The organism is Streptomyces rhizoryzae (assembly GCF_023155275.1).
GTDB lineage: Bacteria > Actinomycetota > Actinomycetes > Streptomycetales > Streptomycetaceae > Streptomyces > Streptomyces rhizoryzae.
Genome location: NZ_JALMUV010000002.1, coordinates 1 through 54,786 on the forward strand (window position 1 = coordinate 1; position 54,786 = coordinate 54,786).

Annotated in this window: 57 protein-coding genes and 1 riboswitch (1 of these 58 only partly in view); of the genes, 25 read left to right on the forward strand and 32 right to left on the reverse strand. The window is 74.3% G+C overall.

Going from position 1 to position 54,786, the window contains the following annotated elements:
• Nucleotides 1-586: 586 nt before the first annotated feature.
• The gene (locus MUU72_RS01835; RefSeq protein ID WP_248011297.1) at nt 587-1,237 is read right to left on the reverse strand and encodes a DNA-3-methyladenine glycosylase; all 651 of its coding nucleotides are present in this window, start codon (nt 1,235-1,237) and stop codon (nt 587-589) included.
• A 156-nt stretch (nt 1,238-1,393) separates the two neighbouring features.
• On the opposite strand from MUU72_RS01835, the gene MUU72_RS01840 reads away from it, so the two are divergent.
• From MUU72_RS01840 to MUU72_RS01850, 3 genes are all read left to right on the forward strand, one after another.
• Nucleotides 1,394-2,176 carry a sporulation protein gene (locus tag MUU72_RS01840; RefSeq protein WP_248011298.1) on the forward strand — a complete coding sequence of 261 codons (783 nt, stop codon included), beginning with the start codon at nt 1,394-1,396 and terminating at the stop codon, nt 2,174-2,176.
• A gap of 43 nt (nt 2,177-2,219) precedes the next feature.
• Complete coding sequence (locus tag MUU72_RS01845; protein WP_248011299.1) at nt 2,220-2,756, forward strand: YbhB/YbcL family Raf kinase inhibitor-like protein; 537 nt, start codon at nt 2,220-2,222, stop codon at nt 2,754-2,756.
• Nucleotides 2,757-3,181: 425 nt separating this feature from the next.
• A complete protein-coding gene (locus MUU72_RS01850; RefSeq protein ID WP_248011300.1) occupies nt 3,182-3,688 on the forward strand; it encodes an HNH endonuclease in 507 nt (168 codons plus the stop codon).
• A 39-nt stretch (nt 3,689-3,727) separates the two neighbouring features.
• Here the strand turns inward: MUU72_RS01850 and MUU72_RS01855 are convergent, their stop codons facing one another.
• The 4 genes from MUU72_RS01855 to MUU72_RS01870 all read right to left on the reverse strand — a co-directional run bounded on the left by MUU72_RS01855 (nt 3,728) and on the right by MUU72_RS01870 (nt 6,927).
• On the reverse strand, nt 3,728-4,495 hold the full coding sequence (locus MUU72_RS01855) for a sulfite exporter TauE/SafE family protein (protein WP_248011301.1): 768 nt from the start codon (nt 4,493-4,495) through the stop codon (nt 3,728-3,730).
• Between the two features lie 84 nt (nt 4,496-4,579).
• Nucleotides 4,580-5,515, reverse strand: coding sequence for an SPFH domain-containing protein (locus MUU72_RS01860; RefSeq protein WP_248011302.1), 936 nt, complete (start codon nt 5,513-5,515; stop codon nt 4,580-4,582).
• A gap of 100 nt (nt 5,516-5,615) precedes the next feature.
• Nucleotides 5,616-6,029 carry an NfeD family protein gene (locus MUU72_RS01865; RefSeq protein WP_248011559.1) on the reverse strand — a complete coding sequence of 138 codons (414 nt, stop codon included), beginning with the start codon at nt 6,027-6,029 and terminating at the stop codon, nt 5,616-5,618.
• An 85-nt stretch (nt 6,030-6,114) separates the two neighbouring features.
• Nucleotides 6,115-6,927, reverse strand: a complete 813-nt coding sequence (locus tag MUU72_RS01870) for an ABC transporter ATP-binding protein (RefSeq protein WP_248011303.1) — start codon at nt 6,925-6,927, stop codon at nt 6,115-6,117.
• A gap of 90 nt (nt 6,928-7,017) precedes the next feature.
• Between MUU72_RS01870 and MUU72_RS01875 the strand changes: the two genes are divergently transcribed.
• On the forward strand, nt 7,018-7,833 hold the full coding sequence (locus MUU72_RS01875; RefSeq protein WP_248011304.1) for an Rv1486c family protein: 816 nt from the start codon (nt 7,018-7,020) through the stop codon (nt 7,831-7,833).
• Between the two features lie 97 nt (nt 7,834-7,930).
• Here MUU72_RS01875 and MUU72_RS01880 read toward each other — a convergent pair whose 3' ends face one another.
• The 4 genes from MUU72_RS01880 to MUU72_RS01895 all read right to left on the reverse strand — a co-directional run bounded on the left by MUU72_RS01880 (nt 7,931) and on the right by MUU72_RS01895 (nt 10,614).
• The gene (locus tag MUU72_RS01880) at nt 7,931-8,176 is read right to left on the reverse strand and encodes a chaplin (RefSeq protein ID WP_248011305.1); all 246 of its coding nucleotides are present in this window, start codon (nt 8,174-8,176) and stop codon (nt 7,931-7,933) included.
• A 164-nt stretch (nt 8,177-8,340) separates the two neighbouring features.
• A complete protein-coding gene (locus MUU72_RS01885) occupies nt 8,341-8,586 on the reverse strand; it encodes a chaplin (protein WP_248011560.1) in 246 nt (81 codons plus the stop codon).
• 194 nt (nt 8,587-8,780) lie between these two features.
• Nucleotides 8,781-9,464, reverse strand: a complete 684-nt coding sequence (locus MUU72_RS01890; RefSeq protein WP_248011306.1) for a response regulator — start codon at nt 9,462-9,464, stop codon at nt 8,781-8,783.
• A complete protein-coding gene (locus MUU72_RS01895; RefSeq protein WP_248011307.1) occupies nt 9,457-10,614 on the reverse strand; it encodes a GAF domain-containing sensor histidine kinase in 1,158 nt (385 codons plus the stop codon). The genes MUU72_RS01890 and MUU72_RS01895 overlap by 8 nt, the downstream gene beginning before the upstream one ends.
• A 392-nt stretch (nt 10,615-11,006) precedes the next feature.
• Between MUU72_RS01895 and MUU72_RS01900 the strand changes: the two genes are divergently transcribed.
• Entirely contained in the window at nt 11,007-11,654 is a 648-nt protein-coding gene (locus MUU72_RS01900; RefSeq protein ID WP_372502959.1) for a nitroreductase family protein, read from the forward strand.
• Between the two features lie 338 nt (nt 11,655-11,992).
• Nucleotides 11,993-12,724, forward strand: a complete 732-nt coding sequence (locus tag MUU72_RS01905; protein ID WP_248011309.1) for a transglycosylase SLT domain-containing protein — start codon at nt 11,993-11,995, stop codon at nt 12,722-12,724.
• Nucleotides 12,725-12,824: 100 nt separating this feature from the next.
• On the opposite strand, the gene MUU72_RS01910 is transcribed toward MUU72_RS01905, so the two are convergent.
• Nucleotides 12,825-15,392, reverse strand: coding sequence for an ABC transporter ATP-binding protein/permease (locus MUU72_RS01910; RefSeq protein ID WP_248011310.1), 2,568 nt, complete (start codon nt 15,390-15,392; stop codon nt 12,825-12,827).
• Nucleotides 15,393-15,855: 463 nt separating this feature from the next.
• Between MUU72_RS01910 and serB the strand changes: the two genes are divergently transcribed.
• The gene (serB, locus tag MUU72_RS01915; RefSeq protein ID WP_248011311.1) at nt 15,856-17,100 is read left to right on the forward strand and encodes a phosphoserine phosphatase SerB; all 1,245 of its coding nucleotides are present in this window, start codon (nt 15,856-15,858) and stop codon (nt 17,098-17,100) included.
• Nucleotides 17,101-17,236: 136 nt separating this feature from the next.
• On the opposite strand, the gene MUU72_RS01920 is transcribed toward serB, so the two are convergent.
• The 4 genes from MUU72_RS01920 to MUU72_RS01930 form a co-directional block, all read right to left on the reverse strand.
• Complete coding sequence (locus tag MUU72_RS01920) at nt 17,237-17,755, reverse strand: SixA phosphatase family protein (protein WP_248011312.1); 519 nt, start codon at nt 17,753-17,755, stop codon at nt 17,237-17,239.
• A 112-nt stretch (nt 17,756-17,867) separates the two neighbouring features.
• The gene (locus MUU72_RS01925) at nt 17,868-18,086 is read right to left on the reverse strand and encodes a hypothetical protein (protein ID WP_248011313.1); all 219 of its coding nucleotides are present in this window, start codon (nt 18,084-18,086) and stop codon (nt 17,868-17,870) included.
• Between the two features lie 258 nt (nt 18,087-18,344).
• Nucleotides 18,345-18,461, reverse strand: a complete 117-nt coding sequence (locus MUU72_RS35155) for an SGM_5486 family transporter-associated protein (RefSeq protein WP_267890163.1) — start codon at nt 18,459-18,461, stop codon at nt 18,345-18,347.
• 133 nt (nt 18,462-18,594) lie between these two features.
• A complete protein-coding gene (locus tag MUU72_RS01930; RefSeq protein ID WP_248011314.1) occupies nt 18,595-19,926 on the reverse strand; it encodes a CynX/NimT family MFS transporter in 1,332 nt (443 codons plus the stop codon).
• Nucleotides 19,927-20,080: 154 nt separating this feature from the next.
• Here MUU72_RS01930 and MUU72_RS01935 point away from each other — a divergent pair, with 154 nt between their 5' ends.
• Complete coding sequence (locus MUU72_RS01935) at nt 20,081-20,764, forward strand: FadR/GntR family transcriptional regulator (protein WP_248011315.1); 684 nt, start codon at nt 20,081-20,083, stop codon at nt 20,762-20,764.
• Between the two features lie 76 nt (nt 20,765-20,840).
• Here MUU72_RS01935 and fabI read toward each other — a convergent pair whose 3' ends face one another.
• Entirely contained in the window at nt 20,841-21,611 is a 771-nt protein-coding gene (gene fabI / locus MUU72_RS01940) for an enoyl-ACP reductase FabI (RefSeq protein ID WP_248011316.1), read from the reverse strand.
• A 5-nt stretch (nt 21,612-21,616) separates the two neighbouring features.
• Nucleotides 21,617-22,321: a 3-oxoacyl-[acyl-carrier-protein] reductase gene (gene fabG / locus MUU72_RS01945; protein ID WP_066977858.1), complete on the reverse strand. Its 705-nt coding sequence runs from the start codon at nt 22,319-22,321 to the stop codon at nt 21,617-21,619.
• Between the two features lie 204 nt (nt 22,322-22,525).
• On the opposite strand from fabG, the gene tyrS reads away from it, so the two are divergent.
• The 3 genes from tyrS to MUU72_RS01960 all read left to right on the forward strand — a co-directional run bounded on the left by tyrS (nt 22,526) and on the right by MUU72_RS01960 (nt 24,981).
• A complete protein-coding gene (gene tyrS, locus MUU72_RS01950; RefSeq protein WP_248011317.1) occupies nt 22,526-23,929 on the forward strand; it encodes a tyrosine--tRNA ligase in 1,404 nt (467 codons plus the stop codon).
• Nucleotides 23,930-24,149: 220 nt separating this feature from the next.
• On the forward strand, nt 24,150-24,509 hold the full coding sequence (locus MUU72_RS01955) for a DUF3099 domain-containing protein (RefSeq protein ID WP_248011318.1): 360 nt from the start codon (nt 24,150-24,152) through the stop codon (nt 24,507-24,509).
• A 220-nt stretch (nt 24,510-24,729) separates the two neighbouring features.
• Nucleotides 24,730-24,981: a hypothetical protein gene (locus MUU72_RS01960; protein WP_248011319.1), complete on the forward strand. Its 252-nt coding sequence runs from the start codon at nt 24,730-24,732 to the stop codon at nt 24,979-24,981.
• On the opposite strand, the gene moaA is transcribed toward MUU72_RS01960, so the two are convergent.
• The 3 genes from moaA to MUU72_RS01975 form a co-directional block, all read right to left on the reverse strand.
• Entirely contained in the window at nt 24,964-25,953 is a 990-nt protein-coding gene (gene moaA, locus MUU72_RS01965; RefSeq protein ID WP_248011320.1) for a GTP 3',8-cyclase MoaA, read from the reverse strand. The two genes, MUU72_RS01960 and moaA, sit on opposite strands and share 18 nt — an antisense overlap.
• 174 nt (nt 25,954-26,127) lie before the next feature.
• Nucleotides 26,128-27,750, reverse strand: a complete 1,623-nt coding sequence (locus MUU72_RS01970; RefSeq protein ID WP_248011321.1) for a monocarboxylic acid transporter — start codon at nt 27,748-27,750, stop codon at nt 26,128-26,130.
• Complete coding sequence (locus MUU72_RS01975; protein WP_248011322.1) at nt 27,747-28,169, reverse strand: DUF485 domain-containing protein; 423 nt, start codon at nt 28,167-28,169, stop codon at nt 27,747-27,749. Before MUU72_RS01975 ends, MUU72_RS01970 begins: the two co-directional genes overlap by 4 nt.
• Nucleotides 28,170-28,354: 185 nt before the next feature.
• On the opposite strand from MUU72_RS01975, the gene MUU72_RS01980 reads away from it, so the two are divergent.
• Both MUU72_RS01980 and MUU72_RS01985 read left to right on the forward strand, forming a co-directional pair.
• Entirely contained in the window at nt 28,355-28,564 is a 210-nt protein-coding gene (locus MUU72_RS01980; protein WP_248011323.1) for a hypothetical protein, read from the forward strand.
• A gap of 227 nt (nt 28,565-28,791) precedes the next feature.
• A complete protein-coding gene (locus MUU72_RS01985; protein ID WP_248011324.1) occupies nt 28,792-30,285 on the forward strand; it encodes a S8 family serine peptidase in 1,494 nt (497 codons plus the stop codon).
• Nucleotides 30,286-30,360: 75 nt separating this feature from the next.
• Here MUU72_RS01985 and MUU72_RS01990 read toward each other — a convergent pair whose 3' ends face one another.
• Complete coding sequence (locus tag MUU72_RS01990; RefSeq protein WP_248011325.1) at nt 30,361-31,095, reverse strand: lysoplasmalogenase; 735 nt, start codon at nt 31,093-31,095, stop codon at nt 30,361-30,363.
• Nucleotides 31,092-32,066 carry a sterol desaturase family protein gene (locus MUU72_RS01995; protein WP_248011326.1) on the reverse strand — a complete coding sequence of 325 codons (975 nt, stop codon included), beginning with the start codon at nt 32,064-32,066 and terminating at the stop codon, nt 31,092-31,094. Before MUU72_RS01995 ends, MUU72_RS01990 begins: the two co-directional genes overlap by 4 nt.
• Before the next feature lie 176 nt (nt 32,067-32,242).
• Between MUU72_RS01995 and MUU72_RS02000 the strand changes: the two genes are divergently transcribed.
• The 5 genes from MUU72_RS02000 to MUU72_RS02020 all read left to right on the forward strand — a co-directional run bounded on the left by MUU72_RS02000 (nt 32,243) and on the right by MUU72_RS02020 (nt 37,158).
• Nucleotides 32,243-33,277 (forward strand): DEDDh family exonuclease, encoded by a 1,035-nt coding sequence (locus MUU72_RS02000; protein WP_248011327.1) that lies wholly within the window; start codon nt 32,243-32,245, stop codon nt 33,275-33,277.
• Between the two features lie 63 nt (nt 33,278-33,340).
• Nucleotides 33,341-33,574 (forward strand): metallothionein, encoded by a 234-nt coding sequence (locus MUU72_RS02005; protein ID WP_066977823.1) that lies wholly within the window; start codon nt 33,341-33,343, stop codon nt 33,572-33,574.
• An 80-nt stretch (nt 33,575-33,654) separates the two neighbouring features.
• The gene (locus tag MUU72_RS02010; RefSeq protein WP_248011328.1) at nt 33,655-34,521 is read left to right on the forward strand and encodes an SURF1 family cytochrome oxidase biogenesis protein; all 867 of its coding nucleotides are present in this window, start codon (nt 33,655-33,657) and stop codon (nt 34,519-34,521) included.
• Nucleotides 34,522-34,613: 92 nt separating this feature from the next.
• Nucleotides 34,614-36,398, forward strand: a complete 1,785-nt coding sequence (locus MUU72_RS02015) for a glycoside hydrolase family 15 protein (protein ID WP_248011329.1) — start codon at nt 34,614-34,616, stop codon at nt 36,396-36,398.
• Nucleotides 36,399-36,402: 4 nt separating this feature from the next.
• Entirely contained in the window at nt 36,403-37,158 is a 756-nt protein-coding gene (locus MUU72_RS02020; RefSeq protein WP_248011330.1) for an SDR family oxidoreductase, read from the forward strand.
• Nucleotides 37,159-37,288: 130 nt separating this feature from the next.
• Here MUU72_RS02020 and amaP read toward each other — a convergent pair whose 3' ends face one another.
• From amaP to MUU72_RS02045, 5 genes are read right to left on the reverse strand one after another with little or no spacing between them, the layout of a single operon-like run.
• Complete coding sequence (gene amaP, locus MUU72_RS02025) at nt 37,289-37,894, reverse strand: alkaline shock response membrane anchor protein AmaP (protein ID WP_372502939.1); 606 nt, start codon at nt 37,892-37,894, stop codon at nt 37,289-37,291.
• 7 nt (nt 37,895-37,901) lie between these two features.
• Complete coding sequence (locus MUU72_RS02030) at nt 37,902-38,555, reverse strand: DUF6286 domain-containing protein (protein WP_248011331.1); 654 nt, start codon at nt 38,553-38,555, stop codon at nt 37,902-37,904.
• Nucleotides 38,552-38,944 (reverse strand): hypothetical protein, encoded by a 393-nt coding sequence (locus MUU72_RS02035; protein ID WP_248011332.1) that lies wholly within the window; start codon nt 38,942-38,944, stop codon nt 38,552-38,554. Before MUU72_RS02035 ends, MUU72_RS02030 begins: the two co-directional genes overlap by 4 nt.
• Before the next feature lie 6 nt (nt 38,945-38,950).
• On the reverse strand, nt 38,951-39,154 hold the full coding sequence (locus MUU72_RS02040) for a hypothetical protein (RefSeq protein ID WP_248011333.1): 204 nt from the start codon (nt 39,152-39,154) through the stop codon (nt 38,951-38,953).
• Between the two features lie 37 nt (nt 39,155-39,191).
• Nucleotides 39,192-39,653, reverse strand: coding sequence for an Asp23/Gls24 family envelope stress response protein (locus MUU72_RS02045; protein ID WP_248011334.1), 462 nt, complete (start codon nt 39,651-39,653; stop codon nt 39,192-39,194).
• Between the two features lie 227 nt (nt 39,654-39,880).
• Between MUU72_RS02045 and MUU72_RS02050 the strand changes: the two genes are divergently transcribed.
• A complete protein-coding gene (locus tag MUU72_RS02050; RefSeq protein WP_248011335.1) occupies nt 39,881-40,636 on the forward strand; it encodes a hypothetical protein in 756 nt (251 codons plus the stop codon).
• A gap of 81 nt (nt 40,637-40,717) precedes the next feature.
• On the opposite strand, the gene MUU72_RS02055 is transcribed toward MUU72_RS02050, so the two are convergent.
• The 6 genes from MUU72_RS02055 to MUU72_RS02080 all read right to left on the reverse strand — a co-directional run bounded on the left by MUU72_RS02055 (nt 40,718) and on the right by MUU72_RS02080 (nt 47,560).
• Complete coding sequence (locus tag MUU72_RS02055) at nt 40,718-41,497, reverse strand: enoyl-CoA hydratase/isomerase family protein (protein WP_248011336.1); 780 nt, start codon at nt 41,495-41,497, stop codon at nt 40,718-40,720.
• A 113-nt stretch (nt 41,498-41,610) separates the two neighbouring features.
• Nucleotides 41,611-41,832 carry a helix-turn-helix domain-containing protein gene (locus MUU72_RS02060; protein WP_043263790.1) on the reverse strand — a complete coding sequence of 74 codons (222 nt, stop codon included), beginning with the start codon at nt 41,830-41,832 and terminating at the stop codon, nt 41,611-41,613.
• A gap of 365 nt (nt 41,833-42,197) precedes the next feature.
• Entirely contained in the window at nt 42,198-43,796 is a 1,599-nt protein-coding gene (locus MUU72_RS02065) for an ABC-F family ATP-binding cassette domain-containing protein (RefSeq protein WP_248011337.1), read from the reverse strand.
• A gap of 278 nt (nt 43,797-44,074) precedes the next feature.
• On the reverse strand, nt 44,075-45,496 hold the full coding sequence (locus MUU72_RS02070) for a hypothetical protein (protein WP_248011338.1): 1,422 nt from the start codon (nt 45,494-45,496) through the stop codon (nt 44,075-44,077).
• 160 nt (nt 45,497-45,656) lie between these two features.
• Nucleotides 45,657-46,784: an alpha/beta hydrolase gene (locus tag MUU72_RS02075; protein ID WP_248011339.1), complete on the reverse strand. Its 1,128-nt coding sequence runs from the start codon at nt 46,782-46,784 to the stop codon at nt 45,657-45,659.
• A gap of 107 nt (nt 46,785-46,891) precedes the next feature.
• Nucleotides 46,892-47,560, reverse strand: coding sequence for a class II aldolase/adducin family protein (locus tag MUU72_RS02080; RefSeq protein ID WP_248011562.1), 669 nt, complete (start codon nt 47,558-47,560; stop codon nt 46,892-46,894).
• Nucleotides 47,561-47,995: 435 nt separating this feature from the next.
• Here MUU72_RS02080 and MUU72_RS02085 point away from each other — a divergent pair, with 435 nt between their 5' ends.
• The 6 genes from MUU72_RS02085 to cobO all read left to right on the forward strand — a co-directional run.
• Nucleotides 47,996-49,249: an inorganic phosphate transporter gene (locus tag MUU72_RS02085; RefSeq protein ID WP_248011340.1), complete on the forward strand. Its 1,254-nt coding sequence runs from the start codon at nt 47,996-47,998 to the stop codon at nt 49,247-49,249.
• A gap of 40 nt (nt 49,250-49,289) precedes the next feature.
• A complete protein-coding gene (locus tag MUU72_RS02090; RefSeq protein WP_248011341.1) occupies nt 49,290-49,526 on the forward strand; it encodes a hypothetical protein in 237 nt (78 codons plus the stop codon).
• Between the two features lie 202 nt (nt 49,527-49,728).
• A riboswitch (cobalamin riboswitch) is annotated at nt 49,729-49,861 on the forward strand.
• 128 nt (nt 49,862-49,989) lie between these two features.
• Nucleotides 49,990-50,961, forward strand: coding sequence for a cobalamin biosynthesis protein (locus MUU72_RS02095; RefSeq protein WP_248011342.1), 972 nt, complete (start codon nt 49,990-49,992; stop codon nt 50,959-50,961).
• The gene (locus MUU72_RS02100) at nt 50,958-52,538 is read left to right on the forward strand and encodes a cobyric acid synthase (protein WP_248011343.1); all 1,581 of its coding nucleotides are present in this window, start codon (nt 50,958-50,960) and stop codon (nt 52,536-52,538) included. The genes MUU72_RS02095 and MUU72_RS02100 overlap by 4 nt, the downstream gene beginning before the upstream one ends.
• A 53-nt stretch (nt 52,539-52,591) precedes the next feature.
• Nucleotides 52,592-54,766 (forward strand): putative cobaltochelatase, encoded by a 2,175-nt coding sequence (locus tag MUU72_RS02105; protein ID WP_248011344.1) that lies wholly within the window; start codon nt 52,592-52,594, stop codon nt 54,764-54,766.
• A protein-coding gene (gene cobO / locus MUU72_RS02110) for a cob(I)yrinic acid a,c-diamide adenosyltransferase (RefSeq protein WP_248011345.1) crosses the window boundary here: on the forward strand, nt 54,766-54,786 show its 5' end (the start). It continues 579 nt past the right edge of the window; the window shows 21 of its 600 coding nt (coding positions 1-21); it begins with the start codon at nt 54,766-54,768; its stop codon lies off the right edge, out of view. Before MUU72_RS02105 ends, cobO begins: the two co-directional genes overlap by 1 nt.

Below are 54,786 nucleotides of genomic sequence, written 5' to 3' on the forward strand. Positions count from 1 at the left end.
CGAGAGCGGAACGAATCGGAGGAATAATCCGATCGTTCACAGCGTCCTCGCTGTGCGCCTCCCAAGCTTGGGAGGACTTTTCAAAGGAACCTCATCTCCATGATGGAGACGGGGTATCAACATATCTGGCGTTGACTTTTGGCACGCTGTTGAGTTCTCAAGGAACGGACGCTTCCTTCGGCCTGCCCTCGCGGGCTTCCTCCGGGCGCTTCCCTTCGGTCTTGCGTTTCCGACTCTATCAGATCCTTTCGGCTCCGATTTTCGCCGGTGCGATCCGGCCTTTCGGCTTTCTCGCGGTTCCGACTTTATCAGACTCGATTTCGTTCCGGATCCGCTTCTCGGTGAGTTGCGGGGGCTCGAATTCGGTTCCGATTTTCGTCGGAGGTTTTCGCCTTTCGGCGTGGTCACTACTTTAGCGGCTTTTCCTGGCGGCTCATAATCGGGCCGGCCGGGTCGGATTTCGGCAATGCCGAAGGGGACCCGTCAGGGAGTCGTTCGAAGTAGTGGATGTACCGCCTCCGGCTACGCAGATAGCGCTGCCTGTGTCCAGCGGCTCGGGCCACGTTAGACGCTCGGCGGGCCGGAGTCAAGCACTCGGGGTGCTGCGGCGCCTGGGCACGTGGGGGCGGTAGGGGCTGACGGTGGGGTCGCCGTCGATCCAGTAGCGCCAGGGGTGGTCGGCGCCGTCGCCGCCGACGCCCGTGCGGGGGCCGTTGCGGACCTGGTCGCCGGGGGCCGGGGTGCCGTGCAGGATCGTGATCGGGCTGCCGTTGCGGGCGCAGACGTCGATGCCGTCCAGGGAGCGGTCGATGTCCAGGGCGGTGGCCAGCCGGGCCGGGCCCTTGGCGAGTTCGTCGGTGTTGCGGGCCTTGGGACGGCGGGCGGCGGCCAGCGGCGTACCGGTGAGGATCTCGCCGGCCCGCAGCAGGACCGCGCCGGCCTTGCCCTCGGGGCCGCAGACGAGGTTGATGCTGAACCACATGCCGTAGATGAAGTAGACGTACGCGTGGCCGGGCGGGCCGAACATCGTGGCGTTGCGGGCGGTGCGGCCGCGGTAGGCATGGGAGCCGGGGTCGATCTCACCGGCGTACGCCTCGACCTCGGTGAGGCGGAGTTCGATGGGGCCGTCGGGGCTGTGGCGTACCAGGGTGCGGCCGAGCAGGTCCGGGGCGACCTCCAGGACGGGGCGGTCGAAGAAGTCGCGCGGGAGGGGGGTGCGGTCCGGTCCGTCAGTCATGCGTTCCGAGCGTAGTGGAGCCGCGCCGGTGGTCCGGGCGGCCGGTTTGGACGGTTGTGGGGGCGGGGATTGGGACGATCGCTCCGGGGTGCGTCAGGATCGGGCCACGATCGGCCGGGTATACGGGGTGCGCGGGTCGCGCCCGGGGAGGACGACATGGGGTTCAAGAAGCTGCTGGCGAGTCTGGGGGCCGGGGGAGCGTCGGTGGAGACGGTGCTCTTCGAGGAGAACGTGGTCCCCGGCGGCGTGGTGCAGGGGGAGGTGCGGATCCAGGGCGGGTCGGTGCCGCAGGCGATCCAGGGGCTGACCGTCGGGCTTCAGGCGCGGGTGGAGGTCGAGCACGGGGACGGGGAGGCCAAGCGGGACGTGGAGTTCACCCGGGTGCGGCTGGGCGGGGCGTTCGAGGTGCAGGCGGGGGCAGTGCACACGGTGCCGTTCGGGCTGGAGATCCCCTGGGAGACGCCGGTGACGACCTTCGCGGGGCAGCCGCTGCACGGGATGGACGTGGGGGTGGTGACGGAGCTGGCGATCGCGCGGGCGGTGGACTCCGGTGATCTCGACCCGGTGCAGGTGCACCCGCTGCCGGCGCAGCAGGCGATCCTGGACGCGTTCGGGCGACTGGGGTTCCGGTTCAAGTCCGCCGATCTGGAGCAGGGGGTGATCCACGGGACGCGGCAGCGGCTGCCGTTCTACCAGGAGATCGAGTTCTTCGCGCCGCCGCAGTACCGGGGGCTGAGCCAGGTGGAGCTGTCGTTCGTGGCCGACGACCGGGAGATGGACGTCGTCCTGGAGATGGACAAGAAGCCGGGGCTGTTCAGTGAGGGGTCGGACACCTACCGGTCGTTCACGGTGGGGCTGTACGACTTCGAGGGGACCGACTGGGCGGCGTACCTCAACCAGTGGCTGGCCGAGGTCGGCGGGCGGCGCAACTGGCTCTAACCTGGCCGGACGAAGTGTCGGCAAGCGACCAGGAGGTTCCGAGGTGTCCGAGCTGAAGCGGCGGCCGCTCCCCCACGATTTCCACCCGCCGGTGCCGGAGTTCACGGTGGTCAGCGAGGAGGTGGAGCCGGGCGGGACGCTGCGGCCCGCGCAGGTGTACGCCGAGGGCAACCGCTCGCCCCAGCTGCGCTGGGAAGGTGCTCCGGAGGGGACCCGGAGCTACGCCGTCACCTGCTTCGACCCCGACGCGCCGACCGGCAGCGGGTTCTGGCACTGGGTGGTGTTCGACATCCCGGCGTCGGTGACCGAGCTGCCGGCGGGTGCCGGCAGCGGTGAGATGGCGGGGCTCCCGGACGGGGCGGTGCACGTCCGCAACGACTACGGGACGCGGGACTTCGGGGGTGCGGCGCCGCCGCCCGGGGACGGCCCGCACCGCTATGTGTTCACCGTCTACGCGGTGGACCAGGAGAAGCTCGGCCCGGACGCGGACGCCTCGCCCGCGGTGGTCGGCTTCAACCTGCGGTTCCACACCCTCGGGCGGGCGCAGCTGATCGGTGAGTACGAGGTGGCCGCCGGCTAGCGGCACCGTTCCCCTCCGGTCCGCGGGGCCGGGGAAATGCGTTGCGCCCCGGCGCTTCCGGCACGCACAGTGGTTGCCGTGCCGCCGCCTTTGCGAGGTGGCGGGCCGGCCGGTACCGCGGTGGCGGGAGCGCCGGGGCGCCGGTGTGTGCGCCCGCGCTCGCCGGAGCCCCTGCGCACGGGGGCGTCCGCGCCGGTCGCCGTTCGCTCCGGGTTCCGGGTCACGGGGGCCGGGACCCGGAGCGCACCCTCTTCCGTCCGCGCGCGGCGGGCCGTGTCCGCTGCCCGCGCCACTTCTTGTTCATGCTCTGTGCACCCGCCATTTCCCTTGCGTCACAAGGAAATTGCGTTGTCCGGGAAATACCTGCCCCTGCACAGTGGAGCCACTTCGCCACGAGGGCGATCGGGGTCCGGGAGGTGGACGGGATGCGCGAGACGCTGGTGCTGAATGCGAGCTTCGAGCCGCTGGCGACGGTGTCGCTGCGGCGCGCGGTGGTGCTGGTCATGCAGGACAAGGCGGTCGTCGAGCACGCCCACCCGGGGATGCGGATCCGGGCGGCCTCGGTGGACGTGCCGGTGCCGCGGGTGATCCGGCTCAGCAGGTTCGTCCGGGTGCCGTTCCGAAGACAGGCGCCGTGGTCCCGGCGCGGGGTGCTGGTGCGCGACCAGCACCGGTGCGCGTACTGCGGGAAGCGGGCGACGACCGTGGACCACGTGGTGCCGCGGTCGCACGGCGGTGGCGACACCTGGCTGAATACCGTCGCCTCGTGCGCGGAGGACAACCACCGCAAGGCCGACCGGACGCCGGAGCAGGCGGGGATGCGGCTGCTCCGCCGGCCGTTCGTGCCGACGCCGGCGGACGCGCTGGTGTCGGCGCTGGGGGTGTCCGTACGGGAGGAACTGCCGGACTGGCTGGGGGCGCTGCCGGCGTAGCCCCGGGCGGGACACGGGGTGGCCATCGCCCGACTCCCGTTATTTCAGGAGGAGTTGGACGATGGCCGCCAGTCCCACGGCGACGATCACGGCGCGCAGGGCGGTCGGTGGCAGGCGGCGGCCGACCTTGGCGCCGAGCTGGCCGCCGAGCGCGGAGCCGGCCGCGATCAGGAGCACGGCGGTCCAGTCGAAGTGGGCGACGAAGAGGAAGAAGAGCACCGCGACGCCGTTGACCAGGGCGGCGAGGACGTTCTTGAGGGCGTTGAGGCGCTGGAGGTCGTCGCTGAGCAGGACGCCCATCAGGGAGAGGTAGAGGACGCCCTGGGCGGCGCCGAAGTAGCCGCCGTAGGCGCTGGCCAGCAGCAGGCCGGTGAAGAGGGCGATGCCGCCGTCGCGGTGCGCGGTGGTGCCGTTGCGCTCGCGGCGGGCGCGGACCGCGGCGGCCAGCCGGGGCTGGATGACGACGAGTACGAGGGCCAGGGCGATCAGGGCGGGCACGACCGCCTGGAAGGCGCCGGCGGGCAGGGCGAGCAGCAGGACCGCGCCGGCCAGGCCGCCGGTGAGGGCGGCGGCCGAGAAGCGGAGTACCCGGCGGCCCTGGCCGGCCAGTTCGCGGCGGTACCCTATCGCGCCGCTGATCGAACCGGGCACCAGGCCAAGGGAGTTGGAGACGTTGGCGGTCACCGGCGGGAGGCCGACGGCGAGCAGGACGGGGAAGGTGATCAGGGTGCCGGAACCGACGATGGTGTTGATGGTGCCGGCGCCCAGGCCGGCTGCGAAGACTGCGACTGCTTCCCAGATGGACAAGGCCATCTCCTTACATGGGTCAGGGTTGCCTCCCCGCCCTTGAGGTCGAGGGGCAACCCTGATCATGCACGAGGTGCGGGCGGGTCAGTCGATGGGGGGCGCCTGGCGCTCGGGGCTGCTGGGCTTGGGGATGGTGCCGCCGCCGGCGGGGTTGAAGTTGCCGATGGCGCCGCCGAGGCCCTTGAGGGCGTCGCCGATCTCACTGGGGACGATCCAGAGCTTGTTGGCGTCGCCCTCGGCGATCTTCGGGAGCATCTGGAGGTACTGGTACGACAGCAGCTTCTGGTCCGGGTCGCCGGCGTGGATGGACTCGAAGACCACCCGGATCGCCTGGGCCTCGCCCTCGGCGCGCAGCGCGGCGGCTTTGGCCTCACCTTCGGCGCGGAGGATCGCGGACTGCTTCTGGCCCTCGGCGGTGAGGATCTCGGACTGCCGCACACCCTCGGCCTGGAGGATCGCGGCGCGCTTGTCGCGGTCGGCGCGCATCTGCTTCTCCATCGAGTCCTGGATGGAGGTGGGCGGCTCGATCGCCTTGAGCTCGACGCGGTTGACGCGGATGCCCCACTTGCCGGTGGCCTCGTCGAGGACGCCGCGCAGCGCCGCGTTGATCTCCTCGCGGGAGGTCAGGGTCCGTTCGAGGTCCATGCCGCCGATGATGTTGCGGAGGGTGGTGACGGTGAGCTGCTCGATCGCCTGGATGTAGCTGGCGACCTCGTAGGTGGCGGCGCGGGCGTCGGTGACCTGGTAGTAGATGACCGTGTCGATGTTGACGACGAGGTTGTCCTGGGTGATCACCGGCTGGGGCGGGAACGGGACGACCTGTTCGCGGAGGTCGATGCGGTTGCGGATGGTGTCGATGAACGGGACGACGATGTTCAGGCCGGCGTTCAGGGTGCGGGTGTAGCGGCCGAAGCGCTCGACGATGGCGGCGCTGGCCTGGGGGATGACCTGGATCGTCTTGAAGAGTGCGATGAACACGAGCACCACCAGGATGATCAGGACGATGATGATCGATTCCACAGCGGCTCCCGTGCCCTTCGTTGCTGGTCGTCCCGGCCCGCGGCCGGCTCGGCGTTGATCAGTCTTTCAGAGGTGCGGGGCGTCGCGCACGGTCTTCGGGTCAGATGACGAGGGCGGTGGCGCCGTCGATCTCCACCACGTCGACCTGCTGGCCGGCTTCGTAGACCTGCGCGCCGTCGAGGGCGCGGGCCGACCAGACCTCCCCGGCGAGTTTGATCCGGCCGCCGTCGCCGGAGTCGACGCGCTCCAGGACGGTGGCGGTGCGGCCCTTGAGCGCGTCGATGCCGGAGGCGAGGCGCGGGCTCTGGCCGCGGTGGCGGTTGGCCAGCGGCCGGACGACGGCGATCAGCGCGACCGACACCGCGACGAACACGAGGAATTGCGCGACGGTGCCGCCACCGAGCGCTGCGGTGACGGCACCGGCGACGGCACCGACCGCGAACATTCCGAATTCGGGCATCGCGGTCACGACGAGCGGAATGCCCAGCCCCACGGCGGCGATCAGCCACCACACCCAAGGATCCACGGGCTCATGGTAGGTCGGGCGGGCGGTCCGGGGACAGGGCGCGATCGGTCACCGGGGCTTCCGGGCCGGGCCGTTACGTCAGCGGCAGGCCCTGGGCGGTCCAGCGGTCGCCGGCCTGGCGCTCGACGACGAGCGGGAGGCCGAAGCAGTGCGAGAGGTTGCTGGAGGTGAGCTCCAGGTCGAGCGGCCCGGCGGCCAGCACCTTGCCCTGACGGATCATCAGGACGTGGGTGAAGCCCGGCGGGATCTCCTCGACGTGGTGGGTGACCATGATCATCGAGGGGGCGAACGGGTCGCGGGCCAGCCGGCCGAGGCGGCGCACCAGGTCCTCGCGGCCGCCGAGGTCGAGGCCGGCGGCGGGCTCGTCCAGGAGGAGCAGCTCGGGGTCGGTCATCATGGCGCGGGCGATCAGGGTGCGCTTGCGCTCGCCCTCGGAGAGGGTGCCGAACTTGCGGTCCAGGTGGGCGTTCATGCCGAGCCGGTCGAGGAAGGCCCGGGCGCGCTGCTCGTCGATCTCGTCGTAGTCCTCGCGCCAGGTGGCGGTCATGCCGTAGGCGGCGGTGAGGACGGTCTGCAGGACGGTCTGGCTGCGCGGCAGCTTGTCGGCGAGCGCGATGCCGGCGATGCCGATGCGCGGGCGCAGGTCGAAGACGTCGACCCGGCCCAGCTGCTCACCGAGGATCCGGGCGGTGCCGGTGCTCGGGAAGAGGTAGCTGGAGGCGACGTTCAGCAGGGTGGTCTTGCCGGCGCCGTTGGGGCCGAGGATCACCCAGCGCTCCCCCTCCTTCACCGACCACGAGACCTGGTCCACCAGAGCCCGTCCTTCGCGGACCACGGATACGTCCACCAGCTCCAGCACATCGCTCATGAGCGCACTGTCTCCCATTGCTTCTCGGTCGTCGTGTGCGCCTGTAGGCGCAGCCCCCCTGCAAACCTACGCCACTCGATGTCAGTGCCGTTCCCTAGGCTGGGGACCATGCTCGATGAACCTCGCTCAGGACGGCTGGCGGCATGGGGAAATGCCCTTTTGGCCGGACTTGTCTCACCTGATGACGCCGCGCACCGGATCGCGGAGGACGACGCGGTGCACCGCGTCTCGGGCCTGCCCGGGGAGGACGCCCCGGTCGGCCTGACGCTGGCGCTGGGCCGGCTGCGGGCGCTCGGCGCGTCCGGGCTGCGGGTGGCGCTGCCGGTGCCCGGGCACCCGCTGGGGCTGAGCGGCCCGCCGGAGTTCAACGCGCGGGCGCTGGAGGCCGGCGAGGCGGTGCTCGCGCACGGTGCCGGGCTGGGCCTGGTCCCGGAGGTGCACGAGGCGGGTCCCGAGGGCGGGGCCGGCCCCGATGTGCACGTCGAGGTGGTCTGGCACTGCCTGCCGGTGCGCGAGGCGCCGCCGGCGGACGTGCCGTCGCTGGGCGAGGCCGAGCGGGAGCTGGCGGAGGCGCTGCGGGAGGCCACGGAGGTGCTCTCGCGGCTGGACGTGGCCGGTTCCGGTCCGGTGGCGGACGCGGCGCTGGCGGCGTACCGCGCACGGGCCGAGGCCGGGCGGCAGCTGCTGGCGCCCGGCTATCCGCCGCGGGCGGTGCGGGTGCTGGAGCTGGCGCAGCGGGTCGGCGCTCTGATCACCATCGCGCAGGGGGCCGGCGGGGACGGCCGGGAGCACGGCGCGGCGGTCAGCTCGTCGGAGATCGCGGCCCGCGCCGAGGCGCTGCGTCCGGTGGAGCGCACGGCCCGGCGGGCACAGGTGGCGGCGTACAACTCCGCGGTGGAGGAGCGGGAGCGCGGCCGGGGGTGAGACGGGAGGGCCCCGCCGGCCGGAGTGCGGTCGGCGGGGCCTGGTGAGGGCCGCAACGGCCCGGTGCGGCCCGGGAGTTGCTCCCGGGCCGGGGGCGTCAGTCGTTGACGGCCGGGTTGCCGAAGGCGGAGTTCAGCACGCCGACGACGTTGACGCTGTTGCCGGAGACGTTCACGGGGACGTGCACCGGGGCCTGGACGAGGTTGCCCGAGCCGACGCCCGGGGAGTTCAGGGCCTTGCCGTCGGCGTGCGCGCCGTCCTGGGCGAACGCCGAACCGGCGGCGGCGCCGACGGCGAGACCGGTGGTGGCAAGGACAAGGGCGGCCTTTTTGACGGTGTTCATGGTGGCGTGATCCTCACGTGGCGGCACTGGGCCGGAAATAACGGTGTATGTGGAGGGGGACCGGCCGCACGGCCAGGGCTGGGCGGGGCCGGTCCGGATGACCCGGCGGGCCGGTGTCGCGGCCCGGCGCAGGGGTCAGGTGACCGGAGCGGAGGCTCCCGGGGTCACTTGTTCAGGCAGGTGTTGCCGAAGACCGGGTTGAGCAGGCCGATCACGGAGACGGTGTTGCCGCAGGCGTTCACGGGGATGTGCACCGGAGCCTGGACGGCGTTGCCCGAGATGACGCCGGGGGACTGCACCGCGGCGCCCTGCGCCTGCGGGCCGTCGTGCGCCGACGCGACGCCGGCACCCGCCAGGGCGAGACCGGCACCCGCGATCGTGATGGCCGCGACCCGCTTGATGTTCTTCACTTCGTTCAGCTCCTCGTTGCCGATGCCGTGGCCAGCCGCCACGACTGCACTGGGAAACGGCCCGGCCGGGAGCGGGGATACGCCGAATGGACTACGTATACACGACAGTATGAATCTCGGATCCGCGAGGCGACGTTCGGATTGTCGTTCCGGAGCCGCCCGCCGCGGGGCCCTCCCCCGCGGTGCCCCGTGATTCAGGCGCCGATGCCGTGCCGGACGGCCCACAGGGCGGCCTGGGTGCGGTCGGCGAGGTCGAGCTTCATCAGGATGTTGGAGACGTGGGTCTTGACGGTCTTCTCGGAGAGCACCAGCGCGCGGGCGATCTCGCGGTTGGAGCGGCCGTCCGCGATCAGGCCCAGCACCTCGCGCTCCCGGTCGGTCAGTGAACCGCCGCGCCCCTGGCCGCCGTTGCCGTCCTCCTGGGACAGCAGCGCGCCGGCCACCTCGGGCTGGAGCAGGACGTGCCCGGCGTGCACCGAGCGGATCGCGCCGGCCAGCGCGTCCGGGTCGATGTCCTTGTAGACGTAGCCGGCCGCGCCCGCGCGCAGCGCCGGGACGACGGTGCGCTGCTCGGTGAAGCTGGTGACGACCAGGATGCGGGCGGGGTTGTCCAGTTCGCGCAGCCGGCGGAGCGCCTCGATGCCGTCGGTGCCGGGCATCTTGATGTCCATCAGGACGACGTCCGGGCGCAGTTGCTCGGTGGCGGCGATCCCCTCGTCGCCGTCGGACGCCTCCCCCACCACCTCGATGTCGTCCTGCACCTCCAGGAACGTCCGCAGGCCGCGGCGGACGACCTGGTGGTCGTCGACGAGCAGGACGCGGATCGCGCGCCCCTCGCCCGTGGTCCGTTCCGTACCGCCCCGGGTGGTGTCAGCCACCGGGCACCTCCATCTCGACTGCGGTGCCCTTGCCGGGCTCCGATTCCACGGTGAGCGTGCCGCCGACGCCGCCGGCGCGGTCGTGCATCGAGACCAGGCCCAGATGCCGGCCGGCCCGGCGGACCGCGCCGGTGTCGAAGCCCCGGCCGTCGTCGGCGACCCGCAGCCGGGCTCCCTGGCCGGCGCGGGTGAGCGTCACCTCGACGCGGGTGGCGCCGGAGTGCCGCAGGGCGTTGTGCAGCGCCTCCTGGGCGACCCGGAGCATCGCCTCCTCCTGGGCGGAGGGCAGCGCCCGGACGCCCTGGGCGGCGAAGGTGACACGGGCGGAGTGCGCCCGGTCCAGGACCTGGACCTGGGAGCGCAGGGTGGCGACCAGCCCGTCCTCGTCCAGGGCGGCCGGGCGCAGCTCGATGACGGCGGCGCGCAGCTCGTCGGCGGCCTCCGCGGCCAGCGCGGTGACCTGGTGCAGGGCGTCCTTGGCGCGGGCCGCGTCGCGGTCGACCAGGGCGGTCGCGGCCTGCGCGGTGAGGCGGAGCGAGAAGAGCTTCTGGGAGACCGCGTCGTGCAGCTCGTGGGCGAGCCGGGCGCGCTCGCCGGCGATGGTCAGCTCGCGGCTGCGCTCGTAGAGGCGGGCGTTGGTGAGGGCGATGGCAGCGTGCTGGGCGAGTATCCCGAGCAGCCGCTCGTCGTCCTCGGTGAAGCGGCAGCCGTCCGCGCGGGCGGGGCGGGGCTCCGGGCAGCGCTTGTTGGCGAGGAAGAGGGCGCCGAGGATCTCGTCGCCGTCGGCGATCGGCAGGCCGAGGAAGTCGGACATGTCCGGGTGGGCGGCGGGCCAGCCGCCGAATCGGGGGTCCTTGCGGACGTCGGCGAGCCGCTCGGGGGTGGCGCTGTGCAGCATCGCGGCGAGGATGCCGTGCTGGCGGGGCAGTGGGCCGATGGCCTTCCACTGCTCGGCGCTGACGCCGTCCACGACGAACTGGGCGAAGCCGCCGTGGTCGTCCGGGACGCCGAGCGCGGCGTACTCGGCGTCCAGCAGCTCACGGGCCGAGGCGACGATCGTCTTGAGGACGTCGCGCACCTCCAGATGCCTGCTCATGGCCAGGATCGCGGTGCTCACCGCGGGGATGCCGGCCCCCGGTCCGTTGGTCATGGCTTCACCGTACCGGCGGGTCGGCCGGGCCGTATCGGTCCGCCGACGCCCCGGGGAGCCCCCTGGACCTACGTCCGGGGACCTAGACGGGGCCCGGCGGGCCGCACCTCCTCACCCCCCCCTCACCTCCTATATATGGGCAGACCCCCCAGAAGACCTCTTGTCCCCTATATAAAGGTGAAAGTGATTAGTGGGACACAAGGGGCGTTCTTGGCGATCAGTTTGCGCCGATCCGGCCGCATACGGGGCGGGGGCGCGGGGGCGGACACCAGACTCGGGGCATGTCGTCCACACCCCAGGCGCACACCGCGCACACCCCGCCCACCGCGCCCACGTCGCCCACCTCGCCCACGAAGCGCTGGACGCCGATCCACGGAGAGCCCTACCGGTCGGTGCCGTACCGGCCCGAGCGGATGCCCGCGGCCGAGTCACTGGCCCGCGCCGCCGAGCTGCGGGAGCGGATGGACCGGCGGCGGACGGTGCGGCAGTTCGCCGCCGACCCGGTCCCCGAGCAGGTGGTCCGGGACGCGATAGCCTGCGCGGCCACCGCGCCGTCCGGGGCGCACCAGCAGCCCTGGACGTTTGTCCTGGTCAAGGACGCGGAGGTGCGCCGCCGGATCAGGGCGGCGGCGGAGGCCGAGGAGCGGCGCTCGTACGACGGGCGGCTGGGCGAGGAGTGGCTGGCGGCGCTGCGGCCGCTGGGCACCGACGAGGTCAAACCGCATCTGACCGACGCGCCGCAGCTGATCGTGGTCTTCCAGCAGCGGCACTGGCTGGGCCCGGACGGGACCAGGCGCAAGCACTACTACGTGGACGAGTCGGTGGGCATCGCGGTCGGCATGCTGCTGTCGGCGCTGCACCTGTCGGGGCTGGCGGCCCTGGTGCACACGCCGAGCCCGATGCGGTTCCTCCAGGAGGTGCTGGGGCGGCCGGCGAACGAGAAGGCGTTCGCGGTGATCCCGGTCGGGTACCCCGCCGAGGACTGCCGGGTGCCCGATCTGGTACGCAAGTCCCTCGACCAGGTGCTGGTCGAGGTCTGAGCGCACGGCCCGCCCACAGGCCCCGCACAGAATGTGCGACTGCAATTACTAAGGGCGAGATAAACCTCCGGCCGATGTGACCCCGCGCATAGGGCGCAGCTCACTTACGATCCTGGATAGTGGACCTACAGGCCCCTCCTGAACTGGGGCTTTTCCGGGAGGGGCGGCTTCGGCGCCGCCCAGGTCCCACTAACCGGGGTCGTACGTCACATCATTGCCCGGCGAATTTTCGGCCGCTAAGAATGGGGCCCATCGCTCGGCGCCGTGATCTGGGATCGGCGTTCAGCCACCACTCGACGGCCCGTGCGATGCCCCCCATCGGAAGAGGTCGCCCCGCCATGCCCAAGCACGCCATCCCCGCTCTGAACCTGACCCGGATGCACAAGCTGACCGCCGCCGGTGTCGCCGCCGCCGGTGCCGCCGCGCTGGTCCTCACCGTCGTCCCCGGTGCCGACGCCAGCCAGGGCAAGGTCGCGGCGGCCCCCGCCAACCTGAACGTCCAGCCGGTCGCCTTCAGCGCCGTCGACACCGCCGCCCGGGCCCAGCAGGCGACCCTCGCGCAGCAGGCCGACACCTCCGCCGCGCAGGGCAAGGCCGCGGCCGAGGCCGCCAAGAAGCAGGCCGAGCAGGCCGCCGCCCAGGCCAAGGCGAAGGCCAAGGCAGAGCAGGAGCGCCGGGTGAAGCAGGCCGCGAGCCGCGCCGCGGTCCGCGAGGCCGTCCCGGCCGCCGCCAAGGCGGTCAAGGTCTACCCGAACAACCTCGACGGCTGGATCCGCCAGTCGCTGGCCATCATGGCCCAGCACAACATCCCGGGCAGCTACAACGGCATCTACCGCAACCTGATGCGCGAGTCGTCCGGCAACCCCAACGCGATCAACCTCTGGGACTCCAACGCCCAGGCCGGCATCCCCTCCAAGGGCCTGCTCCAGGTGATCGACCCGACGTTCCGCCAGTACCACGTCCCCGGTACCTCCTGGAACATCTACGACCCGGTCGCCAACATCACCGCGGCCTGCAACTACGCGGCCGCCCGCTACGGCTCGATGGACAACGTCAACTCCGCCTACTGAGCCGGGCGTTCCCTGCCGCCGCGCAGCGCACACCGCCGAGGGGCGGCACCCGTGGACCGGGTGCCGCCCCTCGGGCGTGCCTGGCGGGTGGCCGCGGGCGCTACTTGCGCATGACCTCCGGCTCGTGGCGGCGCAGCAGCCGCGCGACGACGAAGGCGAGCCCGACGCCCAGGGCCACCAGGATGATCACGTCCATCACGTAGACGCCGGTCTGGTGCTTCCACAGCGGGTCGGGGTGGCCGGGCTCCCAGGGCAGCAGGGTGTTCATGTCCTCGGTGGCGCCGAGGGCGGCGACGGCCCAGCGGGACGGCATCAGCCAGGAGACCTGGGAGACGCCGACGGTGTCGAAGAGCTGGAAGAGGACGCCGGTGAAGACGACCTGGACGATGGCGAACATGACCAGCAGCGGCATGGTCTTCTCGGCGGTCTTGACCAGCGACGAGATGATCAGGCCGACCATCATCGAGGTGAAGCCGAGGGCGATGATCGCGACGGTCATCTCGACGGCCGGGGCCTTGGCGATGATCAGGCCCTGGGCCGGCATGGGCCGGGTGGAGAAGCCGATGGCCGCGATGATCACGCCCTGGAGGGCGGTGGCCACGCCCAGCACGATGATCTTGGACATCAGGTAGGCCGACCGCGACAGGCCGGTGGCCCGTTCGCGCTCGTAGATGACCCGCTCCTTGATCAGCTCGCGGACCGAGTTGGCCGCGCCGGAGAAGCACATGCCGACCGCGAGGATCAGCGAGATGGTGCTCGCGTCGCGGTTGGTCTGGTGCTTCTGGAGCGGGCCGTAGCCCAGGCCGTAGTCGCTGGGGATCAGCAGGGAGACCACGCCGAGGACGGCCGGCAGGATCAGCATCAGGGCCAGGAAGCCGCGGTCGGAGGCGAGCACCGAGACGTAGCGGCGCATCAGGGTCCACAGCTGCGAGCCCCAGCTCTGGGACTTCTGTATCCGGGCCGGCGGGGCCTGGACGCTGACCGACTGCGGCGGCGCGGCGTCCAGGTCGGCGGCGTACATCTGGTAGTGCGGGGAGCCGCGCCAGCGGCCGGCCCAGTCGTAGTCGCGGTAGTTCTCGAACGCCGAGAAGACGTCGGCCCAGGACTCGTACTGGAAGAAGTTCAGCGCCTCGGCCGGCGGGCCGAAGTAGGCCACCGAACCGCCCGGTGCCATCACCAGCAGCCGGTCGCACAGGGCGAGTTCGGCCACCGAGTGGGTGACGACCAGGACCGTGCGGCCGTCGTCGGCCAGACCGCGCAGCAGCTGCATCACGTCGCGGTCCATGCCCGGGTCGAGGCCGGAGGTGGGCTCGTCCAGGAAGATCAGCGACGGCTTGGTGAGCAGTTCCAGGGCGACCGAGACGCGCTTGCGCTGGCCGCCGGAGAGCGAGGTGACCTTCTTGTCCTTGTGGACGTCGAGCTTGAGCTCGCGCAGCACCTCGCCGATCCGGGCCTCGCGCTCGGATTCCGCGGTGTCGCCGGGGAAGCGCAGCTTGGCGGCGTAGCGCAGGGCCTTCTGGACGGACAGCTCCTTGTGGAGGATGTCGTCCTGCGGGACCAGGCCGATGCGCTGGCGCAGTTCGGCGAAGTGCTTGTAGAGGTTCCGGTGGTCGTAGAGGACCTCGCCCTGGTTGGCGGGGCGGTAGCCGGTCAGCGCCTTGAGCAGCGTGGACTTGCCGGAGCCGGACGGGCCGATGACGGCGATCAGCGACTTCTCGGGGACGCCGAAGGAGACGTCCTTGAGGATCTGCTTGCCGCCGTCGACGGTGACGGTGAGGTGGCGGGCCGAGAAGGAGACCTCACCGGTGTCGACGAACTCCTCCAGCCGGTCGCCGACCAGCCGGAAGGTGGAGTGGCCGACGCCGACGGTGTCGTTCGGGCCGACCGGGGCGCTGCCGGACTTGGGGATCGGCTGGCCGTTGACGTAGGTGCCGTTGTGGCTGCCCAGGTCGCGGATCTCGAACCGGCCGTCGGGGGTGGCGCGGAACTCCGCGTGGTGCCGGGAGACCTGGAGGTCGGAGACGACCAGTTCGTTGTCGAGCGCACGGCCGATCCGCATCACCCGGCCGCTGTCCAGGCGGTGGAAGGTGGTCGGGCTGCGGTCGGCGCCGGCCTGGGGGGCCGGGCCGGCCTGGGGCTGCCCGGACTGCTGCGGCGGGACGGCCTGCCGGGGCGCGCCCTGCTGGGGCTGCCGGGCCTGCGGAGGCTGCTGGGCCTGCTGGGGCGGGAGGTAGGGCTGCCCGCCCTGGGGCGGGGCCTGCCAGCCCTGCTGGGCGGGCGGCTGCGCCTGTGCGGGCGGGGCCTGCCAGCCCTGGTGCGGGGCGGCCGCGGCGGGCGGCGCGCTGAAGGCGTCGGCGGGCGCCGCGGCGGCGGACAGGGTCAGCCGGGGGCCGTCGGTGGCGTTGCCCAGGTGGACGGCGGTGCCGGGGCCGACCTCCAGCTGCTGGATCCGCCGGCCCTGGACGTAGGTGCCGTTGGTGCTCCCGTGGTCCTCGATGAGCCAGCTGCGGCCGGACCACCGGAGGGTGGCGTGCCGCCAGGAGACCCTGGCGTCGTCGAGCACCATGTCGCCCTGCGGATCGCGGCCCACGCTGTAGGACCTGGCCGGGTCGAGCGGCCAGGTCCTTCCGTTCAGTTCCAGTACGAGTTCAGGCACTCCATGCCCCATTACATAGTCCCCCGAGTGACGCCCTGTACGGGAAGTCCAGGGATGGTGAACATCGTGGGGAACTATTTCAGGCTCGGCCCGCCGACCGGAAACCGGGACAGCGGCGGGATGCGGGGCGCTTCCGGCGGCATCCGGCGAACCCTCCCGGTGAGCCGGAAGCGCCGTTTCTGCCGGGAATGCCGGGAACATCGGGAAGCGGGGCATTCCGCGCGGCGGGGCGGCGGTGCGCGGCGCCGCCGGGAAGCGAACCGCCATACCAAAACGGGAGTTGGAGCGCCAGCCCGGTCACCCGGGCCGGTGCAATCGGACGGGCGCGGACACGAGTCCATAACGATCACCGCCGGGCCCCGGAAGGCCGCGGGACCGGGCCCTTCCGGTGGTGGCGCCGCCGCACTCCGCCACGGGGTCCGAACCCCGGACACCCGTACGGGTACGGCCGCCCGCCGGTTACCGTAAAGGCACCATGAGCGCATCGCAGACCCCGCCGGCCACCGCCGTACCAGGCGACGACGCACCGACCCTGCTGGTCAAGATCTTCGGGAAGGACCGGCCCGGTATCACCGCCGGTCTCTTCGACACCCTCGCCGCCTACGCCGTCGATGTCGTGGACATCGAGCAGGTGGTGACCCGGGGCCGCATCACGCTGTGCGCACTGGTCACCACGCCCGCGGGCCGGGGCGCCGACGGGGCCTCCGAGGGCGACCTGCGGGCCACCGTGCACAGCTGGGCCGAGTCCCTGAACCTCCAGGCGGAGATCATCTCCGGCCGCGGCGACAACCGCCCGCGCGGTGTCGGCCGGTCCCACGTCACCGTGCTGGGGCACCCGCTCACCGCGGAGTCGACCGCCGCCATCGCCGCCGCCATAACGGCCACCGGGGGCAACATCGACCGCATCTTCCGGCTCGCCAAGTACCCGGTCACGGCCGTGGAGTTCGCGGTCTCGGGCGCGGCGACCGATGCCCTGCGCAGCGTGCTGGCCCCGGAGGCCGCGCGGCTCGGCGTGGACGTCGCGGTGGTCGCGGCGGGGTTGCAGCGCCGGGCCCAGCGCCTGGTGGTCATGGACGTCGACTCCACGCTCATCCAGGACGAGGTCATCGAGCTGTTCGCGGCGCACGCCGGGTGCGAGGCCGAGGTGGCCGCGGTGACCGCCGCGGCGATGCGCGGTGAGCTGGACTTCGAGCAGTCGCTGCACGCCCGGGTCGAGCTGCTGCGCGGGCTGGACGCGTCCGTGGTGGACCTCGTCCGCAAGGAGGTGCGGCTCACGCCGGGGGCCCGGACGCTGGTGCGGACGCTGAAGCGGCTGGGCTACCAAGTCGGGGTGGTCTCCGGCGGGTTCACGCAGGTCACCGACGCGCTCCAGGAGGAGCTGGGGCTGGACTTCGCCTCCGCCAACACCCTGGAGATCGTCGACGGCAAGCTGACCGGGCGGGTCACCGGCGAGATCGTGGACCGGGCCGGGAAGGCGCGGCTGCTGCGGCGGTTCGCCCACGAGGCCGGGGTACCGCTGGCGCAGACCGTCGCGATCGGCGACGGCGCCAATGACCTGGACATGCTCAACACGGCGGGCCTCGGGGTCGCCTTCAACGCCAAGCCGGTGGTGCGGCAGGCCGCGCACACCGCGGTCAACGTGCCGTTCCTGGACACCGTGCTCTATCTGCTGGGCGTCACCCGCGAAGAGGTCGAGGCGGCGGAGACGCACGTGGAGTGAGGCGCCGCGGGCGCGCGGGCCGCACCGCGCGCCGGGCAGGCCGAAGGCCCCGGCACGCGGGACGTGCGCCGGGGCCTTCGGCTGTGGCGTCCGGTGGTGCGGCGGGCGCCCTTCCGGGGCCCGGCCGCGGGCGGTGTCAGGCGTGCGGCGTCCAGAAGGCGACGAGCCGGCCGACACCGTGCTCGACGGACTTCCAGGAGCCGTTGAAGGCCAGCACGGCCATCGCCGACGTCGGGAAGCCGCTGCGGTTCATCCGCGCCAGCAGGTCGCCCTCGGCCTCACCGGCGAGGGCGTCGGCCAGCGCGTGCATCCCCGGGTTGTGCCCGACCACCAGCAGGTCGGTCACGTCGTCGGAGACCTCGTTCAGCAGGGCGAGCAGCTCACCGAGGGAGGCTTCGTAGAGCCGCTCGTCGTAGACGGTCCTGGGGCGCTGCGGAAGCTCGGAGACGACCAGCTTCCAGGTCTCGCGGGTGCGCACGGCCGTCGAGCAGAGGGTCAGGTCGGGGCAGGCCCCGGCACCGGCCAGCCATCGGCCGGCGACCGGCGCGTCCTTGCGGCCGCGGTCGGCGAGCGGGCGCTCGTGGTCGCTGTCGTCCGACCATTCGGCCTTGGCGTGTCGGAGCAGGACAATCCGGCGGGGTGTATCGACGCTCATGCGTCCCAGCTTCGCATGAAAGCCGTGGCCCGGCGCGGGGTGTTGGCACGTCCCCTCCGCCGGGTGACGCGTCCCGGGACACCGCCGCGGGACGCCGCCGGCGCGGGCCCGCTCACCGGCCCAGGCGTATCAGGTGGGCCAGGAGGTCCAGCAGCGGGGCGAGGCTTTCCGGGGCCCGCGCCGCAGCGGCCGCGCTCGCCTGGCCGGGATGCGCCACCAGCACCAGCAGGGCCGTGAAGGAGACCACCGGCAGCGCCAGCGCCCACCACGGCGGCGCCGTGCGCCTGCGGGGGACCGGCACGGCGGACGGGCGGCGGAACGCGGTGGACACGGCGGGCTCCTGGACGGGTCGCGGGGCGGCGCACCACCGGCCGGCGGCGCACCCACCGCCCTCCCGAGCGGTCTACCGGCAACGCTACGGACTCCCGCCGACCGGTCCCATCGGGGAAACCCCCCAGAGATCCCTGAGCCGGGCCCCCTAGGGGATCGGGGGACGGCCCCGCCGGCCGGGCCCCGCCGGGCCCGGCAGCCCCGGCAGCCCCGCCCGTCACCGCGTACGGCCGGTGTCAGGGGGCGGGCCGCCGCGGCGTCATGGCGCGGCGATGCTCGCGATGATCGCGACGACGGCGGTCACGCCGAGCATCAGGCCCAGGACGAGCAGCAGCTTCTTCTGGCTGCCCTGCGGATTCGGTTCGAGCACTGGCATGCGCCCAGTGTCGCACCCGTCCCCGGCGCGGCTCCGGTCAGGGCGCGCGACCGGCCCCCGGCGCGCCCCCGTCGGCGCCCGGTGCCGCCCGTCCCGGGACGGGCCGGGGGCACCCCCTTGCCGGCCGCCGCCGTCAGCGCTCGTCCTCGATCCGGCGGTTGCGGCCCGCCAGCGTGCCCACCGCGATCTGCGGCACCATCAGCCCGACCATCAGCGCGATCGGCAGGCCCCAGCCGCCGCTGTGCTGGTAGAGCGTGCCGACCAGCAGCGGCCCGGGGATAGAGATCAGGTAGCCGACGCTCTGCGCGAAGGCGGAGAGCTTGACCACGCCGGCCGGGCTGGACGACCGCATCCCGATCATCGTCAGGGCGAGTGGGAAGGCGCAGTTGGAGATGCCCATCAGCAGCGCCCAGAGCCACGCCCCGGCGGCCGGCGCCAGCCACAGCCCGGTGTAGCCCGCCAGCCCGCAGACCCCCAGGACCACCACCAGCGGCCCCTGGTGCCGCATCCGGGCCGCCAGCCGCGGCAGGACGAAGGAGAGCGGGACACCGACCGCCATGGTGACCGCCAGCAGCACGCCCGCGGTGCCCGCCGAGACCCCGGCGTCGCGGAAGATCTGCGGCATCCAGCCCATGGTGATGTACGCGGCGGTCGCCTGGAGGCCGAAGAAGACCGCCAGCGCCCAGGCGGTCGGCGAGGAGGTGATCCGTATGGGGGGTGCGGCGGTTTCCTGCGTACCGCTTTCCGGTGCCGCTGCCCCGGTGGCCGGACGGCGCCGCAGCACCACCAGCCACGGCACCACGGCGACGGCGGCCAGCAGCGCCCACACCGTCAGGCCGGTGTGCCAGTCGCCGCCCAGCGCGCCGGTCATCGGGACGGTGAGCGCCGCGGCGAGCGAGGTACCCAGGGCCAGCGCCATGGAGTAGAGCCCGGTCATCGGGCCGACCCGGTCGGGGAACCAGGTCTTGATCACCACGGGCAGCAGGACGTTGCCGACCGCGATGCCGGCCAGCGCCAGCGCGCTGCCCGCCAGGAACCCGGGCGTCCCGCCGGCGTACGGGCGCACCGCCACGCCCACCGCGACCGCCGCCATGCCCGCGCACACGATGGCGCCGGGCCCGAAGCGCCGGGCCAGCCGGGGCGCGGCGATCCCGAAGACGGCGAAGCAGAGCGCCGGTACGGAGGTCAGCAGGCCGGCGACGGTCCCGCTCATGCCGAGCCCCTCGCGGACCTCCTCCAGGAGGGCGCCGAGGCTGGTGATGGCGGGGCGGAGGTTGAGCGCGGCGAGGACGAGACCGGCGATCACGATCCGCGGCAGCCAGCGGGCGGCGGCGGTCGGCTCGGCTTCCTGCCCGGGTGCGGGGCCGTGCGCGGGTCGCGCCGGACCGGCGTCCGCGGCGGGCCGGTCGGAGGTCGTCGGGGGCGCGGCGGCCGGGCCGAGGGTCGCGAGGTCTTCGTCTGCCATAGGGGTCATCATAGAATCATGGGATGAATGGGTGTCCAGCCTTCGTCGGTAGCCTCGGGGCACCCCCACGGCGCCACGGGCCCCCGCGGCCCGCCCGCGTCCGCGCCGCCGCCGTCCGTCCGGCCCACCGGCCGCCGCACCCCGGAGCCCCACCATGCCCCTGACCTCGCCCCGCCGGTCCGCGCTGGCCGACCAGGTGATCGCGCAGCTGCGCGCCCAGATCACGTCCGGCGACTGGCCGGTGGGCTCCCGCATCCCGACCGAGCCGGAGCTGGTCGAGCAGCTCGGGGTGGCCCGCAACACCGTCCGCGAGGCCGTCCGGGCGCTGGCGCACAACGGCCTGCTCGACATCCGCCAGGGCTCGGGCACCTACGTCGCGGCCACCAGCGAGCTGGCCGGGGTGATGAACCGCCGGTTCGCCGACGCCGACCCCCGGCACGTCGCCGAGCTCCGCTCCGCCCTGGAGGCCGAGGCCGCCCGGCTCGCGGCGCAGCGCCGTACGGACGCCGACCTGCGGCAGCTGGACGCGCTGCTGGAGCGGCGCGAGACGGCCTGGCGGTCCGGGGCCGCCGAGGCGTTCGTGGCGGCCGACGCGACCCTGCACATGGCCGTGGTGGCGGCTTCCCACAACGACGTGCTGGCCGCCGTCTACGCCGATCTCGGCGGGGTGGTGCGCGACTTCCTGCGGGCCGACGTCGGCACCGTGCTGCGCCCGGAGGCGCACATGGACCACGCGCGCCTGGTGGAGGCGATCCGCGCCGGGGACGGCGACCGGGCCGCGGCCGAGGCCGGCGCCCACTCCTTCGGCTGCCGCGGGCCCCTCCTGGGCCGCGGCTGACCCGCCCGCCCCGGGGCCGGATACGCGGACCGCCCGCCCCGGCGGACCGGGACGGGCGGTACGGAAGCGCGGGGCGTCAGGCGCCCATCATGTGCACGCCGCCGTCGACGTGCACGATCTCGCCGGTGGTCTTCGGGAAGAAGTCCGACAGCAGGGCGACGACACCGCGGCCCGCGGGCTCCGGGTCGGCCATGTCCCACTCCAGCGGCGAGCGGGTGTTCCACACCTCGGCCAGGTCCGAGAAGCCCGGGATGGACTTGGCGGCCATCGAGCCGATCGGGCCCGCCGAGACGAGGTTGCAGCGGATGTTCCGCTTGCCGAGGTCGCGCGCCAGATAGCGGCTGGTGGCCTCCAGGGCGGCCTTGGCCGGGCCCATCCAGTCGTACTGCGGCCAGGCGAACTGCGCGTCGAAGGTCAGGCCGACCACCGCGCCGCCCTCCTCCGGCATCAGCGGCAGGCACGCCATGGTCAGCGACTTCAGGGAGAACGCCGAGACGTGCATGGCCGTGGCCACCGACTCGAAGGGCGTGTTGAGGAAGTTGCCGCCGAGGGCGTCCTGCGGGGCGAAGCCGATGGAGTGGACGATGCCGTCCAGGCCGCCGAGCTCCTCGCGTACCAGGCCCTCCAGGCGGTCCAGGTGCTCCTGGTCGGTCACGTCCAGCTCGATGACCTTGGCGGGCTTCGGCAGCTTCTTGGCGATGCGCTCGGTCAGGGTGGGCCGCGGGTACGCGGTCAGGATGACCTCGGCGCCCTGCTCCTGCGCGACCTTGGCCGCGTGGAAGGCGATCGAGGACTCCATCAGCACACCCGTGACCAGGATGCGCTTGCCGGCGAGGATTCCACTCATGCTGATCAGTGACCCATGCCCAATCCGCCGTCGACGGGAATGACGGCTCCGGTGATGTACGCGGCCTCGTCGGAGGCCAGGAAGCGGACCGAGGCGGCGACCTCCTCGGGCTGCGCGTAACGCGCCAGCGGCACCTGCTTCACGATGCCCTCCCGCTGCTCGTCGCTGAGCACGCGGGTCATGTCGGTGTCGACGAAGCCGGGGGCGACGACGTTGACGGTGATGTTGCGGCTGCCCAGCTCGCGGGCGAGCGAACGGGCGAAGCCGACCAGGGCGGCCTTGGAGGCGGCGTAGTTCGCCTGGCCCGCGGCGCCCATGAGGCCGACCACGGACGAGATCAGGACGATCCGGCCCTTGCGGGCCCGCAGCATCGCGCGGTTGGCGCGCTTGACCACCCGGAACGTGCCGGTCAGGTTGGTGTCGAGGACGGCGCTGAAGTCCTCCTCGGACATCCGCATCAGGAGCTGGTCGCGGGTGATGCCGGCGTTGGCCACCAGCACCTCGACCGCGCCCTGCTTCTCCTCGATCTCCTTGTACGCCTGCTCGACCTGCTCGGGGTCCGTGATGTCGCACTTCACGGCCAAAAAGCCCGCCGGGGGCTCGCCCGAGCGGTAGGTGATGGCGACCTTGTCGCCTGCCTCGGCGAAGGCGCGGGCAATGGCCAGGCCGATGCCGCGGTTGCCTCCGGTGACCAGAACCGAGCGGCTCAAGAGATCACCCTTTCCGTGTCCTGTCCGTCTTGCGTTCGGAACGAAACTATCGGTCGGGCGGCCCGTACGGGGAATCGAGGCCGCACAGGGGCGCGCCCCGGTCGCTGTCGGGTCCCCACAGATATCCGGGCGAGCGGCCGTGACCGGCCTAATAGACTGTCGCCCTGTCCTCCCGTTCGGGAACCACGATCGATCAGGAACGCCATGACACGCCTCGGCGAATCCGTCGCCCGCGCCAGCACGCTGCTCTCCGCCGACCTCTCCGCGGACGCCACCGTCCGGGAGCTGCTCCAGGAGACCGGTGCACGGCGTTATCTGGATCTGACGGACCTGCCGGCCAAGGAGCAGGCCGAGCTGATCGCCTCCCGTACGGTCGAGGTGCTGCCGGGCACGGAGAAGCTGGCCGAGCGCATCGAGGAGCGCCGGGCGGCGGGCCAGGGCCTGCACGTCAAGCTGGGCATCGACCCGACGGCCACCGATGTGCACCTCGGGCACGCGGTGCCGCTGATCATCCTGAGCCGCTTCCAACGCCTCGGCCATGACGTCACCCTGATCATCGGCGACTTCACCGCCAAGATCGGCGACCCGTCGGGCCGGACGGCCGAGCGCCCGCCGCTGACCGATGAGGACATCGCGCAGAACCTCGCCACCTACCGCGAGCAGGTGCGCCCGTTCTTCGACTTCGACAAGGTCAGCTTCCGGCAGAACAGCGAGTGGCTCGCGCCCTACACCTTCCCCGAGCTGCTCGGGCTGCTCGCCCAGGTGCCGGTCTCGCAGCTGCTCCAGCGCGAGGACTTCCGCAACCGCCTGGCGGCCGGTGCGGGCCTGACCATGACGGAGCTGCTGTACCCGATCGCCCAGGGCCTGGACTCGGTGGCGCTGGAGTGCGACGTGGAGCTGGGCGGCGCCGACCAGCTGCTCAACCTCCAGATGGGCCGCAAGCTGATGGAGCTGCGCGGCCAGCGGCCCCAGCTTGTGGTGACCATGCCGCTCATCGAGGGCACGGACGGCACCGGCGCCAAGATGTCGAAGTCCAAGGGGAATTACGTCGGTCTGAGCGCGCCCGCCGACGACGTCTTCGGCAAGATCATGTCGGTCCCGGACCGGCTGATGGAGCCGTACCTCAAGGCGTGGACGGAGTGGACCGACGAGGAGATCGCCCTCGTCCTGGGCCGGGTCGCGGACCGCTCGCTGCACCCGATGGACCTCAAGAAGATCCTCGCCGGCGAGGTCGTGACGGCGCTGTACGGACTGGACGCGGCGATGGCCGCGCGGGCCGGCTTCGTGGCGCAGTTCTCCAAGAAGTCGTTCACGGACGTGGCGTCGCTGCCGGTGGTGGACGCCGGCGAGCACGGGGAACTGGCGGTGGCCGCGGTGCTGGCGTCGGTCCTTGCGTTCGCGCCCAGCGCCTCCGCGGCGCGGCGGCTGGCCAAGCAGAACGCGCTGCGGCTGGTCGTCGAGGGCGGCTCCGGCCAGTCCACGGTGGTGCTCGCCGAGGCGGACGCGGCGCGCCCGCTGGCCGAGGTCCTGGCCGAGAAGCTGCCGGAGGCCGGGGGCGAGGTCTACCTCAAGGCGGGCCGCAAGCTGGCCCGGATCACCGGGCGGTAGTCCCGGTACGGCGTCGCGGCGGGGCGGCCGGCAGCACGGCCGCCCCGCCGCACCCCTTTCCGCGGCGCACCCGCACGCCGCGGGCGCTACGCCCCCCGGCCGAGCCTTGCATACGCCAACGATATGACCCGGTCTCGTAGGCCGGCCGGGGGCGGCGTACCGTGGGATCTGACCGGAATGCGGGGCGAGTCCGGCGCTACGGAGCGGGTGGTGGAACGGGATGCGGAAGCACAGTGAGGCGGAGACCTTCCGGATCACGGGAGCGCGGCAGGGGCTCACCGAGGACGTGCGGGGGCGTCAGCGGCGCTATGTGATCTCGATGGCGGTACGGAGCGTGGCCGTGGTGCTGACCGCCGTGCTGTGGAACATCGAACGGCCCGTTGCCATTGCAACGTTGGTGCTCGGCATAGGGCTCCCGTACATCGCGGTGGTGATCGCCAACGCGGGCCGGGAGAACGCCCCTTCGCTGCCGTCGACGTTCGTCAAGCCGGTGCGGCCCATGCTGACCTCGGGCGCACCGGAATCCGTTCCGGAACGGCCGGCGGCGGCCTCGTCGGAGCCCCGCGGGGACGGCGGCTGAGGCGGCCGGCGGGGACGGTCGCTCAGCAAAGCTCAAGAAAAGCTCAGATCAATCACGCGGTTCCGGTGCACCGCACGCCATCCCCCATGACATACTGCGTACGCGCTCCGCATCCCCCGTCGGAGCGACGGACCGACGCCGGGCGGCTCCCCCCGTGGCTGCCCGGCGTCGCCATGTCCGCCGGTCGGAGCCGATGATCGGCGGGACGTAGGGTTGAGGCGTGAACTCCCCGAACGATTCCCGCGCTTCCGAGAACGTCACCGTGTGTTCGGCCAAGGGCTGCCGGACCGCCGCGGTGTGGGTACTGGCGTGGAACAACCCCAAGCTGCACACGCCGGACCGGCGGAAGACCTGGCTGGCGTGCGACGCGCACCGGGAGCACCTGTCGCAGTTCCTGGCCGTGCGCGGTTTCCTCAAGGACGTGGTGGCGCTGGCGGACTGGGAGCAGCCGCCGTCAGCCTCCGATGGCTGACATGGGGCGGGCCGGCTGGAGGAAGGCGGGGTCGTCGAGTCCGGAGCCGGCCTTCTTGCCCCACATGGCCTGCTTCCAGATCCGGGCTATCTCGCCGTCGGGCGCGCCGGAGCGCAGCGCGGCGCGCAGGTCGGTCTCCTCGGTGGCGAACAGGCAGGTGCGCACCTGCCCGTCGGCGGTGAGCCGGGTGCGGTCGCAGGCGCGGCAGAACGGGCGGGTCACCGAGGCGATCACGCCGACCCGGTGCGGGCCGCCGTCGACGATCCAGCGCTCGGCGGGGGCGGAGCCGCGCTCGTCCTGGCCCTCGGGGGTGAGGGTGAAGCGCGTGCGGAGCGAGGCGAGGATGTCGCCGGCGGTGATCATGCCGTCGCGCTTCCAGCCGTGCTGGGCGTCCAGCGGCATCTGCTCGATGAAGCGCAGCTCGTAGTCGTTCGCGACGGCCCAGGCCAGGAGGTCGGGGGCCTCGTCGTCGTTGAGGCCGGGCATCAGGACGGTGTTGACCTTCACCGGGGTGAGGCCGGCGGCGCGGGCGGCTTCGAGGCCGCGCAGCACGTCGGCGTGGCGCTTGCGGCGGGTCAGGGCCTGGAAGACCTCGGGCCGGAGGGTGTCGAGCGAGACGTTGACGCGGTCCAGGCCGGCGGCGCGCAGGGCGGCGGCGGTGCGCTCCAGGCCGATGCCGTTGGTGGTCAGCGACATCCGGGGGCGGGGGGTGAGGGCCGCGACGCGCTCGACGATGCCGGGCAGGCCGGGGCGGAGGAGGGGTTCGCCGCCGGTGAAGCGGACCTCCTCGACGCCCAGGTCGCGCACGGCGATGCCGATCAGGCGGACGATCTCGTCGTCGGTGAGCAGATCGGGCTTGGCGAGCCACTGGAGGCCCTCTTCGGGCATGCAGTACGTGCAGCGCAGGTTGCACCGGTCGGTGAGTGAGACCCGCAGGTCGGTGGCCACGCGGCCGTAGGTGTCGATGAGCACTGGGCCCCCTCCCCGAGAGTGTGGATCGGCCCTCGGACAGTACGTCTTGCGATCAGTACGTCTTCGAGACTACGCGATGGGTCCGACAGTGAGGAGGCGTGAGAAGCACGAGGTGGGCGGGGTGGCGTCGTACGGAACTACGACGCGACCCCGCCCGGGCCCTGTAGAGACGGCTCAGTGCGCTCCGCTGCCGGTCAGGGCGCGGACCTCCAGTTCGGCGTACTTGGCGGGGTCGGGCTCCTCACGGGAGAGGAGGGAGCCGAGCCAGCCGAGGAGGAAGCCCAGGGGGATGGAGACCAGGCCGGGGTTCTCCAGGGGGAAGACGGCGAAGTCGGCCCCGTGGAACATCGAGGACTTCTTGCCGGAGACGACCGGCGAGAAGAGCACCAGGAGGACCGAGGAGGCCAGGCCCCCGTAGATGGACCACAGGGCCCCCCGCGTGGTGAAGCGCTTCCAGAAGAGGCTGTAGAGCAGGGTGGGGAGGTTGGCGGAGGCGGCGACGGCGAAGGCGAGCGCCACCAGGCCGGCCACGTTCAGACCGCGGGCGAAGACGCCGAGGACGATGGCGACCGCGCCGATGCCGACGGTCGCCCAGCGGGCCGCGCGGACCTCCTCCTTCTCGGTGGCCTGCCCCTTGCGGAGCACGTTGACGTAGATGTCGTGGGCGAAGGAGGAGGACGAGGCGAGGGTGAGGCCGGCGACCACGGCGAGGATGGTGGCGAAGGCGACCGCGGAGATCACCGCGAGCAGCACGGCGCCGCCGGGGGAGCCCGCGCCGCCGCCGATCTCCTGGGCCAGGAGCGGGGCGGCGGTGTTGCCGGCCTCGTTGTCGCGGGTGATGACGCCGGGCTTGATCAGCGCGGCGGCGCCGAAGCCGAGCGCCAGGGTCATCAGGTAGAAGACGCCGATGATGCCGATCGCCCAGTTCACCGACTTCCGGGCGGCCTTGGCGGTGGGCACGGTGTAGAAGCGGATGAGGATGTGCGGCAGGCCGGCGGTGCCCAGGACGAGGGCCAGGCCCAGCGAGATGAAGTCGATCTTCGAGGTGGCGGTGGCCCCGTACTTCAGGCCCGGCTCCAGGAAGGCGGAGCCCTTGCCGCTGTTCTCGGCGGCGGCGCCGAGCAGGGCGGAGAGGTTGAAGTGGAACCGCCACGCCACCAGGAAGGTGATCAGCAGGGTGCCGGCGATCAGCAGGACGGCCTTGACCATCTGGACCCAGGTGGTGCCCTTCATGCCGCCGATGGTGACGTAGAGGATCATCACGAGGCCGACCAGGACGACCACGAGGACCTTGCCGGTCTCGCTGGTGATGCCCAGCAGGAGGGTCACCAGGGCGCCGGCGCCGGCCATCTGGGCCAGCAGGTAGAAGATCGAGACGACGATGGTGGAGGCGCCCGCGGCGGTGCGGACCGGGCGCTGGCGCATCCGGTAGGCGAGTACGTCGCCCATGGTGAACCGGCCGGAGTTGCGCAGCGGTTCGGCGACCAGGAGGAGCGCGACGAGCCAGGCGACGAGGAAGCCGATGGAGTACAGGAAGCCGTCGTAGCCGAAGAGGGCGATGGCACCGGCGATGCCGAGGAAGGATGCGGCGGACATGTAGTCGCCGGAGATGGCCAGGCCGTTCTGGAAGCCGCTGAACTGCCGGCCGCCGGCGTAGAAGTCGTCCGCTCCCCTGGTCTGCCGGCCGGCCCAGACGGTGAGGCCGAGGGTGGCGGCGACGAAGACCGCGAAGAGGGTGACGATCAGGGTGCGGTGCTCGCCGGCGGCGCCGGCGGCGAGGGGCGGGGCGAGGTTCATGCGCCGGCCTCCTGGACGTCGGTCCGGCCGGTGCCGTCTCCGGGGGCATCGGTCCGCGTGCCGTCCCGCGGGGCGGCGGCCGGGCCCGCCAGCCGGGCCCTGAGGGCCTCGGCGCGCGGGTCGAGCCGGGCCGCGGCGTGCCGCGCGTACCACCAGGCGATCAGGAACGTGGTGGCGAACTGGGCGACGCCGAGCACCAGGGCGACATTGAGGTGGCCGGCCACCTTGGTGGCCATGAAGCCGCCGGCGTAGCTGGACAGCAGGACGTAGCCGAGGTACCAGAGCACGAAGGCCAGGGTGAGCGGGAAGGCGAACGACCGGTGCGCGCGCCGGAGTTCGGCGAACTCCGGGCTCGACTGCACCTGGCGGTAGTCGGGCGGGTCGTGCTCTCCCCGGTCGGCGGAGGGTGCGGTGATCACGGAGTCTCCTGACGCTCGATGAGCGGGTGGGGGCCTGCAATAAGCCCTGGATAAGTGACGTGGATCACGCATCGTAGAGGCGCCCGGCGCGGGGCGACAGACGGTGGATGGTTGAATTCCCGAAGAAAACGGGGGAATGGCCGCACCGGCCGCCACCGCGCGGGCGGCGCTTCGTTGAGCCGGTCATGACGCCGCCGCCCCAGCAGGACCCGCCGCCGTACGCCCCCCGCCGGCGCCCGTACGGCAGCGTCCGGCTGCCCGCGCCGGTCGCCGCCGCCCCCGCCCGGCCGCGCCCCGGGGCGGACGCGCGCCGCTGGTACGGCCCGCGGATCCCGCTGCCACCCCTGAGCATGGGCGCCCTGCGCCGCCGCGACGGCGCGGGCCGCCGGGACTGACGGGACCGCGCGGCGCCCCGACGGTACCCGCCCCCTCCTTCACCTGACGCCCCGTCAAGCACCTCCCCCTTCTTCCCCCTTCACCCCTCCCACCGCATTGCGTCCGCGTCGCCCCTTTCGCCACACCCCATTGCCGCACACCGGTGATCGCCGATAGCTTCGCCTGTCATGTATCCGCCCGTGCGCGCTCCGCGGACGGGCGGTCCGACGGATGAGGTGGAGTACCCATGGCACGTCCCCTTGCACATCCCCGGAAGAGACGTCTGCGGGCCCTGGCCGTACCGGTCGGGCTGGCACTGACCGCGTCGCTCGGCTTCCTGCCGGGCGCGGCCGGCGCCGCCGCGCCGGCGGACAGCGGCCCGCTGCTGTCGTACGTCGTGAACACCGCCCCCGGTCACACCACGGTCGGCGCCGTCGAGCGCGCGATAGGCAAGGCCGGCGGGAAGGTGATCACCGCCCACGAGCGGATCGGCGTGATCGTCGCCCATTCGGCCAACCCCCGCTTCGCCGCCACCGTCCGGACCGTCCCGGGCGTGCAGTCGGCCGGCGCGACCCGTACGGCGCCGCTGAAGCAGTCCGGCACCGATGACGTCGGCAAGCCGCAGCGGATCACCGCGGCCCAGCTCGCCGCGGCGGAACGGACCGCGAAGGCCAAGGGCGAGGAGCCGCTGGAGCCGCTCCAGTGGGACCTGCCGGCCATCAAGGCCGACCAAGCGGCGAAGGTGAACGCCGGCAGCCGCAAGGTGACCGTCGCGGTCATCGACACCGGGGTGGACGACACCCACCCCGACCTCAAGCCGAACTTCTCGGCCCGGCAGTCCGCCAACTGCGTGGGCGGCGTACCGGACACCTCCCCCGGCGCGTGGCGGCCCTACGACCCGGTCGAGGACGCCCACGGCACCCATGTGGCGGGCACCATCGCCGCGGCCCGCAACGGCGTCGGGGTGGCCGGCGTCGCCCCGGGCGTGAAGGTCTCGGCCATCAAGGTGAGCGAGCCCAAGACCAGCCTGTTCTACGCGGAGAGCGTGGTGTGCGCCTTCGTCTTCGCGGCCGACCACGGCGTCCAGGTCACCAACAACAGCTATTACGTGGACCCGTGGATGTTCAACTGCAAGGACGACGCCGACCAGGCGGCCATCGTCGACGCGGTCGGCCGGGCCGCGAAGTACGCGCAGGACAAGGGCGTGGTGAACGTCGCCGCGGCGGGCAACGCCAACGCCGATCTGGCGGCCGACAAGCTCACCGACACCGGCAGCCCCAACGACTCCACCCCGGTCAGCCGCACCCTCAGCCCCAAGACGTGCTGGGACGTGCCGACCCAGCTGCCGGGCACCGTGACGGTCGCGGCGACCGGCTCGCACCGCCTGAAGTCCGGCTACTCCAACTACGGCCTCGGGCAGATCGACGTGGCCGCGCCGGGCGGTGACACCAAGCAGGTGCCCGAACTCCCCGCCAAGAACGGCAACATCCTCTCCACCATCCCCGGGGGCGACTGGGCGTTCTACGCCGGTACGTCCATGGCCTCCCCGCATGTCGCGGGCGTCGCGGCGCTGTTGAGGAGCGCGCACCCCAAGGCCGGCCCGCAGGAGATCCAGTGGCTCCTCAAGCAGCAGGCCGACAACCCCGGCTGCCCCGCGGGCGACGCCACCTGCACCGGCACCCCCCGGGTCAACAGCCACTTCGGCTACGGCATCGTCAACGCGCTGAAGGCGGTGGAGTAACCATCAGGGGGCCCCGCCGGCGCGGCGGGGCCCCCTCCTTCGGGCCTTCCGCAGGGGGAGACGCAACCCCGGGTGCTACGTCGGCACGGGGTGGAGGTCGCCGGTGGGGTGGGTGGGGCCGGGGGTGGCCGTGGTGAGGAGGCCGAGGGCCAGGGCGGTCTGGGCGCCGAGGTAGGTGAGCATGATCCAGAGTTGGGGGGCGGGGAGCTGGGGCCAGTGGGCGAGGCCGCCGGCGATGAGGGAGTCGGAGAGCAGGAAGAGCAGGCCGCCGGCGGCGGCGCGGGGGCCGGCGCGGAGGGCGCCGAACGCCATCGCGGTGAGCAGCAGGCTGTAGCCGGCGACCGGGATCCGCAGAGCGGCCGGCAGACCGGGCCAGAGCAGGGCGACGGTGGTGACCAGGGCAGCGGCATAGAGGGCGGCGGCCGCGGCGGCGCGGGACCGGCGGGCCGGGGCCGGGGTGCCGTGGCGGGCGAACAGGAGCAGGTAGCAGAGGTGGCCGGCCGCGAAGGAGCCCATGCCGATCAGGAACGCGGTGGGGGCGCCGATCTGGAGGAAGGTGTCGCCGCCGCAGCCGAACAACAGCGCCGCGGCCAGCAGCGGCGGGCCGCCGCGCAGCAGGGTGTGCGCGGCGAGCAGCGGCATCAGGGCCGGTTTGGTCAGATGCACGGCGGTGTCCGCGAGGCCCGCCGGGCCGCTGCCGGGCGCGGCGGCGGCGTGCGCCGCGAGGGCGGCGAGGTGGCCGGCGGCCAGGACGGCGAAGGCGAGGAGCAGGGCGCGGGCGGCGCGCGGCCGGGGCGCGAGCGGTCTCACGCGGCCGACTCCCGCGCGGTGGACTTCCGGGTCGTGGTCCCGGCGGCGGACTCCCGGGCGGCGGCTGCCGGGGGCGGGGACGCGGCGGGCGGGGCCGGGGAGTTGGCGGGTGCGGGCGGCGGCGGGGTGGCCGCGCGGAGGCGGGCCGGCTGCCAGCCGGGGCCCCGGAAGATCCGGCCGGCGCGCTCGCCCCAGCTCTCCGCGGCCCGGAGGTCGCGGGCGATCGCGGCGTACTCGTGGGTGGCCACCCGCAGCGGGTTGAAGGTCTTGATGTTCTTCGTCAGGCCGTAGACGGGCCGTTCGGTCTCTGGGACGAACGAGCCGAACATCCGGTCCCAGATGATCAGGATCCCGCCGAAGTTGCGGTCCAGGTAGCCGCCTTGGGAGGCGTGGTGGACACGGTGGTGGGAGGGGGTGTTGAAGACGAACTCGACCGGGCGCGGCAGCGTGCCGATCCGCTCGGTGTGGACCCAGAACTGGTAGACGAGGTTGGCCCCGGAGGTGAAGGCGATCGCGGCCGGGTGCACGCCCAGCGCGACCATCGGGACGTAGAACGGCCAGACCGTCCAGGTCGTCCACGGCTGCCGCAGCGCGGTGGTGAGGTTGAACTTCTCGCTGGAGTGGTGGACGACGTGGCAGGCCCACAGGATGCGGATGACGTGGTGGCCGCGGTGCGACCAGTAGTAGAAGAAGTCCTGGGCGAGCAGCATCAGCAGCAGCGTCCACCACAGGACCGGGACGCGCAGCGGGGTGAGTTCGTAGACGGCGGCGTAGATCGCCACGATCGGGATCTTCCACAGCGCGTCGAAGACCAGGCTGCCCAGCCCCATGGTGACGCTGGTGGCCGCGTCCTTCGCCGCGTACCCGGCGGCGTCCTCGTCGGGGTGCAGGCGGTAGCTCACCATTTCCACGACGGTGAGCAGGACGAAGGCGGGCACGGACCACAACACGACATCGGGCAGGTGCGGCATGTCCCGCACCATAAGTGCGCCGACGGGCGTACCGCTAGGGGTTGTTACTCAGAAGTATGTGAGACCGGGTGTCAGCGGTGTACCGGCGGTAGCCCCGGAGCGGCCGGTTCCGGGCGGGTGCCGCGCGGCGACCACCGTGCGGTCCCTGTCAGTGGCGGCCCGTATCCTCAGTGACCATGCTCGAAGACCGCGGCGCAGCCGCTCACCGGACCGCGCCGAGGATCGGCCGCCAGCCGGGCCCGCAGACGCCGCCGGCCGACTGGCCGGACGCGTACCCCGAGGGGTACGCGGTCGTCGACGTGGAGACCACCGGCCTGGCCCGCGACGACCGGATCATCTCCGCCGCCGTCTACCAGCTCGACGCCCGGGGCGAGTTCCAGGACTCCTGGTACACCCTCGTCAACCCCCGGCGCGACCCGGGCCCGGTGTGGATCCACGGTCTGACGAGCGAGGTGCTGGCGGACGCGCCGCTCTTCCCGGAGATCGTGCCGGAGCTGTCCGCGCGCCTGGCCGACCGGGTGCTGGTGGCGCACAACGCGATGTTCGACTGGTCGATGCTGGCCCGCGAGTACGCCCGCGCCGCCGCCGTCCCCCCGGTGCGCCGGCGGCTGTGCACCATCGCGCTCGCCAAGGAGCTGGACCTGCCGCTGCCCAACCACAAGCTGGAGTCGCTGGCGGCGCACTTCGGCGTCATACAGGAGCGCGCGCACCACGCCCTGGACGACGCCCGGGTGCTGGCCGAGGCGTTCCGCCCCAGCCTGCACCGGGCCGCGCGGCAGCGCCTGCGGCTGCCGCTGCTGACCTGCCAGCCGCTGACGGAGTGGTCGGACGCCCCCGCGCCCCGCCCGCGCGCCACCGCCGGCGCCGGCGGGTACCGCCCCACGTCCTGGCGGCCCGCCCGCAAGCGCCCCGCCTGCCCGTACCCCAACCCGGGGCGCTACGAGCCCGGCGACCGGCTCGTCCAAGGCATGCGGGTCGCCTTCTCCGGCGACACCTCGGTGGACCGCGAACTGCTGGAGGACCGGGCGACCGAGGCCGGGCTGCACGTGGCGTCGAGCGTGTCCCGGCTGACGAGCCTGCTGGTGACCAACGACCCGGACGCCCGCACGTCCAAGACCGTCAAGGCCGCCTCGTACGGCACCCCGCTGGTCGACGAGGCGGCGTTCATGCAGTTGCTCCAGGACGTGCGGCCCGCGCCTGCGTCCGGGTGAAGCCCGGCCAACACACCCGCCGGCACCGCGCCCGGCGGCCGCCCCGCCCGCACGCTGTGGCGCATGGCACGTTGTGAGGTCTGCGGAAACGACTACGGCATGACGTTCGAGGTGCACGCGCAGGGCGCGGTGCACGTCTTCGACTGCTTCTCCTGCGCGATCCACCGCATGGCGCCGATCTGCGAGCACTGCCGGGTGCAGATCATCGGGCAGGGCGTGGAGGCGGACGGGAAGTGGTACTGCGGTGCGCACTGCGCCCGCTCGGCCGGGAAGGTGGGCATCGTCGACCGGGTCTGACGCCCGGCGCAGGCGACGCCCCGGCGCCCGCGGGGACCCCGGGCCGGGCGCCACCGGTGGCGCGAGGTACCGTCGCAGCCGTGTACCGCTTCCTGTTGTCCCGGCAGTGGGTGATCCTCACCCTCGTGGGTCTCGTCCTGATCCCGGTCATGATCAAGCTGGGGTTCTGGCAGCTCCACCGCCATGAGCACAAGGTGGCGCAGAACGCCCAGATCGCACACAACCTCGCCGCCACGCCGGTCCCGGTGACCGAGCTGGCCGCGGTCGGCCGCACGCTGCCGCACGGCGACATGTGGCGCCGGGTCACCGCCACCGGAAGCTACGACACCGCGCACGAGGTCGTGGTCCGGCAGCGCACCGCCGCCGACGAGCAGACCATCGGCTACTACGTCGTGACCCCGCTGGTCCTGTCCGGCGGCGACACCGTCCTGGTCAACCGCGGCTGGATCCCGGCCGGTGACGACCTGACCAAGTTCCCGAAGGTGCCGGCCGCCCCCCGGGGCACGGTCACGGTCACCGGCCGGATGATGGCCGACGAGACCACCGCGGCCAGCGGCATCAAGGACACCAGGGGCCTGCCGCCCCGCCAGGTCATGCTGATCAACAGCCGGCAGCAGGCGGCGCGGACGGGCCGGCCGACGCTCGGCGGCTACATCGAGCAGACCGCGCCGAAGCAGCAGGGCGGCCCGGAGATGGTGCCGGAGCCGGACCACGACTCCATCGGCCCGCACATGGCCTACGCGATCCAGTGGTGGCTGTTCGCGGCGGCGGTGCCGGTCGGCTGGGTGGTGCTCGTCCGCCGGGAGCGCCGCGACCGGCTGGCCGCGGCGGCCGGCGAGGGCGGGGACGCCGAAGCGGCCGCCGGCACCGGACCGGAGGGGGACGGCGACGGGGACGGCGGGCCGAAGGCGGCCGCCGGCACCGGGGAGCCCGCGGCCCGTGCCTGACCGCGGCGCCGCCCGCCGCGCCCGTACCGGCCCGTAGCCCGGACGGCCGCAGCCCCGAGTAGCCCGCCCGCCGGCCGGGAAGGAGGCGCGGCGTGCACCCACGCATCGAGGACTACGCGCTGATCGGCGATCTCCAGACCGCCGCGCTCGTGGGGCGGGACGGCTCCATCGACTGGCTGTGCCTGCCCCGCTTCGACTCCCCCGCCTGCTTCGCCGCGCTGGTCGGCGGCCGGGACAACGGCCACTGGACGCTGGCCCCCCGCTCCCCCGAGGCCCGCTCCACCCGCGCCTACCGCGGGGACTCGCTGATCCTCGACACCGTCTGGAAGACCCCCGAGGGCGCCGTCCGGGTCACCGACTTCATGCCCCAGCGCGACCGGATGCCCGATGTGGTCCGGGTCGTCGAGGGGCTGCGCGGCCGGGTCGAGATGCGCGGGGTGCTGCGGCTGCGGTTCGACTACGGGCGGGTGGTGCCCTGGGTGCGGGCCGCCGAGGGCAGCCGGGTGGCGGTCGCCGGCCCGGACTCGGTGTGGCTGCGCGCCCCGTCCCTGGGCACCACCTACGGCAAGGACTACAGCACCCGCTCGGACTTCACCGTCGGCGCCGGCGAACGCACCGCCTTCGTGCTGACCTGGCACCCCTCGCACGAGCCCCGGCCCGAGCAGATCGACCCGTTCCGGGCGCTGGCGGACACCACCGAGGACTGGCACGCCTGGTCCGCCCGCTGCCGCTACGACGGGCCCTATCGCGAGGCGGTGATCCGCTCCCTGATCACCCTCAAGGGGCTCACCTACGCGCCGACCGGCGGCATCGTCGCGGCCCCCACCACCTCACTGCCCGAGGACCCCGGCGGGGTCCGCAACTGGGACTACCGCTACTGCTGGCTGCGGGACGCCACGCTGACCCTGAACTCCCTGCTCGCGGCCGGCTATCTGGAGGAGGCCGGCGCCTGGCGGGACTGGCTGCTGCGCGCGGTCGCCGGCGCTCCCGAGGACCTCCAGATCATGTACGGGCTGGCCGGGGAGCGGCGGCTGCCGGAGTTCGAGGTGCCCTGGCTGTCCGGGTACGACGGCGCGCTGCCGGTCCGGATCGGCAACGCCGCCGTCGAACAGCGCCAGCTCGACGTCTACGGCGAGGTGATCGACTCCTTCCACGTCGCCCGCACCGCGGGACTGCCCGCCGAACCGCACGCCTGGAGCATCCAGCGGACGCTGGTGGAGTACCTGGAGTCCACCTGGCGCGATCCCGACGAGGGCATCTGGGAGATCCGCGGGCCGCGCCGGCACTTCGTGCACTCCAAGGTGATGGCCTGGGTCGCGGCCGACCGCGCGGTCAAGGCGCTGGAGCGCAACCCGCGGCTCGGCGGCGACCTCGGCCGGTGGCGGGCGATGCGCGACGCGGTGCACCGCGAGGTCTGCGCCCGCGGCTACGACACCGACCGCGGCACCTTCACCCAGTCCTACGGCTCGGCCCAGCTGGACGCCGCGACCCTGCTCATCCCCCGGGTCGGCTTCCTGCCAGGCGACGACCCGCGGGTGGTCTCCACCGTGGACGCCGTGCGCCGGGAGCTGACCCACGACGGGCTGGTGCGCCGGTACAGCACCGAGGGCGAGCCGGTCGACGGGCTGCCGGGCAGCGAGGGGACGTTCCTGGTCTGCTCGTTCTGGCTGGCGGACGCGCTGCTGCTGACCGGCCGGCGCCGGGCGGCCCGGGAGCTGTTCGAACGGCTGCTGGAGCTGCGGAACGACGTGGGGCTGCTGGCCGAGGAGTACGACCCGGCGACCCGGCGCCAGTGGGGCAACTTCCCGCAGGCGTTCAGCCACATCGGCCTGGTGGGGACCGCCTTCGCGCTGGGCGGCGGGCCGGGGGCAGACTAGGCCCATGGATCTTGGACTCACCGACCGGACGTACCTCCTCACCGGCGCCACCCGGGGGCTGGGCCACGCCACCGCCCGCGCGCTGGTCGCCGACGGCGCCAACGTGGTGCTCACCGGGCGCACCGCCGCAGCCGCGGCCGAGGCCGCCGCCGAGCTGGGCGACCGGGCCCTGGGCCTGGCCGCCGACAACGCCGACCCCGAGGCGCCGGCCCGCCTGGTGGCGGCCGCCCGGGAGCGCTTCGGCCGCTTCGACGGCGTCCTGATCAGCGTCGGCGGCCCGGCGCCGGGCGCCGCCGCCGACACCACCGACGAGCAGTGGCGGACCGGCTTCGAGACGGTCTTCCTCGGCGCGGTCCGGCTGGCCCGCACCGCCGCGGAGGAGCTGGGCGAGGGCGGCGTCATCGGCTTCGTGCTCTCCGGCTCCGTCCACGAGCCGATCCCCGGCCTGACCGTCTCCAACGGCCTGCGCCCGGGCCTGGCCGGCTTCGCCAAGTCCCTCGCCGACGAACTGGGCCCGCGCGGCATCCGCGTCGTGGGCGTGCTGCCCGGCCGGATCGCCACCGACCGGATGACCCAGCTCGACGAGCTCTCCGGCGACCCCGAGGGCTCCCGGGCCCGCAACTGCGCCGCGATCCCGCTGCGCCGCTACGGCGACCCGGCGGAGTTCGGCCGCACCGCCGCCTTCCTGCTCTCCCCCGCCGCCTCCTACCTGACCGGCGTGATGCTCCCGGTGGACGGCGGGGCCCGGCGGGGGTTCTGACCCGGCCCTCCGCGGCGGGGCCCGCAGGCCGTACGCGCCCGGGCTCGGCCGGGGCCTTCGTACCGGGCCGCCCCAGGACGGACCCCGCGCGCTCGCCCCTGGGGACGGAAGCGGGACGCCGCGGGCCCGGTCAGCTGACCCGCTCCGCGCGGTGGCGGACCGCGCGCAGCCGTACCTCGGCGGGCAGCCGGTCCAGGCCCGCCGAGGTACGGGCGTGCGCCACCGCCCCCTCGGACAGCCGCCGCACCACGGTCCCGGGGTCGGCGTGCGGTTCCAGCAGGAGCAGGGCGCGGATCCGGGGGGCGGTGCGGCGGCCGGTCAGCGCCACGTCCGCCCGGTCGACGCCGGGCACCGCCTCCGCCTCGGCCGACAGGGCTTCCTCCAGCGCCCGGCCGCGCAGCATCGCGTCCGCCCCGTCGCCGCTGTCGACCCGCACCGCGCCCAGCCGGCGCCGCCGCAGCTGCGCCAGCAGCCACCACAGCACCAGCACCACCAGCACGGCCAGCGCGGCGATCACCGCCGGCCACCACCAGCCGCGGTCGGTGAAGCGGGTGCGGTCGCCCGCCGCCAGCAGCACCGCGTCCGGGCGGGTCCACGGCCAGCCGGCGGGCAGGTCCAGGTGGAACCGCGCGGGCAGGTCCAGTCCGGCCAGCAGCACCGTGCCGCCGGCACCGAGCAGCAGCAGGCCGGCGAGCCCGAGGAGCACCCGGTTGACCGCCCTTCGCACCCCGCGCACGCCGCGCTCACCTCCCCTTCGGGCGCCGGACGTCGACGCGCAGCCGCGGCCGGCGGTTCAGGTCCAGCTCCCGCAGGCCGTCGCCGAGCGCCGTGGTGAGGTCGCCGCGGACCGCGTCCAGCTCCCGGAAGTGCGCCACCGCCCGCGCCCGGGCCCGGCGGCGGCCGACGGTCAGCCGCACGGACTGCACGCCGGAGACCTCCATGGCCCGGTCGCGCAGCACCAGCGCGGCGGCCCGCCGGTCCAGCCCGGCCCGGAGGCCGGGGACGGCGCGCCGCATCGGCAGCACCGCCCGCAGCCCCGGCGTGGCGGCCAGCACCAGCAGCCAGATCCCCAGGGCCACCGCGAGCGCCGCGCCGCCCAGCACCCAGGGGTCGTCCAGGTGCCGGGTGGCCAGTTCGTGCGCCAGCCGCCGGCGCCAGGCCATCGCCGGGTGGCCGGCCCGCACCGCGGCCACGTCGTAGAGCAGCAGCCCGGTGGCGGCCAGCAGGACCAGGGCGACCAGCGCCGCCGGGACCCGGCGCACCGACCAGAACCGCCCGGCGTGCCCGTCCCCGCCCGGCTGCCGTTCCGCGCTCCCGTGGGGGCCGGGCCCGGCGGCGTCCACTGCGTCCGCCGCGTCCTGCTCCGTCCGCTCCGGTGCGCTCCCCCGGCCGCTCATCGCACCCGCTCCCGGCCCCGGTCCCCGGCCGGGGGCCCGTTCAGCCGCTCCACCTGCACCGCCACCTCGGCCACCGTCATCCCCGCCAACGCCCGTACCTTCTCGGTCACCCGGCGGCGCACCAGGCCGCAGTGGGTGCCGAGGGGGCCGGGGTAGACCAGTTCCACGGCGACCCGCAGGCGGGCCTCGCCGAAGGGCGGGCGGACCTCGCGGCGGGCCACCGTCACCGTCGCGTGCGCATCGGTGCGGCCGTCGGGCGACGCGGTGCGCAGCGCCTCGCGGGCCGCCCGTGCGGCGATCTTGGCGACCACCCGGTCGGCGATCCGGGTCGCGCCGCGCTCACCCTCCGGTACGCCGGCGCCGGCGGCCGGCGGGGTCACCGTCGCCATCCGGGCTCACCGCCGCCGGATGTCGCGGTCGCCGGTACCGGTGCGCGTACGGAAGAACTCTCCGGCCGCCAGGTCCCCGTCCAGGAACCTGCCGGCCACGAACCCGACGGCGCCCAGCGCCGCCACCAGCACGAAGGCCCCGAATCCGCCGAAATATGCGGCGAAGCCCAGCGCCATCCCGGCCACGAGGCCGACCACGGTCATGCTCATCGTGCGCTCCTTCGCTCCCGCTCCGGCCGGCGCCGGGTCAGTGGATCCGCGGTTCCGGTTCCGCTTCCTCGTCGGCCTCGTCGGGCAGCTTCACATCACTGACCGCGATGTTGACCTCGACGACCTCCAGGCCGGTCATCCGCTCCACGGCGGAGATCACGTTCTCCCGGACGTCCCGGGCCAGCTCCGCGATGGCGACCCCGTACTCGACCACGATCTCCAGGTCGAGCGCGGTCTGCACCTCGCCGACCTCGGCCTTCACCCCGCGGGTCGCGGTACCGGACCGGCCACCGGGCACCCGTTCGCGCATCGCGCCGAGCGTGCGGGCGAAGCCGCTGCCCATCGCGTGAACGCCCGGCACCTCGCGGGCCGCGAGCCCGGCGATCTTCTCCACCACGCCGTCGGCGATGGTGGTCCGGCCGCGCTCCGCGGGGTCGCCGCCGCCCCGCCGGACCGGCGGTTTCGTCGCGTCCGCGCTCTGCTGACTCTCGGTCGTCATCGCCGTCCGTCCCTTCTCCGCTCCTGCCGCTCCACCCGGCCGCAGCCGGCTTGGCAGCCACCCGGCCGCTTTCGGGCGAAATACACTGTTCGCCCCGATCCACACTAGGCGCGGATGGCGGGACGCGCTCCGGGGGCGCGGCAGCGGAGTGCCGCACCCTGCCCCGGCGGGCCGCCTGGGGCAGGCTGGGGACGTGGACCGGCACGGTCCGGGAGAGAGGTGACGCGGTGGCCGCGGACGAGCTGGCACGCACCGTACGGGAGCAGGTCGGGACCGGCCGGATCCTGCCGCTCGGCGGGCCGGCGGACGGCGCGTGGATCACCGAGCGGGCGGCCCGCGCGGCGCTGCTGCGGGCCCCGGACATCCCGCCCGGCGTACGCCTGGACGCGCTGCGGCTCGCCCTCGCCGACCCCGGCGGCGCCCCCGAACCGGCCGTCCCGGCGCCGCCCGGCGCCCTGCCGCCGGGGCCGCTGCGCCTCACCGCGGCCTTCGCCGCCCCGCCCGGCCACCCGCTGCCCGCCCTGGCCGGCCGGCTGCGGGCGGCGCTGCTGACGGCGGCGGAGGAGGGCTTGGGGCTGGTGGTGAGCGCCGCGGACCTGCGCGTCACCGACCTGCTCGACGCGCCCGCAGCGCCCGTCCCGGCCACCGGCACCACCGGCACCCCGTCCGCGGCCCCGGCGCCGCCCCCGCCCGCGGCCCCCTACGGCGCCCCAGCCGCCCCGGGCGGACCGGCGCCGGACTCCCCGGACGAGCCGGCCGCGCAGGTGCTGGCCGTGCCGGGGGTGGCCCGGCTCGCCCCGGTCTCCCCCACCGGGCGCTCCCGGGCCGTGGTCCGTTCCGGCGGCCATGTGCTGGTGCAGCTGGCCACCGCGCCCGGTCACCGCCCGCTGGACGTGGCCCGCGCCGTCCGGCTGGCCCTGGCCGCGCCGCCGACGGCCACGGCCACCGCCGCGGTCCTGGTCACGGCGGTGGCCGACGGCTGACCGCGGCGGACGGCGGGGCGGGCACGGGACGGCGGCCGGCCGGCGCGCGGCGGGTGGCCTGCGGACGCGCGGGCGGGTGGTTCAGTCGCCGACGCCGGCCAGGTCGCGCAGGCGGCGCGCCTGGGCGGCCCGTTCGGCGCGGCGCTGCTCCTCGTACGTCCGGCCCGCGGCGCCGGCCAGCAGGGCCTTGGTCTCGATGACGGCGTCCCGGGGGGCGGCGAGGAGCGCGGCGGCCAGATCGGCGGCGGCGGCATCCAGCTCCCCGCCGGGGACGACGAGGTTGGCCAGGCCGATCCGCTCGGCCTCCTCGGCGTGCACGAAGCGCCCGGTGGCGCAGATCTCCAGCGCGCGGGCGTAGCCGACCAGCCCCACCAGAGGGTGCGTGCCGGCGAGGTCGGGGACCAGGCCCAGGCTGGTCTCGCGCATCGCGAACTGGGCGTCCTCGGCGGCGACCCGCAGATCGCAGGCGAGGGCGAGCTGGAAGCCCGCGCCGATGGCGTGCCCCTGGACGGCGGCGATGGAGACCAGGTCATTGCGCCGCCACCAGGTGAACGCCTCCTGGTACTCGGCGATGGTGGCGTCCAGCGCCTCGTCCGTACCGCGCGCCAGATCGAGGAACGACGGCTCGCCGTCGAACCCCTCGGGGGTGAACGCCTGCCGGTCCAGCCCCGCGGAGAAGGACTTGCCCTCCCCGCGGAGTATCACGATCCGGACGTTCCCCGGCAGCAGCGAGCCCGCCTCGGCGAGCGCCCGCCACATGGCGGGGGTCTGTGCGTTGCGCTTTGCCGCGTTGGCGAGGGTCACCGTGGCGATCGCGTCGTCCACGGTGAGCCGCACTCCGTGCCTGTCGAGCAGAGTCATGAGGGCGCCTCCGAGTCAGCCACCGCACCTGCGTGCGTAAGTGACTGAACGGTAACCTCCCGGCCGACGGCTCCGACGACCGGGGGGCACCGCTCACACCCGGAGCCGCGGTCTCAGACCGAGGCGGCTTTCTTGCCCCTCGTGGCTCCGCCGCGGCCGCGCAGGACCACACCAGATTCGCTGAGCATCCGGTGCACGAATCCATAGGAGCGGCCGGTTTCCTCGGCCAGCGCCCGGATGCTCGCTCCGGCGTCGTACTTCTTCTTCAGGTCTGCCGCGAGCTTCTCGCGCGCGGCGCCGGTCACCCGGCTGCCCTTCTTCAGAGTCTCGGCCACCCGTGCCTCCTCGTGGGAAGTGCGCTCTGGACTCTCATGATCACCCCTCCCCGGCTTCCTGGCCACCCATTCCACAAGGTCTGTGGGACATCCTTTGCCGTGCCGCGGGCGCCCGGAGCGGCCGGAATGCCCGACTCCGAGCCGCCGGCGGCCGCCGGGTACGTACCGTTCCGGGAGAAGTGCCAGGTCAGGCGGTGTGCCGCGGGAGGCGGGGCAGGAGGGCCCGGAAGGCACCGGCGGGCCCGGCAGGCTCGCCGGGGTACCAGCCGTTCTCACTCAGATGATGGATCACCCATGGGCCGAATGATCCACCCGCCGTGATCCATCCGGCGGGAGGCTCCCCGCCGGGCCGCCTACGGCGGGGGTCAGGCCAGCGCGACCAGGTCGGCGTAGTCCTGGCCCCACAGGTCCTCGACGCCGTCCGGGAGCAGGATGATCCGCTCCGGGGCGAGCGCGTCCACGGCGCCCTCGTCGTGGGTCACCAGGACCACCGCGCCGGTGAAGGTGCGCAGCGCGCCGAGGATCTCCTCGCGGCTGGCCGGGTCGAGGTTGTTGGTGGGCTCGTCGAGGAGGAGGACGTTGGCGGAGGAGACGACCAGGGTCGCCAGGGCGAGCCGGGTCTTCTCGCCGCCGGAGAGCACCCCGGCGGGCTTGTCCACGTCGTCGCCGGAGAACAGGAAGGAGCCGAGGACCTTGCGGACCTCGACGAGGTCCAGGTCGGGTGCGGCCGAGCGCATGTTCTCCAGGACCGTGCGGTCCGGGTCCAGGGTCTCGTGCTCCTGGGCGTAGTAGCCGAGCTTGAGGCCGTGGCCGGGGACGACCTCGCCGGTGTCCGGGGTCTCGACGCCGGCCAGCAGGCGCAGCAGCGTGGTCTTGCCGGCGCCGTTGAGGCCCAGGATGACGACCCGGGAGCCCTTGTCGATGGCGAGGTTGACGTCGGTGAAGATCTCCAGCGAGCCGTAGGACTTGGAGAGGCCCTCGGCGGTGAGCGGGGTCTTGCCGCACGGGGCCGGGTCCGGGAAGCGCAGCTTGGCGACCTTGTCGGAGATCCGCACCTCGTCCAGGCCGGCCAGCAGCTTGTCGGCGCGCTTGGCCATGTTCTGGGCCGCGACGGTCTTGGTGGCCTTGGCCCGCATCTTGTCGGCCTGGGCGTGCAGCGCGGCCGCCTTCTTCTCGGCGTTGGCCCGCTCGCGCCGGCGGCGCTTCTCGTCGGCCTCGCGCTGCTGCTGGTAGAGCTTCCAGCCCATGTTGTAGACGTCGATCTGGGCGCGGTTGGCGTCGAGGTAGAAGACCTTGTTCACGACCGTCTCGACCAGGTCGACGTCGTGGGAGATGACGATGAAGCCGCCGCGGTAGGTCTTGAGGTAGTCGCGCAGCCACGCGATGGAGTCGGCGTCGAGGTGGTTGGTGGGCTCGTCCAGCAGCAGGATGTCGGAGTCCGAGAAGAGGATCCGGGCCAGTTCGACGCGGCGCCGCTGACCGCCGGAGAGGGTGTGCAGCGGCTGGCCGAGGATCCGGTCGGGCAGGCCCAGGCTGGCGGCGATGGTGGCGGCCTCGGCCTCGGCGGCGTACCCGCCCTTGGTGAGGAACTCGGTCTCCAGCCGCTCGTACTTCTTCATCGCCTTCTCGCGGGTGGCGCCCTTGCCGTTCGCCATCCGGTCCTCGTTCTCCCGCATCTTGCGCAGGACGGAGTCCAGGCCGCGGGCGGAGAGGATGCGGTCGCGGGCCAGGACGTCGAGGTCGCCGGTGCGCGGGTCCTGGGGGAGGTAGCCGACCTCGCCGGAGCGGGTGACCTGGCCGCTGGCGGGCATGCCCTCGCCGGCCAGCACCTTGGTGAGGGTGGTCTTGCCGGCGCCGTTGCGGCCGACCAGGCCGATGCGGTCGCCACGGGCGATGCGGAAGGAGGCGGACTCGATGAGGATTCGGGCGCCGGCGCGCAGCTCAAGGCCGGAAGCGGTGATCACGGAAAAACTCCAGGGCAGGAAGACGGCGGGTGGGACGGACGGTCCTGAAGCGGTCTGCGCCGTCTAATGAACCCAGAGGAGAACTGCCATGGAGGCAGTCTAACGGGCCGGTGCAAGTCGCTTTCCGGCGCTGCCGGACCCCACCGCGGGACTGTGAGGCAGGCCACAGGCCGGACGGGCGGGCCGGGCGGCAGGCGGGCGGCCCGGGGGGCCGTACGCCAACTCGCCCCGGGCGGCGGGGCGGTGCTGCGCCGCGCCGCCCGGAGCGGGCCCGGGCGTTACGCGCCGCCGGTGTGGACCTGGAAGGCGGCCCGGCGGACCGCCTTGGCGAGCGCCGGGTCGGGGTGGGCCGCGGCCAGCGCCACCAGGACCTGCACGGTGCGGGGGTGGCCGACCGCGCGGACCTCCTCCAGCAGCCGCGGCACCGAGCCCTGCACGGCGGAGTCCAGGTGGCGCACCAGGAGCTGGGTCTCGCCGTGGTCGGCGACGGCCGCGGCGGTGTCCACCCACAGCCAGGTGGACTCCTCGCGGGTCAGGACGTCGGTCGCGGCCTCCGGGTCGCCGCCCTCGTGCTCGAAGAGCCACAGCAGGGCGTACGGGCGCAGCACCGGCTCGCCGGCGGCGGCCCGCACGGCGGGTTCGGCGGGGGCGCCGACCGCGCGCAGCGCCTCGAAGGCCAGCCCGCGCAGCAGCGCGTCCTCGCCGCGGGCGGCGGTCAGCAGCTCCTCGACGGCCGCGCCGACCGAGCGGGCGGCGAGCCAGGCGCGGTACTCGGCGCGGGCCGGGCCGGGGGTCAGCCGGGCGCAGCCGCGCAGCATCGCCTCCGCGGACTGCTCGATGTGGCCGGCCGGGCTCTGCGCGGCGACGCAGATCTGCTCCAGCTTGACCCACACCGACCAGTTGCCGAGCGGGGTCAGCTGCGCCTCCCCGTCCGGTCCGGCCTCGGGGCCCGCGGACGGCATCAGGGCGCCGACCGCGCGCAGGGCGTCCAGCGCCCAGCCCAGCAGACCGGCCAGCGGCGCCCCCGCGGCGTCGCAGACCGGCCCCTGGGGCCCGGTGCCGTCCGGGTCCGCCTCCGTCCCGTAGGGGACCTCGCAGCGCTCGGTGCGCAGTTCCGCGACGCGCTGTCCGAGCATGTCGAGGAGGACCGGCAGGCGGACCGGGCCGGCGGACAGGTGCAGCAGGGACAGCAGCTGCGGCACCGCCTCGACGACCTCGGCGACGAGGGTGGGGCCGGCCTCCGCCGGGGCCGGCAGGGCCAGCGACCAGGCGTCGAAGAGCGCGACCCAGCCGCGCAGCACGGCGGTGTCGTCGCGGTCCCAGGCGCGCAGCCGCCAGCCGGGGCGGGCCAGGCCGTCGTGGAGTTCGACGAGGCCGGCGAGGCGGGCCCGGTCCCAGTCGGCGCGGACCTGCTGGGGCGTCAGGCCCAGCGCGTCGGCGGCACCGGCGACGGCGTCCTCGGGGAGCGCTCCGCGGGGGCCGGCGCGCAGGCTGCCGGTCCGGTCGGCCCAGCGCGCGAGGCGGGCCGGGCCGGCCAGTACGGCGCGCGCCTGGCGGGCCAGTTCCCCGGGCGGCGGGGTGCCCTCGGGAGGCCGGGGCGCCGGGCGGGCGGCCCGGGTGCTCACCGCCCGGCGGGCGGCCGCAATCGGTTGGCGGGGGACGAGTCGGAGCCGGGAGTCGCGCGGTGTACGGGACGTCACAGGAGCAGTCTTGCCGCTGACGGCCCGAAAGCCCAATCGGAACCCGGCCCCCGGCTCCGGCGGCCCGCGTCGCCCCCGCGTCGCCCGGCCGCCACGGGGAGTTGCCCCGCCGGCCACCGCGCGGTCCGGTGGCGGGGGCGGGGCCGCCGGGTGGCGGCCGTCACATCAGCGGGGTGAGGAAGCGGCGCAGGGTCTCCTCGTAGCGGCCCGGGTCGGCGTTCCACATCGCGGCGTGCGGGGCCTGGCCGACGGTCTGAAGGGTGATCAGCTCGGGGCGGCGGGCGGCGAAGCGGCGGGAGGCGGACCAGGGGGCGAGGGTGTCCTCGGCACCGTGGAAGAGCAGGACGGGCATGGTCAGCCCGTCGGGGTCGACGGCGTCGTCGGGGCGGTCCACGGGCAGCCCGGTGTGCCCCTCGGCGGCGCGGACGGCCAGCGGGAGCAGGGCGCGCGGGACGTGCCGGGCGGTGGCCAGCGCGCGGACGGTGGCGTGCCGGTCCAGCACCGGGGAGTCCAGGACCAGGCCGGAGATGCGGTCGCGCAGGGCGGAGGCGGTGGCGGTGCGCAGCGCCATGGTGGCGCCGGTGGACCAGCCGTGCAGGACGACCGCGCGGGCGCCGTGGCCGGCGGCGAAGCGGAGCGCGGCGTCCAGGTCGCGCCATTCGGTGTCGCCGAGGTGGTGCAGGCCGTCGGCGGTGCGCGGGCCGTCGGGGTCGTTGCGGTAGCCGAGGCCGAGGACCGGGAAGCGGTGGTGGTGCAGGAAGGGCAGCACCACCAGGGGGTGTTCGCGGGTGGTGCCCAGGCCGTGCACGGCGATGACCCAGGTGTCGCGGGCGCCGGGGACGAACCACGCGGGCAGGTCGCCCAGTTCGCCGGGGACGGTGACGTCGGTGTGGTCGATGCCGAAAGCCTCGCGCGGGCCGCCGAGGTGGACCTGCGGGGTCAGCCGCATCCTGGCGCCGGGCCGCAGCGTGCCGCGGGTGACCCGTTCCAGCCGGCGGACGACGGTGTCCGCGGGGTGCGGGGTGCCGTGCACGACGGGTCCGACGACCGCGTGGCAGCCGGGGCCGGCCAGGCCGTACGTACCGGGCCGGAGGGAGACCAGGCTGCGGGTGAGGACGATGTGGTCGCCGGCTGCGGAGTGCACGGTGAGCCGGGAGTCGCCGGGCAGCGGATGGCCGGGCGACGGTTTCAGGGCAACTCCTCCGGCGTACCGGCCGGCCGCCACCGCGGCCGCGCCGGCACCGATCACAGTGGTGGCGGTCGCCGCCGCCACGGACGCCAGTCGCATCCCTCCAGTGTGCGCAGAGCCGCCCGTCCCGGCCACCGGGCGTCGGTACCGGCGGCCGGACCAGCGGCGTAGTGCGGTGCGCCGGGCGCGTGGCGGCGGGTGGCGGGTCAGGCGGGGCCTTCGGCGGGCTGGCCGTAGCCGCGCAGCCGCTCGGTGGCGTCGGCGAGTTCGACGTCCGACAGCAGGGTGGGGGCCAGGCCGGGCACGGAGCGGGCGAGGAGCCAGACCCGGCACATCCACTCCAGTTGGGCGGTGCGGTCCAGGGCCTGGGCGAGGCCGGTGCCGTGGGTGAGGGTGCCGTGGTTGCGCAGCAGGACGGCGCTGCGGTCGCGGAGCGCGGTGAGCGCGTGGGCGGCGAGTTCGTCGCTGCCGTAGGGGGCGTAGGGGGCGACGCGGACCGGGCCGCCGAGCGCGCCGGCCATGTAGTGGACCGGCGGGAGGACGTCGACGAGCGTGGAGACGGCGGTGGCGTGCGGGGCGTGGGTGTGCACCACCGCGGTGGCCGTGGTGGCGCGGTAGACGGCCAGGTGGAGCGGGAGTTCGCTGGTCGGGCGGAGCCGGCCGATGATCTGGCGGCCGTCGAGGTCGACCGCGGTGGTGTCGGCGGGGCCGAGCCGGTCGTAGGGGACGCCGCTGGGCGTGACGAGGACGAGGTCCCGGACGCGGACCGAGACGTTGCCCGAGGTGCCGACGACGAGGCCGTCGGCGGCGGTGCGGCGGGCGGTGGCGACGAGTTCGCCCCAGGCTGCGGCGAGCCGGTCGGGGTGGACCTGCATGGTGTCCTCCGGTGCGGTACGGCGGGCGGGCGGGGACGCGCGGGGGCGGTGCACGACACCGTACGGGCGGGCCGGGGCACTGTACGCCGGAGCACCGTCTTTCCGATATCCGCCATATGGGGAGATTTACCGCACTGCGGGCGATTGGCCGGAGATTGACCGTCTTGCGACGAACATCCGGTAACGTCGAGTGCGCCGCGCCCCCGTCGGCGGTGGCGCCCCGCCGGCCCGCCACCCGGTCCCCGGGGCCGCCGGGTCGGGGCGACGGCGCAGCGCAGGGAGTTTGCCGACGGATGAGACGGAAGTGGCGGCAGGGGCACCTCCGCGTGAACCCTGCGGGGGTGTCACCGCGGCGCCCGGCCCAGTTCACCTCCCGTTCACCCGTCGTCCGTACGGTCCCGACGACACTGACCACCGAACGGATTGCCTGGGTGAATGGAACACATCACGCTTCTCATCGGGATCGTGATCGTCACGGCCTTGGTGTTCGACTTTACGAACGGCTTCCACGACACGGCCAACGCAATGGCCACCACCATCTCCACCGGGGCCCTGCGACCCAAGGCAGCGGTGGCGATGTCGGCGGGACTCAATCTCGTCGGGGCGTTCCTCTCCGTTGAGGTGGCCAAGACCATCTCCGGCGGCATCATCGACGAAAGCGCCGGCATCAGACCGGAAGTGATCTTCGCCGGCCTGGTCGGCGCCATCGTCTGGAACCTCCTGACCTGGCTCGCCGGTCTGCCCTCCAGCTCCTCCCACGCCCTCTTCGGTGGTCTGATCGGCGCGACGCTGGTGTCCGTGGGCACCGGCGGCGTGCACGGCGAGGCCGTCGTGATGAAGGTCCTCATCCCGGCGGTGGCCGCGCCGTTCGTGGCCGGTCTGGCCGCGATGGCGGCGACCCGGCTGACCTACCGGCTGGCCCGCGGCCGCGACGAGGCCGACACCGCCAAGGGCTACCGGGCCGGGCAGATCGCCTCGGCGGCGCTGGTCTCGCTGGCCCACGGCACCAACGACGCGCAGAAGACGATGGGCGTGATCACCCTCGCGCTCATCACCGGCGGCGTGATCGCCCCGCACTCCGACCCGCCGCTGTGGGTGATCGCCTCCGCGGGCCTGGCCATCGCGCTCGGCACGTACCTGGGCGGCTGGCGGATCATCCGCACCATGGGCAAGGGCATCACCGACATCCAGCCGCCGCAGGGCTTCGCCGCCCAGACCGGCGCCGCGGCCACCATCCTGGCCTCCTCCCACCTGGGCTTCGCGCTCTCCACCACGCAGGTCTGCTCCGGCTCGGTGATGGGTTCCGGGCTGGGCCGCAAGGGCGGCGTGGTGCGCTGGTCCACGGCCGGGCGGATGGTCGCGGCCTGGGGCCTGACCCTGCCGGCCGCCGGACTGGTCTCGGCCGGTGCCGCGTTCCTCGCCGACCAGGGCACCTGGGGCGTGGCGGCGGTCGCCGTGCTGGCCCTGGCGGTCTGCGGCGCCATCTGGGCGGCGTCCCGGCGCAAGCCGGTGGACCACACCAACGTCAACGAGGGCCCGGCGGCCGAGCCGGCCGGTGTCGTCACCACCGCGCTCCAGGCCGTCGCACCGCCCCCGGCCGGCCCGCTCGCCGCGGCGGACACCGAGCCCGGCGCGGTCGTGGCCGACCCCGTGCCCGCCGCCGCCCAGCCCGCACCGGCCGCCCCCTGACGGCCCGGCCACCCGCTCCTCGGACCCCAAGGACTCTTCCATGCACATCGACTGGGCAGCTCTCGGCCAGGTCTTCGGCGTCAGCCTCGCGGTGACGGTCGGGATCGTGGGCCTGTTCACCGTCGGCATCGTGGGCACCTCCCGCAAGCCGGCCGCGGACGGCGAGGCGGCGGCCACGACGGCACCGGGCGCCGGGGCGCGCGCCGGGGCCCTGGCGGCCTTCGCGCTCTGCGCGGCGGCGGTGGCGTACGGGATCTACCTCATCGTCGCCACCTGACGACCGGCGCCGGCGGATCCGGCGAACGACGGGGCGTCCGGTGGGCGCGGCGGTGGCCGCGTCCCCGGGCGCCCCGTCCGCGTGTTCCGGGCCGTGTGGTCCGCGACACAGGGCCGGCGGCGGGGCTGCGTCGCAGGTCAAGGGCGAGTTGACGGGCCTTCGCGGACCGTGGTGGACTGCCGGGGCCAATCGGCGACAGCAGAGGAAGTCCGGTGCGAATCCGGCGCGGTCCCGCCACTGTCACCGGGGAGCGCACCTCCGACGAGGGCCACTGCCCGTACGCGCGTACGGGCGGGAAGGCCAGGGGGAGGCGCCGATCCGGGAGCCAGGAGACTCTGGTCGCCGTCACGTCGAGCCAGGGCGCGGACCCTGAGTGAGGACATACGCCATGCCCGGCTGCCCGTCGAGAGCTCCCCTGCCCGCTGCCCCGGCCCCCGTCCGCAGGCGGACGGCGGCCTGACCGATGCGCGGCGAACACGCGGGATATGCCTGCGGCGCGGCCCTCGGCTTCCTCGGTGACCTGATCGCGGCGGACCCCCGGCGCGGCCATCCGGTGGCCGCCTTCGGCCGGACCGCGGCCGCCGCCGAACGCCGGCTGTGGGGCGACCACCGCGGCCGCGGGGCGGTGCACACGGCGCTGTGCGCGGGCGGCACGGCCGCCGGTGCGTGGGCGCTGGAGCGCGCCGTGCGGCACCGGCCGGGCGCCCGGACCGCGCTGACCGCGGCGGTGGTGTGGGCGGTCCTGGGCGGCACCTCGCTCGGCCGGGAGGCCAGGGCCGTGGGCGGCGCGCTGGCCGCCGGGGACCTGGCGGCGGCGCGGGCCCGGCTGCCGCATCTGTGCGGGCGCGATCCGCAGGCGCTGGACGGCCCGCAGATGGCCCGCGCGGTGGTGGAGTCGGTCGCCGAGAACACCTCGGACGCGGTGGTGGGCGCCCTGGTGTGGGGCGCGCTGGGCGGTGTGCCCGGCCTGGTGGCGTTCCGCGCGGTGAACACCCTGGACGCGATGGTGGGTCACAAGTCGCCGCGCTACCGGCGGTTCGGCTGGGCGGCGGCGCGCCTGGACGACGTCGCCGGCTGGCCCGGCGCCCGGCTGACCGCGGCGCTGACGGTGCTGGCCGGCCCGGACCGGCGCGGTGCGCTGCGGGCCTGGCGGGCGGACGGCGCGGCCCATCCCAGCCCCAACGCGGGCCCGGTGGAGGCGTCGTTCGCCGGGGCGCTGGGCGTCCGGCTGGGCGGCACGCTGGCGTACGGCGGGCGGGTGGAGCACCGGCCGGTGCTCAACGGCGGGGCGCGGCCGCCGGCGGTGCCCGACATCGAGCGGGCGGTGCGGCTCTCCCGGCGGGTGGGGCTGCTGGCCCTCGGGGCCACGGTGGCCGGACGGCTGGCGTGGGGCGCGCTGCGGCGCGGGAGCGAGAGCGGGAGGACACCCCGGTGAACGGGCAACGGAAGGCGGCCGGCGGGGCCGTGGGCGGCGGGCTGCTGGTGGCCGGGACGACGTCCGACGCCGGCAAGAGCGTGGTGACGGCCGGCATCTGCCGGTGGCTGGTGCGCCAGGGCGTCTCGGTGGCGCCGTTCAAGGCGCAGAACATGTCGCTGAACTCCTTCGTGACCCGCCAGGGCGCGGAGATCGGCCGGGCGCAGGCGATGCAGGCCGCCGCGGCCCGGGTGGAGCCGACCGCGCTGATGAACCCGGTGCTGCTCAAGCCGGGCAGCGACCGCTCCAGCCAGGTGGTGCTGCTGGGCAAGCCGGTGGGGGAGATGAGCGCGCGCGGGTATTTCGGCAGGTCCCAGGGCGCGTCCGCCGGGCAGGAGCGGCCCGCCGGGCGGCGGGAGCAGCTGCTCGGCACCGTGACGGAGTGCCTGGCGGAGCTGCGGCGCACCCATGACGCGGTGATCTGCGAGGGCGCCGGCAGCCCCGCCGAGATCAACCTCCGGCGCACCGACATCGTCAACATGGGCCTGGCCCGGGCCGCCCGCCTGCCGGTGGTGGTGGTCGGCGACATCGACCGCGGCGGGGTCTTCGCGTCGTTCTTCGGGACCACGGCGCTGCTGGCCGCCGAGGACCAGGGGCTGGTCGCCGGCTACCTCGTCAACAAGTTCCGCGGCGATGTGTCGCTGCTGGAGCCCGGGTTGGAGATGCTGCGCGGGATCACCGGGCGGCAGACGTACGGCGTGCTGCCGTACGCGCACGGGCTGGGCATCGACGAGGAGGACGGCCTGCGGGTGTCGCTGCGGGGCGCGGTCCGCGAGTCGGTGGTGGCGCCGCCCGCGGGCGAGGACGTCCTGCGGGTCGCGGTCTGCGCGGTCCCGCTGATGTCGAACTTCACCGACGTGGACGCGCTGGCCGCCGAACCGGGCGTGGTGGTGCGGTTCGTGGACCGGCCGGAGGAGCTGGCCGACGCGGACCTGGTGGTGCTGCCGGGGACCCGGGGCACGGTCCGGGCGCTGGCGTGGCTGCGGGAGCGCGGTCTGGCGGACGCGGTGGCCCGGCGGGCCGCCGAGGGCCGCCCGGTGCTGGGCATCTGCGGCGGTTTCCAGATGCTCGGCGAGCGGATCGAGGACGAGGTCGAGTCGCGCGCGGGCACGGTCGAGGGGCTGGGCCTGCTGCCGGTCCGGGTCCGGTTCGCGGTCGAGAAGACCCTCGCCCGGCCGTCCGGCGAGGCGCTCGGCGAGCCGGTGGAGGGCTACGAGATCCACCACGGCGTCGCGGAGGTGGCCGGCGGGGACGAGGCGTTCCTGGACGGCTGCCGGGTGGGCGCGGTGTGGGGCACGCACTGGCACGGCTCCCTGGAGAGCGACGGTTTCCGGCGGGCGTTCCTGCGGGAGGTGGCGCGGGCGGCCGGCCGCCGGTTCGTCCCGGCACCGGACACCCGCTTCGGCGCGCTGCGCGAGGAGCAGCTGGACCGGCTGGGCGATCTGATCGAGGAGCACGCGGACACCAAGGCGCTGCTGCGGCTGATCGAGGACGGCGTCCCGGCGGGGCTGCCGTTCGTGCCGCCGGGGGCGCCGTGAGCACGACGCAGGACACCACAGGACCCGGCCGGCGAGGCGGAGGACGACAGGGCATGGCAACGACGCAGAACCCGACCCGGCAGTACCCGTTCACCGCGGTCGTCGGCATGGCCGACATGCGGCTGGGGCTCCTGCTCAACGCGATCTCGCCGGCCATCGGCGGGGTGCTCGTCCGCGGGGAGAAGGGCACCGCGAAGTCGACGATGGTGCGCGGGCTGGCGGCGCTGATGCCGGCCGTGGACGTGGTCGCCGGGTGCCGGTTCTCCTGTGCGCCGGCGGCGCCCGACCCCGGCTGCCCCGACGGGCCGCACGGCGCGGCCGGTGCCGGGACGCGGCCGGCCCGGATGGTCGAGCTGCCGGTGGGCGCGTCCGAGGACCGGCTGGTCGGCGCGCTGGACATCGAACGGGCGCTGTCGGAGGGCGTGAAGGCGTTCGAGCCGGGCCTGCTGGCCGACGCGCACCGCGGGGTGCTCTACGTCGACGAGGTCAACCTGCTCCACGACCACCTGGTCGACCTCCTGCTGGACGCGGCCGCGATGGGCGCCTCCTACGTGGAGCGGGAGGGCGTCTCGGTGCGGCACGCGGCGCGGTTCCTGCTGGTGGGGACGATGAACCCGGAAGAGGGCGAGCTGCGGCCGCAGTTGCTGGACCGGTTCGGGCTGACCGTGGAGGTCGCCGCGTCCCGGGACCCCGAGCAGCGGGTGGAGGTGGTCCGCCGCCGGCTGGCGTACGACGACGACCCGGCGGGCTTCGCGGCGCGCTGGGCCGGCGAGGAGCAGCAGCTGCGCGAACGGATCGCGCACGCCCGGGAGTTGCTGCCGTCGGTGGCGCTCGGCGACAGCGCGCTGCGGCAGATCGCGGCGGTCTGCGCGGCGTTCGAGGTGGACGGCATGCGGGCGGACATCGTGATGGCCCGCACGGCCGGTGCGCTGGCGGCGTGGGCCGGGCGGACCGAGGTGCGGCCGGCGGACGTCCGGCAGGCGGCGCTGCTGGCGCTGCCGCACCGGCGGCGGCGCAATCCGTTCGACGCGCCGGGGCTGGACGAGGACAAGCTCGACGAGGTGCTGGCGGAGACCGGCGGGGCGGACGGCGGCGACGAGCCGGAGCCGGACGGCCCGGACGGCGGGCCGGAGGGCGGCCCGGAGGGGCCCGGCGGCCCGGACGGGCCCGACGGCGGCCCCGGCGGGCTGCCGCCGCAGGACGGCGCGGACCGGGAGCAGCCGGCGGACGCCCCGCGCCCGGAGGTGCCGCGGCAGCAGGAGCCGGAGCGGCCGGCGCGGGACGGGGAGTCCGGGCGGGAGCCGGCGGGTGAGCCCGCGGCGTCCGGGCCGGGCCCGGAGCAGGCCGCGGTCGGTGCCGCCGAGCCGTTCCGCACCCGGCGGCTGGACGTGCCGGGGCTGGGCGAGGGCGCGGACGGCCGGCGGTCCCGGGCGCGCACCGCGCACGGCCGGACGACCGGTGCGCGGCGGCCCCGGGGCGCCCTGGGGAAGCTGCACCTGGCGGCGACGGTGCAGGCCGCGGCGCCGCACCAGCGGTCCCGCGGACGGCGCGGCCCGGGCCTCGTGGTGCGCCGGGACGATCTGCGGGAGGCGGTGCGCGAGGGGCGCGAGGGCAATCTCGTGCTGTTCGTGGTGGACGCGTCCGGGTCGATGGCGGCGCGGAAGCGGATGAGCGCCGTGAAGGGGGCGGTGCTGTCGCTGCTGCTCGACGCCTACCAGCGGCGCGACAAGATCGGGATGGTCGCCTTCCGGGGGTCGGGGGCCGAGCTGGCGCTGCCGCCGACGTCGTCGGTGGAGGCGGGCGCGGCCCGGCTGGAGCGGCTGCCGACCGGTGGCCGGACGCCGCTGGCGGAGGGGCTGCTGCGGGCCCACGAGGTGCTGCGGGTGGAGCGGATGCGGGACCCGTCCCGGCGGCCGCTGCTGGTGGTGGTCACCGACGGGCGGGCCACCGGCGGCCCCGAACCGCGCGTCCGGGCGCACCGGGCGGCGGGGCTGCTGGCCGCCGCGGGGACCGCGTCGGTGGTGGTGGACTGCGAGGCGGGGCCGGTGCGGCTGGGACTGGCCGGTGAGCTGGCCCGGGAGCTGCGCGGGACCGCCGTCACCCTCGACGAACTGCGCGCGGACAGCGTCTCCGCGCTCGTACGGACCGTACAGGGCAGGCCCGCGGCCGGCGGCAGCGCCGGGCGGGCCGCCCACCGACCGAGTCATCACAACAGGAAGGCCGCGTAATGCCGCAGGGACAGCCGTCC

Excerpts from the sequence above, each read along its gene's own strand:
- MUU72_RS01910 (WP_248011310.1), bottom strand. The coding sequence starts at position 15,392 with ATGGGGCATGGAGTGCCTGAACTCGTACTGGAACTGAACGGAAGGACC.
- MUU72_RS02030 (WP_248011331.1), bottom strand. The coding sequence starts at position 38,555 with ATGAGCGGCCGGGGGAGCGCACCGGAGCGGACGGAGCAGGACGCGGCG.
- MUU72_RS02045 (WP_248011334.1), bottom strand. The coding sequence starts at position 39,653 with ATGACGACCGAGAGTCAGCAGAGCGCGGACGCGACGAAACCGCCGGTC.
- MUU72_RS01995 (WP_248011326.1), bottom strand. The coding sequence starts at position 32,066 with ATGCCGCACCTGCCCGATGTCGTGTTGTGGTCCGTGCCCGCCTTCGTC.
- MUU72_RS01850 (WP_248011300.1), top strand. The coding sequence starts at position 3,182 with ATGCGCGAGACGCTGGTGCTGAATGCGAGCTTCGAGCCGCTGGCGACG.
- MUU72_RS02090 (WP_248011341.1), top strand. The coding sequence starts at position 49,290 with ATGCACATCGACTGGGCAGCTCTCGGCCAGGTCTTCGGCGTCAGCCTC.
- MUU72_RS01840 (WP_248011298.1), top strand. The coding sequence starts at position 1,394 with ATGGGGTTCAAGAAGCTGCTGGCGAGTCTGGGGGCCGGGGGAGCGTCG.
- MUU72_RS02005 (WP_066977823.1), top strand. The coding sequence starts at position 33,341 with ATGGCACGTTGTGAGGTCTGCGGAAACGACTACGGCATGACGTTCGAG.
- tyrS (WP_248011317.1), top strand. The coding sequence starts at position 22,526 with ATGACACGCCTCGGCGAATCCGTCGCCCGCGCCAGCACGCTGCTCTCC.
- MUU72_RS01905 (WP_248011309.1), top strand. The coding sequence starts at position 11,993 with ATGCCCAAGCACGCCATCCCCGCTCTGAACCTGACCCGGATGCACAAG.
- MUU72_RS01935 (WP_248011315.1), top strand. The coding sequence starts at position 20,081 with ATGCCCCTGACCTCGCCCCGCCGGTCCGCGCTGGCCGACCAGGTGATC.
- MUU72_RS02020 (WP_248011330.1), top strand. The coding sequence starts at position 36,403 with ATGGATCTTGGACTCACCGACCGGACGTACCTCCTCACCGGCGCCACC.
- serB (WP_248011311.1), top strand. The coding sequence starts at position 15,856 with ATGAGCGCATCGCAGACCCCGCCGGCCACCGCCGTACCAGGCGACGAC.
- MUU72_RS02095 (WP_248011342.1), top strand. The coding sequence starts at position 49,990 with ATGCGCGGCGAACACGCGGGATATGCCTGCGGCGCGGCCCTCGGCTTC.
- MUU72_RS01895 (WP_248011307.1), bottom strand. The coding sequence starts at position 10,614 with ATGACCAACGGACCGGGGGCCGGCATCCCCGCGGTGAGCACCGCGATC.
- MUU72_RS01880 (WP_248011305.1), bottom strand. The coding sequence starts at position 8,176 with ATGAACACCGTCAAAAAGGCCGCCCTTGTCCTTGCCACCACCGGTCTC.
- MUU72_RS01920 (WP_248011312.1), bottom strand. The coding sequence starts at position 17,755 with ATGAGCGTCGATACACCCCGCCGGATTGTCCTGCTCCGACACGCCAAG.
- MUU72_RS02000 (WP_248011327.1), top strand. The coding sequence starts at position 32,243 with ATGCTCGAAGACCGCGGCGCAGCCGCTCACCGGACCGCGCCGAGGATC.
- MUU72_RS01955 (WP_248011318.1), top strand. The coding sequence starts at position 24,150 with ATGCGGAAGCACAGTGAGGCGGAGACCTTCCGGATCACGGGAGCGCGG.
- MUU72_RS02105 (WP_248011344.1), top strand. The coding sequence starts at position 52,592 with ATGGCAACGACGCAGAACCCGACCCGGCAGTACCCGTTCACCGCGGTC.
- MUU72_RS01875 (WP_248011304.1), top strand. The coding sequence starts at position 7,018 with ATGCTCGATGAACCTCGCTCAGGACGGCTGGCGGCATGGGGAAATGCC.
- MUU72_RS02035 (WP_248011332.1), bottom strand. The coding sequence starts at position 38,944 with ATGGCGACGGTGACCCCGCCGGCCGCCGGCGCCGGCGTACCGGAGGGT.
- MUU72_RS02080 (WP_248011562.1), bottom strand. The coding sequence starts at position 47,560 with ATGCAGGTCCACCCCGACCGGCTCGCCGCAGCCTGGGGCGAACTCGTC.
- MUU72_RS01980 (WP_248011323.1), top strand. The coding sequence starts at position 28,355 with ATGACGCCGCCGCCCCAGCAGGACCCGCCGCCGTACGCCCCCCGCCGG.
- MUU72_RS02055 (WP_248011336.1), bottom strand. The coding sequence starts at position 41,497 with ATGACTCTGCTCGACAGGCACGGAGTGCGGCTCACCGTGGACGACGCG.
- MUU72_RS02075 (WP_248011339.1), bottom strand. The coding sequence starts at position 46,784 with ATGCGACTGGCGTCCGTGGCGGCGGCGACCGCCACCACTGTGATCGGT.
- MUU72_RS01930 (WP_248011314.1), bottom strand. The coding sequence starts at position 19,926 with ATGGCAGACGAAGACCTCGCGACCCTCGGCCCGGCCGCCGCGCCCCCG.
- MUU72_RS01985 (WP_248011324.1), top strand. The coding sequence starts at position 28,792 with ATGGCACGTCCCCTTGCACATCCCCGGAAGAGACGTCTGCGGGCCCTG.
- MUU72_RS01835 (WP_248011297.1), bottom strand. The coding sequence starts at position 1,237 with ATGACTGACGGACCGGACCGCACCCCCCTCCCGCGCGACTTCTTCGAC.
- MUU72_RS02085 (WP_248011340.1), top strand. The coding sequence starts at position 47,996 with ATGGAACACATCACGCTTCTCATCGGGATCGTGATCGTCACGGCCTTG.
- MUU72_RS01870 (WP_248011303.1), bottom strand. The coding sequence starts at position 6,927 with ATGGGAGACAGTGCGCTCATGAGCGATGTGCTGGAGCTGGTGGACGTA.
- MUU72_RS01970 (WP_248011321.1), bottom strand. The coding sequence starts at position 27,750 with ATGAACCTCGCCCCGCCCCTCGCCGCCGGCGCCGCCGGCGAGCACCGC.
- MUU72_RS35155 (WP_267890163.1), bottom strand. The coding sequence starts at position 18,461 with ATGCCAGTGCTCGAACCGAATCCGCAGGGCAGCCAGAAGAAGCTGCTG.
- MUU72_RS02040 (WP_248011333.1), bottom strand. The coding sequence starts at position 39,154 with ATGAGCATGACCGTGGTCGGCCTCGTGGCCGGGATGGCGCTGGGCTTC.
- fabI (WP_248011316.1), bottom strand. The coding sequence starts at position 21,611 with ATGAGTGGAATCCTCGCCGGCAAGCGCATCCTGGTCACGGGTGTGCTG.